The organism is Corynebacterium propinquum DSM 44285 (assembly GCF_000375525.1).
GTDB classification, from domain to species: Bacteria; Actinomycetota; Actinomycetes; order Mycobacteriales; family Mycobacteriaceae; genus Corynebacterium; species Corynebacterium propinquum.
Window position 1 is genome coordinate 115,344 of sequence record NZ_AQXC01000002.1, and the last position, 57,671, is coordinate 173,014.

Below are 57,671 nucleotides of genomic sequence, written 5' to 3' on the forward strand. Positions count from 1 at the left end.
CGTTCCGCAACAAAAGCGCGACCGGCTAGTGAGTGATTTCCAGGCAGACGATGGCCCAGCCGTGATGATTCTGTCGTTGAAAGCAGGCGGGACCGGGTTGAATCTCACTGCGGCTTCGATGGTTGTGCACATGGACCGGTGGTGGAACCCAGCGGTGGAAAACCAAGCGACTGACCGGGCTTTCCGCATTGGCCAGCAAAAGAATGTGGCGGTATATAAGATGATCAGCGCCGGGACGATGGAGGAATCCATTCAGGATATTCTCGACGGAAAGACGCACTTGGCAGGCGCCATCGTGGGTGAAGGTGAAGGCTGGATTACTGAACTGGAGCCCGAGCAATTGGCCGAATTGATGAGTTACCGTGAGCAGTAATCTGGCAGGAAAGCAGGCACGACACACTACAAGCTATGGACAATAATCGTATGCAAGGCGGTCGATCCAAAGGCGTGAAGAATTCCGAATCGGATAACGTCATTTACGCGAATTTCGGAGCGCGGAAGCGAGTCGACAATGCTGCAGACCTGGGCCCGGTTCAGGACTCACGAAAGTTATCCCGTTCCCGCCCGCTGCAAGGCTCGGCTGGCCTAGAACTGCGCAGCATGGTGCTCGATAACGCGGATGGCGGACGCTATAAGCGTGGTATTGACTATGCACGTGGTGGTCATGTCGTCGATATCGATATTCACAACGGTGCTGCGCACGGGAAAGTCGCGGGTTCGCAAAACCAGCCATTTTCGGTACTGATTCAGCTACCACCTCGTTCTGTTTCAGAGCTGAATTCGGTGGGAAGGCTGTTGGCGGAAACTTCCGGGGCGATGGAGCGGGTGCGTGCAGGAGAGCTTGCCGACGATGTCCTCAAAGTATTGCTAGCAGACAGCGATAGAGATATCCGCTGCTACTGCGATTGCCCCGATAGCGCGTGGATCTGTAAACATCTCGTGGCGTTCACTGAAGAATTGGGTGCAAAACTGGATGCCGACCCTGCTGCGGTCTTTCATCTCCGCGGAATCTCACTTCGGCAACTCGAAGAAATGATCGCAGCTTCGGCACAGGAAGTTGCGCGGAAGGCGACCGAAGATGGTGCAGAAACGTTCTGGACCGGCCGAGAATTACCGGCAGTGCCTAGCCCGAAGATTGCGCCTGCGCTGGATGATTCAGACCCAGATTTGCTGCGCAAGGCGTTACGCGCAGTTAGCCACACGAATATCGATTTATTGCGGGCCGTTTCTGATATCGAAGATATGTACCATTATTTAACTCACGAGAAATCCTAATGTGAGAGAGTTGTGTTAACAATGTAGTCGTGAAGCATTCGAGCACAGAACTCAACACAGACCAATCCGTGAAATTCCTGCATACTTCCGATTTTCAAATAGGCATGCATCGACGGTTTCTCGGCGGTGATGCCGGCGCACGTTTCGAAGAATCGCGATTGACAGCGATTGAAAGATTAGGCGAACTCGCCGAGAGCGAAGGCTGTGCGTTTATCGTTGTCGCGGGCGATGTTTTCAACGACAATTCCTTAGAACACCGCACGCTAGACCGTGCCCTAGAGACAATGCAATCGCTCCCAGTACCGTTGTATCTTTTACCCGGCAACCATGACCCGTTGGTGGCAGATTCCATCTTTTTCCGTGCTCGCGACCATTCCAATATTCATGTCATTGATAGCGCCGAGCCACAGGTAGTGGCAGAAGGTGTAGAGCTGGTTGGGGCACCGTTTTTGGTGAAAAACCCAGATCATGACTTGGTATCTGCTGCGTTAGAAGACCTGCAGCCGACGAACTCTATCCGCGTATTGGTCGGTCACGGGCAGGTAGAATCGCGTGGTGATGACATCAAACCCGATTTGATTGATCTGGACCGCGTGGAAGCTGCGCTTGCTTCCGGTGTGATTGATTATCTCGCTCTTGGTGATACTCATTCCACGGCTTCACTGGGTAATACCGGCAAAGTATGGTTTTCCGGAGCGCCGGAAACCACGGACTTTCATAAACTGGCGGATTGGGGATTTCCTGCCGACGGTGGGGAAGTCGATTCGGGAAATGTCTTGGTTGTGAGCATCAGCAAGCCCACAACGAACCCAGTGATGCAAGCAGTGGTAGACGTCGACAAGCACGCTATTGGGCAGTGGCAATTTCACGCGTTACGACCAGAGCTCGACGATGCCGCCAGCGTCGATGGCTTCGTGAACTACCTGCGTAGTTATGAAAATAAACGCCGCATGGTGGTGAAGTATTTTCTCCGCGGAGCGCTCAGCTTGACCGATACCATGCGCCTGGAACGCGAGCTGGCGGAACTTCGCCCGAGCTTTGGTGCACTGTATGAATCACAGTCTTCGCCGGGGTTGAACCTACAGCCAGAAGCAGGAGAACTAGAAAATCTTGAGGTTAGAGGGTATGCCCGTGCTGCGTTAGAAGAATTACTCAATGCAGCCGAAAACGATGGTACGGCGCGTGATGCTCTCCAATTACTGTTTAAAATTATGAAGGAGAATTGATGTTGCGTATTCATTCAATACAGTTGCAGAATGTTCGCGGAATCAGACGTCTGGATATCACAAATCTCCCGGACACTGGCGTCGTAGTGATTCACGGGAACAATGAAGCAGGAAAATCCACTATTATGGATGCTTTACATGCATGTTTGAACTACAAATATACAAGTATTGCACAGGAGATTAGGTCCCTGGTGCCTTATGATCGAGTAGGTTGGCCGGAAATCCGGTTAGGTCTCACAATTGGGTCAAACCACTTTGAATTATATAAGGAATTTAACGATAAGAAAAAGTCTGGTAAATGTGTGCTCCAGTATTTAGATGAGAAAAAATTAACTTTGTATAATGATGAGGCTGAGAACAAACTTCAAACACTCATCAACGAATATCTCGATACTAAATTATTAGATACACTTTTTGTGCGGCAAGGAAAACTGACTCATTCTCTTGCTGTAGCCGGAATTCCTAGTGTCGAAAAATCCTTGCATTCCGGTGTTGTGAACGACGCAGACGATTCGGCTGCGGATGCAAGGAACCTCGATTCTGTGTCGGGTACCAGTTCCGGTGTGGAAGACGCACAGGAAGAATCACGGCTACTTGCGGCCGTAAACGCGGAATACGCCCGGTATTACACCGACAAAACTGGCAAGCCAGCCAAGGAACTGAAAACCGCGGAAGAACGACTTGCGGACTCTCAGGAACAACAAGATGAGGCGAAAGCCCAGCTCGAAAAGGTCTCCGAATATGTTACCGAATACGAAGAGCTGAGTGAACGAGAAAAACAGGCTGCCGATGAGATTCCGGAAGCCGAAAAAGAATTAGCCGCCGCGGAAACCACGAAGAAGAACGCGCAGACGGTATATCAACGATTCGATGATGCCGCCGAGGCAGTCGGTAGAGCTGCGACGCAGAAAAACCTGGAAACTAAATTGCTCGAAGAGCGCAGTGGACTTGTCGACGAACTCAAACAAGAACTAGCGCGCCGGGATGAGCTGACAAGACAACTGGGGGAAGCAGAGGACGCAGCACAGCGGGAAGCAGAATTAATTGCAGAACTACGAGCAGCCCAGCGACGTGCTGATGCGGATTACCGGAAACAACGTGAGCGGCAGAAAATAGCCCGGGAGGCGGCGCGGGAGCTGCACAATGCGCAGCGTGCCCACGAATTACGTGAGCTGGTCAACAAAGTGACCGCAATCGATGCTGAAATCGGGGCAGTCCGTGAACAGATTGCGGCGTTGCCGTCCTATATTGACAAGGATGCCTGGCATCATCTGCGAGAACTCCACGATGACGTGGTCGTGGAACAAAAACTTGCCGTTGCGCACTCGGCTCGCTTGGAATTACGAGCGGAATCTCCGCAGACGGTGGTAGTCAATGATGGCACCGGAAGCCGTGAGATTTGTCTTGGTCAGGACTCGCACGCCGAGGAAGTAGACGAAGCCATCACGCTTGCCGACGGCACTGCACTGCGTTTCGGTGATATTATTGCGGTTTATCGCAGTGCACAGCAGGAGCGTACAGGTGATGATTCCCCAGTGTCTGCGTTAGAACAAGCACGGCAACGCCTGGAAGAAGAACTTGCTGTTTTGCACTGTTCGGATATAGCACACGCCGAGCAGGTATATATGAAATGCAACAACGTCGATGAGAAAATCACGGCGTTGCGCAATCGACGTGCCGGTGTTGTCGGTGACAAAGATATCGAAAGCGTGAAACAGGAGTTGTCTGATCTACCCCAGCACGAAGGCGGTAGCGACATTGGGGATGCTGATGAGATTGCAGCAGAACTGTCTGCTGCTGAGGCAGCTGAAGAACAAGCTCGGCAACGCCTGGAAGTATCTGCCGGTAAGCTCGCTGCTTATGACGGTCGGCCCGCTGAATCCGCAGCACTGCGTGTACGGGAACGGCGTAGCCTGGCGGAAGAACGTGTGCATGAGGCCGAGGTGAAAGTAGCGGACCGTGCAGATGCTGCGGCGATGGAGAAACTACGTGAAAACGTTGAGCTAGCGACTCGGAAGTGGGAACAAGCAATCGCTGAGCGGGACATTGCCCAAGCCGCTGTTGATGAAGTGGATCTGCCTATGGCAGTACGCAATTGGGAAGGTGCGCAGGCTCATCTTAACCAGTTGCAGAATACAGTGCGGGAAGCGGAAAACCGGAAACTCGCATTAAGCTCGCATATTGAAGCTGCTACTGGTGCTGCTGAGCGCTTGCAGAAAGCACAGGCGCACCTAGAAAACCATCGAGCTGATTACGCGGTTGTTGATCGCCGAGCCCAAGCGGCAGCGCGCCTGCGCGAGACGTTGCTGCAGCATCGAGAAGCAGCGCGCCTGCGGTACATGAAACCGTTTGCCCGCGAACTGGAACGTTTTGCGCAGGTAGTTTTTGGTCAGTCTGTCAGCTTTGAGCTCGACGAAAGCCTTGCAATTTCGAAACGCACGATCGGCGGCGCTGCGTTAGAAACTGAGCACTTATCCGGTGGAGCCCAGGAGCAATTGGCTCTGCTGATTCGGTTTGCTGTTGCCGCACTTACTGCCCGTGGACACCAGAGCAGTGCAGACACCAATAAACTCCTGGCTACAGATACGCTTTCGGACACTGACACGCTTCCGGCTATTCCTGTGCCCGTCATGGTTGATGATGCTCTGGGTTCTACTGATGCACACAGGTTGAAGCTCATGGCGACATTGTTTAGCGAAATTGGTCGGCAGACGCAGGTGTTTGTCTTGACATGTATGCCGGAGCGCTATTCCCGGGTGGTGGGCGCGCGGCGGTATTCGATGCGTGAATTGACTTCCAATTAGCTAGCTGAGTAGCCAGGTGCATAGGCATCTGGTTAACGGCTGGTTCGGTGAAATCTGACTTGTCAACAAAATTCGTTAGTATATGTGCATGGCGGAACCAGTACGTTGGCTTGATGATCATGAACAAGACCTGTGGCGTAGCATCTTGCAGGCAAACCGTAAGATCAATCGCGTTTTAGATGAGACACTGCTGAATGCTAGTGGATTGTCGACTGCGGAATACGGGGTGCTTGTCGTTCTTTCGGAAGCGCCCAATCACTGCCTGCGCTTGTGTGCGTTATGCGATGAATTGGTGTGGGACCGGTCCAGAACTTCGCACCAGATCACGCGTATGGAAAAGCGGGGGTTGCTACGTAAAGAACGCTTCAGCGGTGACGGCCGCGGCGTCAGCGTGGTGCTCACCGATGACGGTATGCAGCGGCTGCAAAAAGCAGTGCCTGATCACGTGGAGTCTGTGCGCAGGTTGATTTTCGATCACTTACATGAGGACGATAAACCAAGCATTCAACGGTTTATGAATGCCGTGCTCGCGGTGGACAATATCCCTGGATATGAAGCAGCCGATGGTTGTCCACCGTCTGCACCGTCTGCTCCCGGGCAGGATAATTAACAGGCTTATGTGCGATAGAAAATGAGCTAAACGACGAAAGTCTCGAGAACATCGTAGAAAACAACAACGATGTCTCGAGACAACACAGCGTGCCCCCGAAAGGGTTCGAACCTTCGACCTTCGGTACCGGAAACCGACGCTCTAATCCGCTGAGCTACGGGGGCAATCCGGCGGAATTTACCGCGACCTAAATACTAACACCTCATCGCACATTGGCAATAATTAGCAGGTCGCGGGTGGTTCTGTGAAAAATAGGGCTGGTTATTGCTCGAAGTAGCCCGGTGCATCGGACTGCTGTGGGGTCTTGCCGGTCCGAAGGTAGTCTACGACGATATCGTCGACGACTTTGTTGCCGTTGCCCACGTGACCGTGGCCTGGGCCATGAACGGTGAGAACGTGCGCGTTCATGACGTCGGCAAGAGCTTCATGGTCAGCATAGACAGTTTGTGGGTCTCCAGTGGCACTGACCTGAAGCGGTTGCACGTCAAGTTCGGCACCATCCAAGTGAGCCACTCCGGTAATCGGTGCCGCACCGTTGCAGGTGTGGCCAGCCGCCAAGCTGTAGGAATTGGCAGTAGGAATATCACTGACGACAAAGTTTGCCCACAGGTATTCCGGCAGCAACGCAGGGTTCGTTGGCGTCGTGTTTTCATTGCAGACTAATAACTGCTGTGTCGCAATCGTGGCAACTTGCGCTTGTTGGATCTTCTCAATTTCTGCATCACTGAGTTCGGTAGGCTGTTCCAGTTCAGCAAACATATCCTCGCTGCCATTGATATGTTTCGCGAGCTTGTCCCATTGCCGTGGTTGCGGAACCAACTGGTGGGTGACGATAGCGGTCAAGGATTGATCGAGGCTGGCGCCAGGAGCGAGTGCGGAACGCGTTAAATGTTCCAGCTGGGCAGAACCCTGACTCGTGGCATTGATAATTTCTGTGCCGATTGCGCCGGACCATTCCAATCCTGCTGGTAGATCACCAATTCGGGCAGCTGGGGGCAGATTGGTGGGGTTTACTCCGGATTCCTCCAAAACCTTGTGCGACCATGAATTATAGGCGGCTAGCGGAGTGGTGCCGAGGCCATAAGTGTCATTGCGGTCAGCCACATAGGTGAAAAAATCTGCGTAGGCGTTGTCGTATCCCCGTTTTTGTTGCGTGAGTACACCACCCCACGAAGCATAGGGGTTCATGGCGGAATCGAGGATTAACCGATCTGTATGTTGTGGGTACGCGCTTGCGTATGCAGACCCCAAGTAGGTGCCGTAGGACAGGCCTAGAATCGAGATTTCGTCGTATCCTAGAGCCTGGCGTACCCACTCCCAATCATGCGCGGTGTTCTGCGTGGTCAAGGAATCGGTGTATCCCGGTGTGGAATTCTCGCAGGTATCTTTCCAGAATCCGCCAGGGTGGGTGATGGGATTATTGGCAATGACATCTCGGGGTTCATCGCAGCGCACTGGCGTAGAACCCGGTAGGCCGCGTGGCTGGACGACGATACGGTCCCATTCTTGGGTGATGCCTTCCGGCCATTCGAACATGTCACCGGCGAAGTAAGAATAACCGTCTCCGCCAGGTCCGCCCGGGTTGCCGAATAATGCACCGCGCGAGCTTCCAGAAGCTTTCTGCCGGACAAAGCCGACGGAGATGGTGCCAGCTTCTGGGTTGTCGTGGTAGGTGGGAACGTCGATGCGGCCGCATTCTGCGTTGTCGTCGGTAACCTGCGCGGGGCAGTCTTCCCAGGTAATTTCCGCATTGCGTGCGGGGTGTTGTGCGATGCCGGCGTGTGCTGTTAACGGTTGGAACAACGCAACGGAAGCGCCCAGGCAAGCAACGCTGGCGATAGTGGTACGGCTCCGTTGAAAAAATGGTATCGAGCGCACTGGCAAGTCCTTCCAAGAAGTGACGAAAGTGAAAATAGTTACTTCATGCGATGCTAGCGGTTTAAGTTGTGCGGGGTGCCGGGAAACGCCGGGCACCTCACGATCGTTCTGTGTCTGTCGAAAAATGTTCAAATTGCCTGGTTTCTTTAGCCAGGTTGCTTGTCTATTACACTAAGGAGCTATGACTCCAGCTGATCTTTCCCAATTAATTAAAGACACCGCTACCGCCGTAATGACAGAGCGTGACTTGGACTCGTCTGTGTTGCCTGAGGTGGTAACAGTGGAGCGGCCACGCAACCCGGAGCATGGTGATTACGCCAGCAATGTCGCTTTGCAGGTGGCGAAAAAGGCTGGAGCTAACCCGCGGGAATTCGCTAGCTGGTTGGCGGAGGCATTAGCAGAAAATGCGGCGATTGACCACGCTGAGATCGCGGGGCCCGGATTTCTGAATATTCGCCTAGCTGCCGATGCGCAAGGTGAGATCGTCGCCAAGATTCTGCGCGAAAAAGACACTTTTGGAAATTCGGATCTGTGTGCTGGACAGCGTATCAACCTCGAATTTGTTTCGGCAAACCCTACAGGGCCTATCCATCTAGGTGGTACACGTTGGGCTGCCGTCGGCGATTCCTTAGGTCGTGTGTTGGAGGCCAGCGGGGCAGACGTTACCCGGGAGTATTATTTCAACGATCATGGTGGACAGATTGACCGTTTCTCGCGGTCGCTGGTAGCGAATGCCAAAGGCGAGCCGACCCCAGAAGACGGCTACGGTGGGGACTATATCCACGAAATCGCCAGCGCGGTGCTTGAGAAAAACCCAGCTGCGCTCGACGGTGAGCCAGCTGAAGTGCAAGAAAACTTCCGGGCACTCGGCGTGGACATGATGTTCGAGCAGATCAAAGCTTCGTTGCGAGAATTTGGCGTGGAGTACGACGTGTATTTTCACGAAAATTCTCTGTATGAATCCGGTGCGGTAGACAAGGCAATTGCCACCCTGAAGGAGAACGACAATCTGTACGAAGCCGACGGCGCGTGGTGGCTGCGGTCAGAGAAATTCGGTGATGACAAAGACCGTGTGGTGATCAAATCTGATGGCGATCACGCATACATCGCTGGTGATATCGCATATGTTGCCGATAAGTTCGACCGCGGCCATAACCTGGCAATTTATATGTTGGGCGCCGACCACCATGGCTATATTGGACGTTTGCGCGCAGCTGCTCAAGCCCTGGGATATGAGCCGGATAACGTGGAAGTGCTGATCGGTCAGATGGTGAACCTGCTTCGCGATGGCAAACCGGTACGGATGTCTAAACGCGCCGGAACCGTCATCACCTTGGAAGATTTGGTCGAAGCCATCGGCATCGATGGCGCGCGTTATGCGTTGGTTCGCTCTAATGTGGATACTTCGGTGGATATTGACCTGGAGCTGTGGACTGCGCAGTCAGCTGATAATCCCGTGTACTACGTGCAATATGGCCACGCCCGGCTGTGTTCGATTGAGCGGAAAGCCGCAGAGCTCGGAGTGGATGCGGAATCTCCAGATCTGGGCTTGTTGGTCCATGATAAAGAAGGCGACCTCATCCGCACCTTGGGTGAGTTCCCAGAGGTGGTGGCAACCGCCGCACAACTACGCGAACCACACCGCATTGCCCGCTACGTTGAGGACCTAGCGGCAACCTTCCATCGTTTTTATGATCAATGCCAGATTCTGCCGAAAGCAGGCGAGCAGGCGCAAGCTATCCACAGTGCGCGTTTAGCATTAGCGCGTGCGACGCGACAGGTATTACACAACGGCTTGACCATGGTAGGTGTCAACGCACCAGAACGGATGTAGTTGTATGAGCATGCACCTTTCTGATTTCAATGAATTGCCTAGCCATGTCTGGCCACGGAATGCGCGTCGCAACAACGACGGTACGGTGACTATTGCAGGCGTGGCCTTGCCAGACATCGTCGCGGAACATGGCACTCCCGTCATGGTTTTCGATGAAGACGATTTTCGCTCGCGGTGCCGCGATATGGCGCAGGCTTTTCACGGGGCTGAAAACGTGCATTATGCCTCCAAAGCGATGCTGTCGACACGCATCGTTCGGTGGGTCAAGGATGAGGGCTTGTCTCTCGATGTAGCTTCACTCAACGAGCTTCTCATTGCATTGCGCGCGGGATTTCCAGCCGAACGCATCACGGTGCACGGTAACACCAAAAACCGGGAGTTCTTGCACCACTGTGTTGCCGCACGAGTCGGTCACGTGGTCTTGGACGCTCCCGGCGAGCTTGTGGAGCTCAATGAGATTGCTGCAGAAATGAATCAGCACCAGTCTGTCTTCGTGCGCGTAACCCCGGGCGTGGATGCGCATACCCATGAATTCATCGCGACCAGCCATGAAGATCAAAAATTCGGCTTTTCCCTCGCTGCCGGTGATGCGTGGCAGGCCGTCGTCGATGCGCAGCAAGCGAGTAATTTGGACTTGGATGGCATCCATTGTCATGTAGGCTCCCAGGTTTTTGATGCCGATGGTTTCACACTCGCCGCCGACCGCCTATTGGAATTGTTCGCGCGGGTGCATCAAGAGTTGGGCGTGCAGCTGCCGATTTTGGATCTCGGTGGCGGCTATGGTGTGCCCTATCTTGCCGACGACTCCGAGTTGGATATCGCGGGCATTGCCGCAGACCTGATCGCGGCGGTGAATAATAAAGCGGCATTTCTCGGGATCGATCCGCCACAAGTCGTCGTAGAACCTGGTCGTGCGCTTGTTGGTCCTGCTGCTGTGACGATCTATGAGGTCGGTGCGGATAAAAACGTGCAAATCGATGACGACCGCTACCGCAGGTATCTCGCGGTCGACGGGGGAATGTCGGATAATATTCGCCCAGCGTTGTACGGTGCTGATTACGACGCGCGCGTGGTCTCGCGGTTTACGGATGGGCACCAGAAATCCACCCGTTTGGTGGGGGCACACTGCGAGTCCGGCGATATTTTGATCCCAGATTTTGCTTGCCCAGCGGATGTGCGCACCGGTGATTTGTTGGGGCTGGCAGTAACCGGGGCTTATTGTTACCCAATGTCTTCGCGGTATAACGCCTTTACCCGTCCTGCGGTGGTCTCAGTCCGGGACGGGCGTGCCGAGCTGATGCTGCGACGGGAAACCATCGAAGACTTGTTGAGCCTCGATGTGGAACCGGATGTACATTAAGCCATGCTCTCCGTGGATTGCGGGATTAGGCTGCCGATCCACCGTGGCTGAATAAATTTCGCCAAGCAAGCTAAATCTGCCGCTAAAGACGGTACGATTGTCGGCAGAAAACTGTGAAGACCAACGACGATCTACGAAGGAATGCGAAACAACATGGTCGCTAATTCACCTGCCAATACCGACAACAATGCTGGCAAGCCGGTCGGAATTGCGGTATTAGGAATGGGTACCGTCGGTACCGAGGTCATTCGCTTGCTGGCGGAAAATTCCGAGCACTTCCGGCAACGCGTCGGTGGCCCATTGGAATTGCGCGGCGTGGCAGTTGATGACACCTCGAAGCCACGCCGTGGTGTAGATCCAGAGATGATCACCGGTGATGCGCACGCGCTGATTGAGCGTGATGATGTCGATGTCGTCGTCGAGCTCATTGGCGGTATTGATTATCCGCGTGAGCTGGTGCTTGCTGCGTTGCGTGCTGGTAAATCGGTGGTGACCGCGAATAAAGCTCTCGTTGCCGCGCACGCTGATGAACTTGCGCAAGCTGCAGAAGATTCTGGAGTCGATCTGTACTTTGAGGCCGCCGTGGCTGCTGCGATCCCAGTTGTCGGCATGTTGCGTCGTTCATTGGCAGGTGATCAGATCCGTCGTATCTCTGGAATCGTCAACGGTACGACGAACTTCATCTTGGACAAAATGATCACTGAGGGCATGGGCTACGATGAGGCCCTGCAGATTGCTACTGACTTAGGGTATGCGGAAGCAGACCCTACTGCCGATGTCGATGGCCACGATGCGGCCTCCAAGGCTGCAATTATGGCATCGCTCGGGTTCTATACTCGCGTTAACTTTAACGATGTGCACTGCGAAGGCATCCGCGACATCACCGCAGCCGATATCGCTGCCGCAGACAAGGCGGGATACGTCATCAAGTTGTTGGGAATCTGCGAAAAGATCACCGACGATCAGGGCAATGATGCAGTCAATGCGCGCGTCCACCCAACTTTGGTGGCTAAGGATCACCCGTTGGCTTCTGTCAACGAGTCCTACAACGCTATCTTCGTGGAAGCCGAGGCCGCTGGTTCACTGATGTTCTACGGCAACGGTGCGGGCGGTGACCCAACCGCGTCGGCAGTGCTGGGGGACTTGGTGGGAGCTTCCCGCAACAAGGTGCATGGCGGCCGCGCACCAGGTGACAACACCTACGCCAACCTGCCCATCGCCGACTTCGGCGAAGTACGCACCCGTTATCACATTGACATGGAAGTAGTAGATCGCGCCGGTGTTTTGTCCGATCTTTCTGCGACATTCGCACAGCAGGGTATTTCTTTGCGTACTGTGCGTCAGGAAGAAAATGACAATGGCGTTGCTCGCCTCATCGTGGTTACCCACAGTGCGAAGGAATCCTTGCTGCATGACACCGTCGAAGCACTGAAGAAATCGTCGGACGTTAAGCAAGTGCATTCTGTGATCCGTTTGGACGTATAAGGAATTAGGGGAGCAACGTAGTTCATGAGCACCGAACTAGAAATTGGCACGAAGGCGACGGTCAGAGTGCCCGCATCGTCGGCTAACCTAGGGCCGGGTTATGACACACTGGGCCTGGCATTGGGCATTTACGATGTCATCGAGGTTGAGGTCACTTCCTCTGGCCTAGAGATCGAAATTTATGGTGAGGGTGAAGACGATCTGCCGCGGGATGGTTCACATTTGGTGGTCAAGGCTCTGCGCTCCGGGCTGAACGCGGCTGATGCGACTGCACCGGGGCTGCGAGTTACCTGCACTAATGCCATTCCACAGTCGCGCGGACTGGGCTCCTCGGCGTCGTCAGCGGTTGCCGGTGTGGCTGCCGCGAATGCGTTGGCTGGGTATCCATTGTCGGATAACCAGGTGGTGCAGTTGTCTTCCGCGTTTGAAGGCCACCCGGATAATGCTGCGGCCTCGGTTCTTGGCGGAGCGACGGTGTCCTGGATGACGGTTCCGGTTGATGGTCGCTCAGCCCCGGAATACAAGGCTGTGAGTATTGGGGTGCACGAGACCATCCGAGCGACGGCCATCGTACCCGATTTTCATGCCTCAACCCCTGCAGTTCGCCGGGTGCTCCCCAGCCACGTTACGCACGGTGACGCCGCATTCAACGTGTCCCGCGTGGCTGTGATGACGGTAGCTATCCAGCATCACCCAGATTTGCTGTGGGAAGGCACCCGAGATCGTTTGCACCAACCGTACCGCGCTGACGTGCTGCCAGTGACAGCGGAATGGGTCAACCGCTTGCGGAACCGTGGTTATGCTGCGTACCTCTCCGGCGCGGGCCCGACAATCATGGTGCTGCACACCGAAGATATTGCGGAAGGCCTGCTTGCCGACGCCCGCGAGCAGGGATTGAAGGTCGTCGAGTTGGGGGTTGCTGGTCCAGTAGAAACGAGCGTTACTCACGCCTAGCGGTTGTTTGAGACGCTGAAGGTGCTAGCCGCATTCGGCTAGCACCTTATTTGTGTCCTCCTAGTTGCTGTTTGGTTGGTTCTGCATCACTGTCCTGTCTTCGGCAGCCAATGCTGTTACAAAGATCTTCGCTGGGTCGATGCCCCAGGTAATTTGTTCGTCGAGTTCTAGCCCGAGTTCGTGGGCATCTTGTGGTGAGATGGTGATATCAACCTGCTCACCGTGTGTATCCACCGTGACGTCGCAGACCGTGGGGTGGGGAACGGAAAGATCAGTAATCCGTCCGGTCCAAGAATTGTCCTGGGTACCCGAGTTGCTGGCCGGTTCGTGTTGCGATAACCAAGCATCGGAAGGAAGCCATGTCGCTAGTACCTCAGTGCCGTGCGCCGTTCTTGCTGAAGCACCGTCGCCCCCCAAGGCAAGGCCCTCGGTGGCTACTTTGAGTGAGAACTCACCACAGTTAATCTGCGTTGATGTATTCCCAGCATTGTCTGTGTCCAGGCCAGGCATAATGTGTGCTGCCACCGCGTTGAGTCCCAAGGTCGTTGCCAAAAATTTTGTACTTGGGGCAGCGGTGAGTTCTGTCGTTTTGTCATAGGCAACGATTTTTCCGGAGGCAATGGACATGACGTAATCGGATAGTGAGGAAATATCATGCCCGTTATGCGTGACCAGCAGTGTGGTGCGTTGCTGGGAAGTGGTGCGGAAATATGCCTTCCATTGGGCGGCAATCGAGCTATCGAGGCCCGCGAATGGCTCATCGAGGATCAAGACCTCGGGGCTGGCGGCAATAGCCCGGACGATGGCAACCTGGCGTGATTGCCCTCCGGATAACGCTGGTACAGGCACAGCTTGCAGTTCACTAAGACCAGCAGCAGCTAATAATTCCTTTGCTCGGTCTGTATCCCGGGTCGCCATGGTGACCGCCTGCAACACGGTAGAAGCAGGAGGCAATGCGGGATTTTGGGTCAAAATAATGACTTTTGGCTGCTTGCGGTATTCGTTTCCGTTATCGTCCACGAATTCCACATCAGCTCCGCCGAGGCGGCCAGCGATTGCTTTCATGAGCGTGGTCTTACCAGCGCCATTGGAACCAACCACGGCAGTGGTCTGTCCTGCTTGAACGTCGCAACCGTTGACCTTGATTCCCACCGGCGTCGTGGTCGCGGCCGTGAGCACACTAAGGCGTTGCCGGTTGAGACCAATATTTCGGCTTACGCGGTGCTTGTGACGCTTTTTTAATACTGTTGGCAACCCGGAAAGACACAGCACAACGATGGCGATGAAGATCAACAACGCCGCTTGTACATAAGCGATATCTGCGTCGACTTCGCGGTTGAGGTAGATCGCCAATGGGAGAGTACGAGTTTCGCCTGGCAACGAACCCGCAAAGGTAAGCGTGGCGCCGAATTCTCCTAGTGAACGAGCTAGTCCTAAGCCTGCACCCGTAACGATAGCGGGCAGAATCGTCGGCAAGATTACTCGCCAGATCACCCGCGGGTAGCTCATACCGATGCTGAGTGCGGAATCAATGATTTCTTGGTTAATCTGGCGCAACGCAGAATCGGCCGAGACGATGATAAATGGCAAGGTAATAAACACGTGTGATGCCACTACGCCGCTAAAGGTAAAAGCGATATCGATACCGAGCGCATCCAAGATCCCGGAAGTATAGGAGCGCCGACCGATCGCAGCTGTGAGCGCTAGGCCTGCGACTACCGGTGGCATAGCTAGTGGTAAGACGACTAATAACCGAATAAACCAACCGCTTTTGCTGTTCTGCAACAACCACAACGACAGCGGGATTCCGAGCGCTAACGTAATGGTAGTGGATAAAACAGCAGCGTAGAGCGATAACTTTAATGCTTCCAGGGTAGAAGCTTCCGTGGTGATTTCAACGAATCGATCCCACGGTACGCGGAAAATCAGGGCCGATAGTGGGCCCAGCACCGTCACCACGGCAATTGCCGCAAGAAACACCAGGGCAATTGGGTTTTTCGGTCGAACTGGGTGCGGGGTCCAATCGGCAGAATGAGTGTGTGCCATGGTGCGGTGCTTTCAGCCGTTATTTAATTGGGGCCGTTATTTACTTGGAGGCTGCTGGCAAGAATCCAGCGTCTTCCCATACCGAGCGCATTGCTTCACTGCGCAGTAACTCGAGAACGGCCTGTGCAGCCTCAGCATTGGCAGCGTTCTTCAGCACGGCAGCTGGGTAATCATTCACAAAATCCTCAGCGTTCGGGATTTCAATGACTTCGATTTCGTCACCGGCAGCAACAGCGTCGGTCTTGTATACCCATGCCGCATCAGCCTGACCGGAGGTGACTTTACCCAGGGTGTCGGTCACGGAGTGCTCCAGTGAGGATGGGTGCAGGTCGAGGTTGTTTTCTTCGGCCAGCTGCTCAGTCAGGTTGCCACATGGGACCGAGGGATCACACAGAACCAGGGTGGTATCTTCAGTGAGATCTTCGACGCTGTTGATGTTTGCTGGGTTATCAGCTGGAACCACCATGACCAGAGTGTTCGCTGCGACCATGTCGGATTCTTCTACGTCGCCGTTTTCTTTGGCCTTGTCCATCGACTTGGTGTCGGCGGTCAGCAAAACATCTGCTGGTGCACCCTCCTTGATCTGGTTGACCAAGTCGGTGGAACCGGCATTGTTGATGGTCAAATTAACTGGTGGGTCCAGTTTCTTAGCTTCCTCTACTAGTTCATCACCAATCACACGGGTGGAAGCAGCGGCGAACAGGGTAACGTCCTGTGCGGCAGCAGATTCGCCAGTGGTTTCTGCTGCGGAGCTGTCGGTGGAGCCACCGTCGGACTGGCAACCAGCCAGTGTGAGGGCGCTGGCTGCGAGCGCACCGGTGGCGATGCGACGAATGGTGGTTGCGCGGTTCCGAGGAAGCATGGAATCTCTCCTTTTAAGTGTTCCTAGTCAATACCTTCCAAGCTTCCATTATACAAATTAAAACGATTTTCACGGGTGAATCCGCTAAGAAAAAATCCCGTTTGACGTGCAAGTTCGACCGCTAGTGATGTGGCAGCCGACACGGCAACCAAGCCAGAGAATCCAGCCAACACGGCTTTTTGCACAAGCTCGAAGCTAGCGCGTGACGTCATGACCAAATACATGTGTTCCGCGGGTAATTGGTCGTCCATCACCATCGCACCGATGACTTTGTCCGCAGCATTGTGTCGGCCAACATCCTCTCGTATAACGACCAGATTTCCGTCGTGGGTTACCGCGCCAGCTGCATGGATACCGCCGGTCCGGCGGAAAGCATTTTGATTGTTGTGTAATAACCCCGGCAGAGACAAGATGAATTCTGGCGTAGGACGCACCGGGGAAATGGGATACGAGCTGCGCTTGGCGACGTCGTCGATAGAAGTGGTTCCGCAGATGCCACAGGCTGAGGTAGTTGCCACCGAGCGCACCGGTAGCGACGAGGACGTGATCGTCGCACGGAGCTCGACGTCGATGGTGTTATACGTGTTATAACCATCGGATCCAACTGCGCCACCGCAGTACCGCATGGTTGCGACGTCAGATGCGCGGCTGATGATACCTTCTGCATGCAAGAGCCCGTGCACTAATTCAAAATCATTGCCCGGGGTGCGCATGGTGGTCACAAAATCTCTGCCATCGATGCGGATCTGTAGAGGTTCTTCCACCGCGAGGGTGTCTACGCGTTCGGATGTTGAGACCTCATCGGTGTGAGGTGCAACTGTGGACTCGGCACGTGCTGCGGTGGTATCCCGGTATACCCGAGTAATAGGAGTGCGGGATGTGAGCCGTTGGGCCATGGTGAAAAACCTACTTCGTCGTGCGTGCCAGGTCAGTAATATGCGTGAGCTGTAGCCAGCAATAACCGGAATTCAAGCAGGCAGTTTTTCTAACCACCCGCGAATGGTGGTAATACGTCAACGCGTTGGACGCCTGCCAAAGAAGCCGAGGGAGTAGCGGAGGCACCGTCGAGAAGAAAACTACAACGCGGGAAGATATCTGCCAGTCCCATGCCAGAATCTGTGGTTCCACTGTGTTGTTGTGCGCGGGATTCCAGGAGTTCGCCCAAAGTTGTGAACTCAGTTTCCGTAATATCTTCGCGGGCAGTTCCCGCTGCAGCGCGGGCTGCGGAAAAATAGTGAATGCTCAGCATGATGCATACCATTCTGCCTGGTCGGATAGCGGAAATGCAATTTCTCAGGATAGGTGTCTATCGCGGCAAATTTTTCGGACTACCGCGGCCACAGCGAGACGAAAGTGCTTAAATGGAGCCATGAATAACCGCGGGCAGACAGCATCAGCAACGCCAGGAAACACAAAACCGACACCGGAAGAGCACTTGGCTGCGATCACCGAATTAATCGCACAATGTGGAAACTGGCCGTCTATCGAAGAAATTGCCGTCGTCGATGCCTTAGGCCGTGCCCTCGCCACGTCCGTACCAGCACCGTATGATTCGCCGCGGTTTTCCAACTCGCAAGTCGACGGATACGCACTTAGTCACGCCGCGCTTGAGCGGTTGCCCGGTGTTTTCTCTGTTGGTAATGATATCCCCGCCGGTACCGATCCGGCCGCGGTGTACCCACAAGGCATAGATCCGGAGAATACCGGTGAGATGATCGTGCCCATCATGACCGGCGCGAAAGTGCCCGAGGGCACTGCTGCGATCGTGCGCGTCGAAGACGCTTTACCACCGGAGTTTCCAGGCACGGTGGTGAGAGAACCTGCCGAGGCAACTGGCAATAGGGCTGCCACAACAACCGACAGCGGCGAACCCGCGTCCGCGCGCCGGGAAATTGTTGCAGCGCAGGCCGGTCAGTTCGTTCGCCAGCAGGGCATTGATAGCAGCGCTGGGGACATTATCGTTGAGGCTGGCGAAGTGTTGACGCCCACGGCGATCGCCGCTCTAGCGTTTCAGGGAGTGCCGACTGTGCAAGTGCGCGCACGCGCGCGGGTTCTGATCGCGACCGGTGGGGCAGAAGTCGCAGAGATCGGCGAGCTGGATACTGAAGCTGGATCTGCAATCATTCCGGATGCAAATTTCCCCATGTTGGCAGCACAAGCGCGGCGCTACGGTCTGGAACCGGTTGGCCGGGTGCACATTGATGACGACGTCGACAAGCTTGCCACCAGCTTGCAGCGGGCAATCGAGGAATATCATCCTGACCTCGTTGTTACCTCCGGCGGGATTAGTAAAGGTAAATACGAGGTCGTGCGCCAGCTGCTTGCCGACGGCAGCGACGCTTGGTTTGGTGCGGTTTCGCAACAACCTGGTGGGCCGCAAGGCTATGGATCATTCGCTGGAGTGCCGTGCGTGTGTTTGCCGGGCAATCCGGTTTCTTCGCTCGTGAGTTTTCGGTTGTTTGTCGCTCCTGCCGTGGGGGTGGCTCCGGACCCAATCGAGGTCATTGCCACGGAACCGTTGACCGGGTTGGCTGATAAGGATCAGTTCTTGCGTGCCCGGCTTGAGTATTCCGGCGGGCACGTTCGGGCGCGTATTGTGTCCGGCCCTGGTTCGCATTTGTTGCAGCAGGCGGTGGCCGCCGATGCACTGGTGCGGGTTCCCGCGGGTGCCACGATTAATGCGCGCCAGCGGGTGTGGGCGTACCCGTTTTAGCTGATTTTAAAGGCCCCGGTTGTTGCAAGGGTGGCCTGTTTTCTGAGACCTGAATCGCCGTGATCTATTATTTTTAACACACTAGATATAGTGAGATAACACACAAAAATTATGGGGAGACGATCATGGCAACGGCCACCTCATTCTTTTCGCGGACTAGGATCATTGCGCCAAAAGAATTTAATCGCTGGTTAATCCCACCAGCTGCCCTGGCAATTCACCTATCTATCGGCCAGGTTTATGCCTTTTCGGTATTTAAAGCCCCGCTGATGGAATTTTTCGCAGTCCGCGAAGTGGCCGTGGGCTGGATCTTCTCCCTTGCGATCGGCATGCTGGGGCTTTCTTCTGCCGTTGCCGGAAATTGGGTAGAAAAGGTTGGCCCGAGAACGTCCATGGCTACCGCAGGGCTGTTCTGGGTCGTTGGCTTTTTCGTCGCCACGTTTGGCCTGGCCATTGGGCAATTATGGCTGGTTTACGTGGGCTATGGCGTCATTGGCGGTATTGGCCTGGGCATCGGGTATATCTCTCCAGTTTCCACGTTGATGAAGTGGTTTCCCGATAAGCCCGGCCTTGCTACCGGAATGGCGATCATGGGCTTCGGTGGTGGCGCTCTCATTGCGAGCCCAGCGTCGAATACCTTGATGGAATTCTTTGGCGGTGGCACAGAAACCGCCGATCTTGCCGATGGTCTTTACGGGACTTTCCTGACCTTGGCCATCTTGTATCTCGTGGTTATTGCACTAGGTTCCTACGCGATTCGCTTGCCGCACCCAGATTGGACACCAGCGGGATTCAAACCGGAAGACAACTCCGGGAAGAAGCTGAAAACCACGGGCAACGTCTCTGCGAATACCGCCATCCGTACCCCGCAGTTCTGGCTGCTGTGGGTAGTGCTGTTTGTCAACGTCACTGCGGGTATCGGAATTCTGGAAAATGCTGCACCGATGGCACAGGATTATTTCCCGGAAATCACCGCGGGCGCTGCCGCAGGATATGTGGGTTTGCTATCCCTGGCCAATATGGGTGGCCGTTTTGTGTGGTCCACGGTCTCGGACTGGATCGGTAGGAAGAACACTTATTTCCTGTACCTCGGACTAGGTTTGCTGTTGTACCTGGTGGTTGCTACTTTCTCCTCGGCCTCGCTGGCGATCTTCGTTCTCAGCACGTTGGTGATTATTTCGTTCTATGGTGGTGGGTTTTCCACGGTTCCGGCCTACCTCAAAGATCTCTTCGGGGTATATAACGTTGGTGCCATCCACGGTCGGTTGCTCACGGCCTGGGCAGCTGCTGGCATCGCTGGCCCGCTTATCGTAAACACTCTGGTGGAATCGCGTGCCGACGCCGGATTGGACGGTGCTAACCTGTACCGCGCCAGCCTGTTGTTGATGTGTGGTCTTCTGGCGGTTGGTGTGATTGCTAACTTCCTGATCCGGCCGGTCGATGAGAAGCATCACGTTGACGTGAACGTCGTCAAGGAAAAAGAAGCTGCCGATCGTAAAGCAGTCGATGATGCAGAGCGTGCCGCGAAACAAAGCGGGCAGGCAAAAGGCAATTCGAGCGTCGTGCACAATGCGGTCTCATTGATCTTGGGAGTTTTCATCGGTGTCAGTCTGGCTTTCGGACTTTGGGACACGATGGTGCGCGCGGCAGGGCTGTTTACCGGATAGCGCGATCACTAACACAAAGCGTCTAAGCGTGTGAGATTTGCACAAAATATCGCGGTATGCGGGTTGTCGAATAAGATTAGGGGAGAAAATCCATATAGATTCTGCGGTGGATGAGCGAAGACACCGCAGCAGAAAGGCCAGCATGGTGCATACCGATTCTGCAGGCACCCAGGATTCTGGGCATCCCCAACCCTCCCATGACCACCAACACACCCAGGGCAGTGATCAGCCGCAACGCACAGGGCTGGTGTTGGTGTCCTCGACTCGCGCAGCCGCCGGGGTCTATACCGACGAGTCTGGTCCTATCGCAGTACAATTTTTGCGTGACAAAGGCTTTCATACCCCAGATGCGCGTGTAATCGCGGATAAAGATATCTCCCGAGTGATCGAAGAGATTTTCGCTAGCCCTGATAGGCCCGATGTTGTTTTAACCTCTGGTGGAACGGGCATCAGCCCCGATGATCGGGTGATTGAGTCGATTCAGCCGCGCTTGGATAAAGAGATTCCTGGCATCGCGCATGCTTTCTGGTCAGAAGGGCTGGCTAAAACACCGACCGCTGTTATTTCCCGCGCGCTTGCTGGCACGGTGGGAGAGACGTTCGTGATGGCTATGCCCGGTTCACCTGGAGGAGTACGTGACGGGGTGAAGGTCCTGGACGGTATATTGCTCCATGCACTCAATTTGCTGAAAGGACGGCAAGTCTCCAATCATGGCAAACACCATTCCTAATTCGCCCGGTTCCCATATGGCTGATGAAAACCCGGTGGTCACAAGTGAGGCTAACGAGCGCATCGTTGGAACCGTACTTACCGGCGAGCCATTAGAGCCGCTACGCGAAGAAGCTAGTCGGCTCGTTCCGGATGCCACAGCTGGTGCTGTTGTCACTTTCGACGGCATCATCCGCAATCACGATAATGGGCACTCGGTTGCTGAACTGGTGTATTCCGCGCATCCTTCCGCGGCGGAAGAATTATCGCGCGTTGTGGCGGGTATTGCCGCCGAGTTTCCGGATGTACGTCTGTGGGCCGCGCACCGCACAGGCAAGCTCGGGATTGGGGAACTGGCTTTCGCCGTTGTGGTGGCAAGTGCACATCGCAAGGAAGCATTTGCCGCATGCGCTGAATTGGCTGATCGTGTCAAGGCCACCGTGCCGATTTGGAAAGAACAATTTCTTGCCGACGACTCCGCCCAATGGGTCGGCCTGGATTAAACACAACACACCAAGTTTATATCTAGCCGAGCTGAACTGGAGGGGATGAGGGCATATGGAGTTTGATCCACGATGGGTTGCGCGCTATCAACGGCAACTCAGCTTGCGCGGTTTTGGACGGCAAGCGCAGGAAAAACTAGCTGGTTCTCACGTCGTGGTGGTCGGCGCTGGTGGGCTTGGTTCTCCGGTACTGCTGTATTTAGCCGCTGCCGGGGTCGGTGCGCTGACCATCATCGATGGTGATGAAGTCTCGCTGTCTAATCTGCACCGGCAGATCATTCATACCACCGGTGCGATCGGCACCCCGAAGGCGGTCTCGGCGCGCGAGACCATCAAAGCACTTAACCCGGACATAGCGGTTGCCGTGATCAACGCTGATCTGGATCGGGAACATGCCCGGGATATTTTCGCGGGTGCTGATCTGGTCATTGACGGCACCGATAATTTGGGGGCGCGTTATCTCATTTCGTGGGCGGCGTTGCGCAGTGGAATTCCACATATTTGGGCCTCGATTCTGGGCTTTGATGCACAAATTTCGGTCTTCGGCTTGGGAGATGGCCCGATTTACGAAGACGTTTTTCCCACACCACCACCAGCTGGATCGGTTCCTTCGTGCGCACAAGCCGGGGTACTGGGGCCGGTGGTTGGAACGGTGGGCTCAGCCATGGCTCTCGAGGCGATTAAAGTGCTCACCGGTATTGGAACTCCGCTATCGGGGCGATTGGGCTATTTCGATGCGCTCTCTGGTGAATGGGAATATATCCCAGTACAAGCCAACGCTCGGACCCGAGAGACCGTGCTGTCTTCTGGTCCTATCAACGCGGATACCACGGAAGAACCAGGGGATCGTGTTACTACCACGGCCCACAACATTGACGAAAGCTGCAGCGTCGATGGAGTTTGGAGCGTCGATGATATTCCCGAAGATGCCGTGGTTATCGACGTCCGGGAACCAGAGGAATATGCAGAATTCGCGATTCCCGGGGCGCTGAATATTCCGCTGTCAACTTTTAACCGTGCTCAAGCGCAGGCTAGTACAGAGGAGAAGACTGTAGCGGGGGACACCGAGGTTGCCGGTGAGGAAGCCATCGCGCGCGTCATCACCACTGTGCGTGCGCATAACCCACAGCATCCGGTGGTCATTTATTGTGCGGCAGGCAAGCGTTCAACCCAGGCCATCGCTCACCTGCACAAGGCGGGCGTTACGGGCCTGGGAAATTTGCGCGGTGGCATCGACGCCTGGCTCGCACGTCAGACGGATGAAGGCTAAGGCAGCTCGACTGCACCGCGAGCCTGCAACTCCGCAAGGCTGTCGTAATCGACCTCGAGCCCAGCACCGTCGACGGCCACCCAATCCGAGTGGCGTACCAAAGCGCGTGCGGGCTTGTTGTGCGTGTCGCCGATCTCGGCGAGGCTGGCACGCAAGCTGTCTGACAGCCACACCGAGCACAGTGGATTCGCGATTCCAGCATCGTCTTTAATGATCGCTGCATCTCGCTCCGCATTGCGTTCTAGCGCCGAAGCGAGGTCGGGCAGCAACTGCCATGAGTCTGGCGCATCGACGCTAAAGATCGCCACGCGCTTCGCAGAATCCGGGATAACGGACAAGCTCGCGGCAATTCCGGCTAAAGGACCACCGTACGCCGGTTTTTCTGCGGTGTGGGTAATTCCAGCTGCCAGGTGCTTGGTGGAAACAATCACGATAGATTTTTTCCCAATACCCAGTGATTGCACACCGGCGAGTTGATGATCAATTAACCGCGTGCCATTGAGCCGAATCGTGGATTTATCAATCCCACCCATACGTTCCGACCGGCCACCGGCCAAAATGACGACTGTGAGGTCGTCGAAATTGGGGGAATCGTCGGCAAGAATTTTCTGCTCAGCTGCTTTGCTCATAGCTTTCCCGGGTAGTGTTTTGGGTGTTTTAGTGGGGCTCGGGGCGGGACCAGTCGCCAGAACGACCGCCGGATTTCTTGATGATCGCACAATTGGTGATATATGCGCTGCGGTCCACGCCCTTGACCATGTCAATGACGTTGAGCGCAGCAACGTTGACGGCGGTCAGTGCTTCCATTTCCACGCCGGTGCGATCCGCAGTGCGTACGGTGGCTTCGATCCGGAGGTGATCATCGTGCACATCGAGGGAAACTTCGCAGCCATGGACCCCGATCGTGTGCGCTAGTGGCAGCAATTCGGGTACTTTCTTCGCAGCAGAAATACCACCGATGCGGGCGACGGCGAAGACATCGCCTTTGGGCACGGTCCCGTCGCGCAGCGCCTGCAGGATTTCCGTAGAACACACGACAGAAGCCACTGCGGTTGCAGAGCGCACGGTGGGTTTTTTCTCTGTCACATCGACCATATATGCATTTCCGGAGCTATCCAGATGTGGGGGTTGTTTCATGTGCTTTCGCTTCCTCTCGAAGTATTACCGACACCAACCGAGCACGGTGACCATGCCGGTAGGACCATTCTGCTCTGCGTGTTCTGCCTGCGGGATAATTGCTAGCCCAGCTATTTCTGTCAGTGCACTGACGAAATGTGAGCCGGGCTTGCCGACGGTAGTGGGTACCGCAACCACCCCGGAATCAGCAGCTTCGATCCGTACTGGGACCAACTGGGTTTTTCCGGGACGCGGTCGGGGCAGTGCGCGGTGGGCTGCAAGTTGTGCTGCCCGGTGTGGCCACCATGTGTTTGCCTGTGTGTGTGCCTGTGCGTCGTTTTGAGTGCCGTTCTGAGCGTCGCCGTGTGCAGTAGTAGTGGCTGCCGACGATCCCGTGCGTCCTTGCAAAATATACAGGGCCGCGAGTGCGTACACGGTGGCTGACACATACGCAGCAACTGGATTGCCCGGTAGTGTTACGACGGCCACCCCATTCCAGAGCCCAGCGCCTTGTGGGGAACCTGGCCTCTGCGCTGCATTGCCAAACCAGAAATCCGCATTCGGAGATCGTGTGGCAGCGGCCTTGACCACATCAAATACGCCCTGCGAAATCCCGCCGGTGGTAACGATGAGATCCAGTGGCGGTGCCACCGATGAAGTGAGTTCGTCGAAAAGCGCAATAAGTTTTTCGACCCCATCGCCGACATGGAAGCGTTGAATATCCACCGGACCATGCTCAGCTAATAAATTCGCCACCATGGGGCCGTTGGAATCTACGATCCGGTAATGTACCTGCTCGTCTGAGCTGCCACGAGCCTTAGAACCCGCGGCGTCGATGGTTGCGGATGCAGCACGTGTGCTCGCAGGGTTGGCGGTGGAAATAAGCTCGTCGCCAGAAGAGATCACCGCAACCCGGGGGCGGCGATACACAGAGACTTCAGTGACTCCAGCCGTCAGCAAAAACGCGAGCGTACCGGCGTCGACAAGCGTGTGTGCAGCTGCGATTTCTGTGCCCGGGGTGATTACTTCACCGCGCAGCCGGATATGGCGCTTGCCCGGTAACTCGTGGATGGTTACCTGCTCAGGCAATTGTGACGGGCCCAGCTGGGCATTGGTTAATTCCGACGGAACCACCCGTAATGAATCGGTATCGCCACAAATCGGTGCCCCCGTCATGATGCGCAGGGCCTGGTGCGGGGCAAGCTCTTGTGGGCTTCCACCTGCGGCAACTTCACCGACTACCGGAACCGTCCATGGGGCGGGGCCGGAAAGATCTGCCTCGTGGAGCAAAAAACCATCCATTGCAGAATTATGAAGCGACGGGATGGGCTGCCGTGCCTGTACCGGATCTGCAAGATAACATCCGTGAGCTTCCTGTACCGGCACAAGCTGTGGGTGAGGTGGCTGCACAAGCTCGCAGACGCGAGCCAGATGCTGGTCCACCGATACGGGAGAGGTAGTCATTGTCGTAGTGCTGCCTTATCCACCGATAGCAGACATCGTGCGGGCAGGCTGTAAAAAGCCTTCGTCGTTAATATCGTGTCCAGGTAGTTTCTCCCACATGGCGCCAGCCCAGATTGTGGCTAGTTCTTCGTCGCTCGCGCCACCGCGGAGCAGATCCCGCAACTGCGTTTCACTGTTGCTAAACAGGCAGGTACGAATCGCCCCGTCGGCGGTGAGTCGAGTGCGGTCACAGTCGCCACAGAACGGATAAGAAACCGAGCTGATAATGCCTAAGGCCCCGCGGCGCATACTGCGATCTGCATCCTCCCAGACATCCCACAACGCCGCAGGTGCAGAACCGCGCGGTTGTTTCGCTGGTGTCATAATGAATGCGGATTGCAGCTTGGCCAGGATCTCGTCGGCGGTGATCATATCTTCCCGGGACCAGGCTTCGCGCGGGCCCAACGGCATCTGTTCAATAAAACGCAGTTGAGCGCCTTTATTCAGGGCAAAATCGGCAAGACCGACGACATCGTCTTCGTTCACGCCTTTCATCACCAGAGCGTTGATTTTGATGGGATTTAAGCCGACTTCGGAACATTTATCGATGGAGCGCAGCACGTGGTCCAGGCGGTCACGACGGGTCAGCGCCGTGTATTTCTCCCTATCAATCGTATCGAGCGAGATATTGATGCGATCCAGTCCTGCGTCGGCAAGGCTTGCTGCGCGCTTATCGAGCCCCAGTCCGTTGGTCGTCAATGCGATTTCTGGCGCCTCGCCAGTATCCGTCGTCAAGGCTTTGGCCCGTGAAATGATGCTGGGTAATGATTTGCGCAGTAACGGCTCGCCACCGGTGAAGCGAAGTTTGCGCACCCCAAGTTTCTCCACGGCGATACGCACCAGGCGAATAACCTCGTCGTCGGTCAGCACTTTGTCATTGTGCATCCATTGCAAACCTTCGGCGGGCATGCAATACGTGCAGCGTAAATTGCACTTATCGGTCAGGCTGACGCGAAGATCACGCGCGATGCGGCCGTAGCGGTCTGACAGCTGACGTGTGCCGTCGGCATTGGCGGCGGGCAGATCAGAGGCAACATCCTGCGCAGATGGAGTCGACGGGATAGTTGGTTTCGGCAGCGTAACAGGTGTGGACATATTAGTTCCTAGTTTAGTAACCGTGCGTGACAGAAACAATGAATGCAGAAACATTGAATTCGGTAGCGGGGCTGATCATGGTGCGTCCTCCGTGGAATCGGTGCTGGAGGCCGTTTCTGTGGAATCCGTGGAATCCGTGGAATCCGTGGGGGCGGCGGCATCCGCGTGCGCGGAATCCTCACCTGGGCCAGGTAGGGCAATGATGTCTAAACGGCCTGCCTCCAGGTGTTCGCGGAGGTCTTTTTTGTCAAACTTGCCGACGGAGGTTTTATCGATGGAATCGACGAAAGCCCAGTATTCGGGTGTCATCCAATTCGGCAATGATTCGCGGAGGAAATTACGCAACTCGTTGGCGGTTTCCTGGTCTCGTGGGATATCAGTATGCAAGACGGTGACCGCCAATGGGCGCTCGTTCCACTTTTCATCCGGATAGCCGATGACGGCGCATTCGACGACCTTGTCCGAGGCCATGACCATGTTTTCGAGACCGACGGAATAAATCCATTCGCCACCGGAGCGGATGACATCGCGGGCGCGGTCGGAGACTGTCAAAAATCCGTCTGCGGTAATCGAGCCGACGTCACCGGTGCGCAGCCAGCCGTCGTCAGTAAATTTATTCTGTACCGCGTCAGTGTCATCGGAGACGTCATGACCCCGAAATTCCGTCGCTGCCCCTTCATCGTTTTCTGCGACGGAGCGGAAATAAGAACCGGTCACCAAGTTGCCGCGAACCTGAATTTCGCCTTCGTTTCGGTCGGTGTTGGGGACGATCTCGCCGTCGTTGACGACTCGATATTGCAACATCGAAGGGAAGCGGCCCTGCGAAATGCGATATCCCCAGCGGGTTTCGCCCGAAGCACCTGATGGTGGACGGGAGACAGTTCCGATGGTGGTGGTTTCTGCCATACCCCACACGTGCACGACATCGACACCGTAGTGTTCTTCCCAAATCTTGATCAAAGAAGGTGGCGCAGGGGAGCCGCCGGCAAAAATCTCAACCAAAGACATGCGCTCTGGTGGGTATTTTAAGTAATGCACGATCAGTTGGATCCACAGCGTCGGCACGCCATTAGCACGACGGGGATGGGTCGCTTCGATGATTTTCGCGAGGGTGGGTGCCGAGGTATCGGCGTCGGGAAGCACTAACGGCGCACCCGAAAGAAACGCGGCAAATGGAACACTCCAACACAGCACGTGATAAATAGGTATGCCACATAGGAATGATTCACCGTGGGTAATTGCAATGGAATCCGTGGTACGCAGCTGCAACGCCGCCAGATAAATCGCGCGGTGCGAATACACGACACCTTTCGGCGCGCCTGTGGTTCCTGTGGAATAACACAGTGCTGTGGCTTCGTGCTCATCGACCTCCGGCCAGTCGTAAGTAGTAGGTTGGCCATCGAGCAAAGATTCATAGGAATGGATCTCGATATGCTGCGGCAGGATTTCCGCGTATTTGGCAAGCTCGTGGGGAGTGGGCAAGCCGATGAAGGCGACTACTCGCACGCACGGGGTTTGTGTCGTGATATCACGCACCAGGTCAATCATGCGCGGATCGACGACGAGGATTTCCGTGTGGCTGTGGTTGACAATATGGATAAGCTGATCAAGCATGAGCTGCTTGTTCAGTGGAGCAAAGACCGCGCCCTTCGACATGACTGCGAACATGACTTCAAGATGCTCTGCGCAATTAGTGAGCAACGAACCCACACGTTGATCACCGGTAATACCCAGGCGGTTGTGCAGAGCGTGCGCAAAAGCACTGGCGCGGGCAGCGATTGCACGAAAGCTAGTTTCCTGTGGTCCGTCGGGCGACCAGGTGGTGACCTTCGTCGTGGCGTGCGCGCTGCGGCCGTATTCCAGAATTCGGGACACGGACAGGGGCAGGTCCTGCATCGTCGAGAGCATAATTCTGATTTTAGCGTCGGCGATCGTACAGCCCTAGCCACGCAACCTCGGTTGCAATACGGGCCTTGCCACGATGGGGGAGAACTGGGGAATCTTTTAGAAGTGCGCTACACTATAAGGGAAATCGATAGGCAAGGACGTGAGCTTTCCGCGAATTGTCTAGGCGATTATTCTAAAGTCTCACGAAAATGATGGCGCGGTGTCACAGTAGGGTTTGTGAAACCAACTACTACTTGCATCAGTCGTTATTGGGGCGTGTGCCGGAGTAGGTACATGCTGAATATTTCGTAATGAGACTTTCACCCTTTATTTACAGTTGCAGTGCTGTGACTGTGCGCGCAGCTGCGAGTGGATTGCTTGACGACGGACGCGATCTGCAGCAATCGCAAGTTCGTACTCTTTGCCGTACGAGGTGCTTCGCGCAGCACAGGCAGGACTGTAGCCGGGCAACCCGAATCCACGGGGCAGCCTCAGTTACGCGAAAAACGACGCGAAAGGATATCCGTGAGCACAACGGACAACCCAGATCTTTACTCCATGAAGCTTCCTGAACTCCGGGAGCTTGCTATCGAGAAGGGGTTGAAAAGCATCACTGCTCTGCGTAAGGGCGAGCTGATCATGGCTATTGAAACAGGCAAGGTTCCGCGTAAATCCACGGAGAAGCCGCTGCCGCGGATGAAGAAGTCTGAGATGCTAGCTCAGCGCGCGGCACGCCTGGCGTCTGGTGAATCCGACACGAATGTGCGCGACCTGCAGGACGATGCGCAGCAAGGCGTGACCGAGAGCTACACAGAGCGCTCATCAGAGAGGTCGAATGAGTCACGTCCAACGGCAGAAAACCTTGGCGACGATACTCCATCGCCAGCAGCAGCTCGGCGTGCACGGCGCGCTCGTGTCAAAGCACGCGCGAACGAAGAACACCAAAACAACTCCGGAAATGGTGAGGTCCGGAACACGCACGAGCAGCGTAGCGAGCAGGATGCCGCAGCGGATCGCACTGAAACTGGTGCTGATGATGTGCAGTCGCTGCCTGAGAGCAATGATGAGCAGCGTCAGGCCGGAAATACCCGCCGCGGGCGTCGTGGTCGGCGGGTTCGTCGCTTGAGCGATAGCAAGCAGCACCAGCACCGCGAGCAAGAGCAGAACTTCGATAACGCGGGTGATCAGGATGCTTCAGATGATGCCGCAGATTCTGCTGCCCACGATGAGCACGCTGAGCGTTCCGATCGCACTGATCGGGAGCAGCGCAATCGGGGCCCACGTGGCGGTCGGGATGATCGTGACAACCGCGACAGCCGTGATAACCGAGATAATCGGAGCCCACGGGATAACCGGAACAACAACGACAGTCGGGGCGGCGACAACCGGGGTGGCGGCGACAACCGCAACAACAACGATGGCCGCAACAATGGACTGCAGGAAGTTGCCGGTATCTTGGAAGTTGTTGACGGTAACACTGCGTTCTTGCGTACCACCGGCTACCGCCCAAGTTCGCTGGACGTATTCGTCAACACCAACCTGGTGCGTCGTTTCCACTTGCGTACCGGTGATTACCTCACCGGTAAGGTGAAAATGACCGGTGGTGGGCAGTCGCACGGCAAAGGTCGCAACCGCAAAAAGTACAACCAGATGGTTTTCGTGGAAACCGTCAACGGTTTGCACCCAGAAGAAGCCAAGCAGCGTCCGCAATTCAGCAAGCTTACCCCGCTGTATCCAAATAAGCGGTTGCGTTTGGAAACTGAGCCGAAGATCTTGACCACCCGCGTGATCGACTTGATCATGCCGATCGGTAAAGGTCAGCGCGCGTTGATTGTATCCCCACCAAAGGCGGGTAAGACGACGATCCTGCAAAACATCGCGAATGCGATTTCAACGAACAATCCAGAGTGCTATCTGATGGTCGTGCTTGTCGACGAGCGCCCCGAGGAAGTCACGGATATGCAGCGAAATGTCAATGGTGAAGTCATTGCCTCGACGTTCGACCGTCCACCGTCAGAGCACACCGCGGTCGCTGAGCTCGCTATTGAGCGTGCTAAGCGCCTGGTCGAACAAGGCCAGGATGTCGTCGTCCTGTTGGATTCGATCACTCGTCTGGGACGCGCATATAACAACTCCTCACCAGCCTCGGGCCGCATCTTGTCCGGTGGTGTTGATTCCAATGCGTTGTACCCGCCGAAGCGTTTCTTGGGTGCTGCCCGCAATATCGAAGATGGCGGTTCGTTGACGATCATTGCCACTGCGATGGTGGAAACCGGTTCTACCGGCGATACCGTGATTTTCGAGGAATTCAAGGGTACTGGTAACGCTGAGCTTAAGCTGGACCGCGGGATCTCCGAGCGCCGCGTATTCCCAGCCGTCGACGTCAACCCGTCAGGTACGCGTAAGGACGAGCTGCTGCTGGTTCCCGAAGAAGCTCGCATCATGACGAAGTTGCGCCGTATTTTGTCGGCGTTGGATTCGCACCAGGCTATCGATCTGTTGATCAAGCAGCTGCGGAAGACGAATTCGAATGGCGAATTCTTGATGCAGGTTGCGTCGTCTGCTCCGATGGCCGCGGCGCTTGAAGAAGAGGATTAATTCATGGCTAATGAGGTATCGCTTGTCGACGATGTCGTCTCCGAATACCGCGGCATCGAAGCTCAGATGTCGGATCCGTCGATCGCTGGTGACCAGGCGCAATTCGGCAAGTTGTCGAAGCGATATGCTGAGCTGCGCCCAATTATGCTCACCTATGAAGAGCTAACGGCCGCCCAAGAAGACTTGGAAGCTGCGCGTGAGATGGCCTATGAGGACCATGATTTCCAATCGGAAGCTGATGAGCTAGCGGACCAGGTCGAGCAGCTGCAAGAGAAGCTGGCTGATTTGCTGGCGCCACGTGATCCGCAGGATGCCGAAGACATCATCATGGAGATCAAAGCCGGTGCAGGTGGAGAAGAAGCTGCGCTGTTCGCTGCGGACCTCGCCCGTATGTATGAGCGTTTTGCTGATAAGGCGGGCTTTGCCTGGAACGTGCTGGCGCTGAATGAGTCTGATCTAGGTGGTGTGAAAGATATGACGATTTCTTTCCGCGCGAAAAACCCTGGTCGCGACGGTGCATGGGCGTTTTTCAAGTATGAAGGTGGCGTGCACCGCGTGCAACGTGTCCCGGTCACCGAATCTCAGGGACGTATCCAAACTTCCGCCGCGGGAGTGTTGGTGTACCCGGAGCCTGACGAGGTCGAATCCGTCGATATCAACGAAAAAGATCTGCGTATCGATGTCTACCGTTCCTCCGGTAAGGGCGGCCAGGGCGTGAACACCACCGACTCGGCTGTGCGTATTACGCACTTGCCGACGGGACTGGTAGTGACGTGCCAGCAGGAACGTTCCCAGATCCAGAATAAGGCTCGTGCCATGCAGGTATTGCAGGCGCGCTTGGATCAGATTGAGCGCGAAAAGGCCGATGAAGAAGCTGGTGAACAGCGTGCTTCGCAGGTGCGTTCAATGGACCGCTCTGAGCGTATCCGTACCTATAACTGGCCGGAAAACCGCATTGCGGACCACCGTATCGGTTATAAGGCCAGCAATTTGGATAGCGTGTTGAACGGTGACATGCACGACTTGATTAAGGCCTTGCAGGAACAAGAACGCGCAGAGCGCCTCGAGGCTAAATAGGCTGCGGTGTGTATTCGGTGCAGGTACAGGAAAATCAGTCGGTGCTCCACGAAGCGCTTCGCGACGCCACGCGTCGCTTCCAGGAAGCTGGCATTACTAATGCTGCAGGTGAGGCACGATTGCTTGCGGCGCACTACCTTGGGGTGCCTGCGACTGAGATATTCCTGCACCTGCGTGAACCCGCCCCGGTAGGGCTGCTGACTGCAATCGAACGCCGTGAAGGCCGTGAGCCGTTGCAGCATATCGTCGGCACGGCCCCGTTTGGCCCCCTCGAGATTCTGGTCGGGCCCGGGGTATTCATTCCGCGGCCGGAGACCGAGGTGCTTGCGCATTGGGCTGTGGAAAAGCTTAACTCTGGTATCGTTCGCCCAACTGTGTTGGATCTCTGCACCGGCAGCGGAGCTTTAGCAGCATATATTGCGTATGAAGTTCGGCATGCACAGGTCATTGGGGTGGAGTATGCGCAGCGCGCGTTCGAATGGGCTGAGAAGAACCGATTAAATCTCCACGCTCAACACGGTATCCGCTACAACATAGTCCGCGGGGACGTGCTTGACCCTATGTTGCTTACGGAACTGACAGGCAAGGTTGATCTCATCGTGTGTAATCCACCTTATGTTCCGCGTGATGATTCGTTGGATCCAGAAGTCTATGCAGATCCAGACGATGCAGTTTTTGCGGGGGCGACAGGGATGGACGTCATCAACAAACTTGGACCGCAGGTCTCGCGGCTATTGCGTCCTGGTGGCGCGGTAGGGATTGAGCACGATGACGCGACTTCCGTTCAGGTGCAGGAAGTAATGAAGACAGAACCAGAGCTGTACGATGTGCAACCATTGATGGATCTGACTGGCCGAAATCGGTTCGTTACGGCCTTGAAACGATGACGTCGATGTACACACTGGCTACTCGGCATGAATACGAGCGTAAAATAATCGCATGATCTCGTTGGTGCCAAGCACCGGCGACATGAAAACCACAGGGATAATGGGTTCGAAAATGAGGAAGGGCTGCGAGGACCGGAAATGAGCACCACGTACTCCTGCGATGATAATTCTCAGCGTACGGCTGGCGTCACAGCAGCAGCCGCCGCTGCGCGGGCTGGGGAACTGGTTGTCATGCCCACGGATACGCTTTATGGCTTGGGCTGTAACGCTTTTGATAATGATGCGGTTGCCCGGTTGCTTGCCGCGAAACAACGTGGCCGCGACATGCCAATTGCCGTGCTCGTGGGATCGTGGGCGACGGTACAAGGGTTGGTCCGTGAATTTCCTGAGCGCATGAAAACATTGATCGAAGCATTTTGGCCTGGTGGTCTTTCTCTGATCGTGCCTCAAGCCCCATCGTTACCATGGGATTTAGGGGATACCCGGGGTACTGTGATGCTTCGCATGCCATTGCACCCGGTGGCGATTGACCTTTTGCAAGAGGTCGGCCCTATGGCGGTATCGTCTGCGAATATCTCTGGGCAAAAATCACCCACATCCGTTAACGAGGCTGAAAGACAATTAGGCCGCGCCGTCTCGGTGTATCTGGACGACGGTGAATCTCCGGTAGGCGAGGCGTCCACCATTGTTGATCTTTCTGGACCACACCCGGTGGTTTTGCGAGAAGGCGCGATTAGTACGGAACGTATTGCGGAAGTACTTGAATTGCCGGCGGAGGCGCTACGCAGAGAGAATAACTAATGGGTGCAGCAGGAATTCCCTTACGCGAACTTGGGCTGGTGCTCTTGGTGGCAGCCGTGGTCACGTTTTTGGTGACTGGCGCAATCCGCAGCGTCATGGTGCGCTCTGGCCGTATCGCAGAAGTTCGAGCGCGGGATGTGCACACTCAACCGACGCCCCGGTTGGGTGGAGTAGCGATGTTCAGTGGTTTTTTGCTTGCTGTCGCGCTGGCAATGCAATTGCCTGCCCTGAATCGCGGATTTATGCCGGTGACTCCAGAAATGACAGCAGTGCTCTGGTCAGCGTTCGCGATTGTGCTGGTTGGCGTACTCGACGATTTGTTTGACCTTAGTGCAATCGTCAAACTAGTCGGGCAAATAGTTGCTGCCAGCCTCATGAGCATGTTGGGATTGACGTGGACCCTGCTGTTTCTGCCGATTGGCGACGGCACGACTGTAGTGCTTGATCAAGTTCAGTCGCTGGTCTTGACTGTATTTTTTACAGTTATGCTCATTAACGCAATGAATTTCGTTGACGGACTTGACGGATTAGCAGCTGGACTTGGAATGATCGCGGGCGGTGCGATTCTGGTTTTCTCGCTTACCGTTCTCTATGACCAGGGTGGGGCAGTTTCAGCCTATCCTCCTGCGATCATCGCCGCCGGTCTAGTTGGGATCTGTGCGGGCTTTTTGCCGCATAACTTTGAACCGTCTCGGATTTTTATGGGGGATTCAGGTTCAATGCTGATCGGTACGCTATTGGCTGCTGCAGCGACCTCGGCAAGCGGAAAAATTAATATGGCACTATACGGGACAGCGGATATTCTGGCGCTAATATCTCCGTTCATCGTGGTTTTGGCTGCCGTATTTGTTCCAGTTCTAGACTTGATTCTTGCCGTGGTCCGCAGGTTAGCGCGCGGACAATCGCCCATGGCAGCGGATAAACAACATATTCATCATCGATTGTTGTCATTAGGCCATACACATCGTCGTACCGTGTTGGTACTTTATTTGTGGGTGGCCGTGGTGGCATTTGGAGCAGTGAGTTTTTCGGTCGTACCGGCATGGCTGGCGCTTGGCGGAACAGTCCTCGCGCTACTCGCCGCTGGGGTTGTCACAATGATTCCGCTGCGCGCGGGAAAGATTGGACGAAGCGAACCACCATTGAAGTTCGTGACTAACCAGCCGCCTTTTTAGCGTCAACTATATTTCTCCGTTTTTACGTTGCTAATTATCAATAATGAACAGGAAATCCATGACTAGCCCAAATGAATCTGCACACGAATCTTCCACACGCGACGACGTCGGTGAGTCGGTGTCACCATATGAGGATCATTCGTTGCCGCTTAGGCGGGGACTGAAATTAGGCTCCCGTGCCTTAATCATCGCGACTCTAATCTCACTCGTCGTCTGGGGAGCGGCAGCTGGACTACCTGGTTTGTCAGGTGTGGTTTTGGGTGCAGCAATTGGCGGAAGCTTCGTTCTGTTGACTGCCGTGAGTGTTTTGCTGACTTCGCGCAGCACGCCTGCAACGACGATGGCTGTGGTTTTGGGCAGTTGGCTGCTCAAAATCGTCGTCCTGGTTATCGTGCTGTTTGCTATTCGGGATTTGGATTTCTACCACACGGTATCTCTATTCGTCACGGTCGTGGTGGTCTTAGTACTGACATTGGGGACAGAGGTCTGGGCAATTGTGACCTCGAAAGTAACCTTTGTGGGATAAGGACTCACACAATTGGCGCTGGAAATTCCACCTTCAGGATTAACCAGGGGTGGTATGACTCAGGTGAAAATGTTCTGCCTATAGAAAGCCTTCGGCGCAAGAAAACAACTGATTGTTTTTGTCTAAAAATAAGTTGTCATTTAAGCAGCTAGAACTATATAAAGAAAAATTCACCCCCACGAGGCGACAGAATCGAAATACGCTGATAGTATACTGCACGGGTAACCGCAATAGTGGTGCGCCTTTCACAGGAAACTGTAAGGGTGTGACTGAAATGCTGCGCTGTTTCCCCTGCTGTTACCGCGCTGATGTGCGACGGAGTCCGTGGTAATGGCAGCGAGTTTGAAGACGTCCATCGCACCGTATGAGTAATTCATGCGGCCCGAACACGGGAGAGAACGCTGAGCGTTACAACTATGGCCTTTCGAGGTGAGTTCCACTCGCCTGAACTGGACCCAGAATTTTTCCCGGGGCAATACTATGGCCACATCATCCTTGATGATTTCTTGGGTGGTTGGTTCGCGCTAGACCGCTTGATGCTGGTCCGCCTTCTCATGTTGGCGATCATGCTGGTGGTCTTCCTCGTCGCCTTTAGGAGCCCCAAGCTGGTTCCTTCAGGTTTGCAGAACGTCATGGAATACGCGCTGGATTTCGTTCGGATCCATATCGCGGAAGATATTCTGGGCAAAAAAGAGGGTAGGCGGTTCCTGCCAATTCTGGCAGCAATCTTCTTCTCGGTTTTGTTCATGAACGTCTCGACGATCATTCCGGGTCTGAACATCTCCGCAAACGCACGTATCGGAATGCCGATCGCCCTTGCATTACTGGCTTATGTCACCATGATTTATGCCGGTGCAAAACGCTACGGTTTCGGTAAATTCGTGAAGTCTTCGGTGGTTATCCCGAACCTGCCACCAGCGCTGCACCTTCTGGTCGTGCCGATCGAATTCTTCTCGACGTTCATCCTGCGTCCGATCACGCTGGCACTGCGTTTGATGGCGAACTTCCTTGCAGGCCACATCATTTTGGTACTGCTGTTCAGCGCCACTAACTTCTTCTTCTGGCAGCTTAATGGTTGGACGGCAATGTCCGGTGTGACGGTATTGGCAGCGATCCTGTTTACCCTGTACGAAGTCATTATTATCTTCTTGCAGGCATACATCTTCGCATTGCTGACTGCGGTGTATATCGAATTGTCCCTGCACGCAGACGCACACTGACAAACTCGCGAACCACGCGGCTAATTACATAACCCCACAGCAACTACACTCTCGGTAACTATTTCCGAGAACCACGAAAGGGATTGACTTTCACATGAACGAGATCATCTTGGCACAGGCAACTGAGTCCTCCATCGAGCTGGGCGCCATCGGCTACGGTCTGGCAACCATCGGACCTGGTTTGGGTATCGGTATCCTGGTTGGTAAGACCGTGGAAGGTATGGCTCGGCAGCCAGAAATGGCCGGCCAGCTGCGCACCACGATGTTCCTTGGTATCGCCTTCGTCGAGGCTCTTGCCCTTATCGGCCTCGTTGCAGGCTTCCTGTTCTAAAAAGAGCGCGGAAACCACACCACACTTTTTAAGACTGGAGAGCCTATGAACGTCACTTATTTGCTAGCGGAGCATGGAGAGGAATTGCCACTCGAAGGTGGCAATTCGCTCCTCACGCCTGCGAACTACGACATCGTCTGGTCGATCATTCCGCTTGCAGTTGTCGTCTTCCTCTTCGCAAAATTTGTGATCCCGAAGTTCCAAGAAGTCCTCGACGAGCGCGAGGACCGGATCAAGGGCGGAATGGACCGCGCTGAAGCTGCACAGGCGGAAGCAAAAGCTGCGTTAGAAAAGTACAACGCACAATTGGCCGATGCACGTGCTGAAGCGGCGTCTATCCGTGAGGACGCACGTAAGCGTGGCGAGCAGATAGAAGCAGAGCACAAAGCGAAAGCTGAAGAAGAAGCTGCTCGTATCATTGAAGCCGGAAATAAACAGCTTTCTGCAAACCGCGAACAGGTTGTTGCGGATCTGCGTTCCGATCTGGGACAGAATTCGATTAACTTGGCCGAGCGTTTGCTCGGTACTGAGCTGTCGGATGCTACGAAGCAGTCCGGCACCGTAGATTCGTTCTTGTCCGAACTCGACAACGTGGCACCAGCCGCAAGGAAGTAGGCAAGCATGAAAGCAGCGAGCCGCGAAGCACTGCAGCAATTGTTTGCAGTTGTTGACGAGACATCGTCTCAGTCGACTAATGCCGTCGAAGTTGACTCGCAGACCGGTTTAGAAATCTTCGAGGTCGTCGAAGCGATCGAAGGCGATCGGCCCTTGCGGGTTGCGCTTGCCAACAATGCAGCCCCTTCTGAACAACGAGTCGCGTTAGCGGACGAAGTGTTTTCCAAGCACCTAGCCGCGAGCGCGTTGACTGTTGTGAAAAGAGCGGTTGAGCTGAGTTGGTCAAACCCACGCGATCTGCGGGTCGGTTTGGTTGCTGCAGCACGTCGCATCATTTTGCGCGGCGCGGAGAACAACAATCAACTTGAGCGCGTAGAACAAGAATTGTTCGCGTTGTCTCGCGTACTCCATCGAGAAGGCGAGCTTTCGATGCTGCTTTCCGATCGCCGAGTAGAAGTTTCGAAACGACGCTCACTGCTTGCTCGACTCCTCGAAGGTAAGAACGTCACGATGTTTAGTGAAGCACTTGCGCTACAGGCCGTGGGCAGGATCGAAAAAGATCCCGCTAGCGATCTTGTGGCTCTCGCTGAACAAGCAGCCGAATTACGCGGGTATAGAATCGCTCGTGTGGTCAGTGCTGGAGACTTGACCAGTGAGCAGTCCGCGGTGCTCGCAGAGAAGCTTCACTCTATTTATGATCACCGGATGTCCATCCACAATGAGGTTGATGCCAACATCCTCGGTGGCGTGCGCATTCACGTTGGCAACGAAGTAATTGATGGTTCGACTAAAGCAAAGCTGGAGCGCATGCGCACAGCATTAGCAGCCGGTTAACCATCGTGTGCACGTTGTCACGTACCGACGATCTTTGTTAAGTAATTGCTGAAAAACACAACCGAGAGCAGGAAGAACATGGCGGAGCTAACGATCTCCTCCGACGAGATCCGTAGCGCGATTGCGAACTACACCTCGAGCTATTCCGCGACGGCCTCCCGTGAGGAGGTCGGCGTGGTCATTTCGGCAGCCGACGGTATTGCCAACGTTTCTGGCTTACCGTCCGTGATGGCGAATGAGCTCCTGGAGTTTCCTGGCGGCGTTATTGGCGTCGCGCAGAACCTCGACACAGATTCCATTGGTGTCGTTGTTTTGGGTAACTTCGAATCACTGGCTGAAGGTGATGAGGTTAAGCGGACCGGAGAAGTACTGTCCATCCCAGTCGGCGAAGATTTTCTTGGCCGCGTAATTAACCCCCTGGGCCAGCCAATCGATGGCCTGGGTGACATCAAATCTGATAAAGAGCGCGCGCTCGAGCTGCAGGCTGCCGGCGTCTTGGACCGTCAGCCGGTCGAAGAACCAATGCAGACTGGCATTAAAGCTATCGACGCGATGACTCCAATTGGCCGTGGTCAGCGTCAGCTGATCATTGGTGACCGTAAAACCGGTAAGACTGCTCTGTGTATCGACACCATCCTGAACCAAAAGGAAAACTGGGAATCCGGCGACCCGGATAAGCAGGTTCGGTGCATCTACGTCGCAGTTGGTCAAAAGGGCACCACCATCGCCGGCGTTCGTCGCACACTGGAAGAGCACGGCGCTCTGGAGTACACCACCATTGTTGCCGCACCAGCATCCGATGCTGCAGGCTTCAAATGGTTGGCACCATTTTCTGGCGCTGCTTTGGGCCAGCAGTGGATGTACGAAGGTAAGCACGTTCTGGTCATTTACGATGACTTGACCAAACAGGCCGAAGCTTACCGTGCGATTTCCCTGTTGCTGCGCCGTCCACCAGGACGTGAAGCCTACCCAGGCGACGTTTTCTACTTGCACTCTCGCCTGCTGGAGCGTGCTGCGAAGCTCAATGATGAACTTGGTGCTGGATCGATGACGGCTCTGCCGATTATCGAGACCAAGGCGAATGACGTTGGCGCCTTCATCCCGACCAACGTTATTTCGATTACCGACGGTCAGGTTTTCTTGCAGTCGGATCTGTTTAACCAGGGCGTGCGCCCAGCTATCGACGTGGGTATTTCTGTTTCTCGTGTCGGTGGTGCAGCACAAACCAAGGGTATGAAGAAGGTTGCTGGTAACCTGCGTCTGGACTTGGCCGCATACCGCGACCTCGAGGCTTTCGCTACCTTCGCATCTGACCTCGATGCAGCGTCCAAGCAACAGCTTGACCGCGGTCAACGACTGGTTGAGCTTCTGAAGCAGCCTGAGTCCAGTCCTCAGAACGTGGAGTACCAGATCGTTTCGATCTGGCTGGCTTCCGAAGGCGCCTTCGATAACGTTCCAGTGGAAGACACTCGTCGTTATGAAACAGATTTGCACGAATACCTGCAGGGTGAGGTTCCTCAGGTTTATGAGCAGATTCAAGGCGGTAAGCCACTGGACGATGACTCCAAGGAAGCTTTGCGTAACGCGAATGAAGAATTCGCTAAGGGTTTCCAGACCACCTCGGGTGAGCCTGTGATCGACAACCACGAGGAAGCTTTGGAAGAGTCCGAAGTGGAGAAGAACCAGCTCAACGTCTCCCGTAAGAGCGTCAAGAAGTAACTTGCTTAGTTACTCTGATTGCTTCGAGATAAGGAAAGAAGGGAGGGAAGGAAACCATGGCTACTCTTCGCGAATTACGCGACCGTATTCGGTCAGTGAACTCTACGAAGAAGATCACTAAAGCGCAGGAAATGATCGCCACCTCGCGCATTAACAAGGCCTTGGCACGTGTCGAAGAAGCGCAGCCTTATGCCGACGAGATGCAAGAGGTTATGGAGCGTTTGGCATCAGCAACAACGTTGGAGCACCCAATGTTGCAGCCACGCGAGAACGTCAAGACTGCTGCAGTATTGGTCATTACTTCGGATCGCGGCATGTGTGGTGGTTATAACTACAACGTGCTGAAACGTGCCAACGAGCTTGAGAAGCTTCTAGAGGAAAAAGGCTATGAGGTCAAGCGATATGTCGCCGGTGGTAAGGGAGTTGATTTCTACCAATTCCGTGGCGTCGACATCGCTGGACAGTGGACCGGTTTTTCCCAGGACCCAAGCATGGAAGCCACCCATGATATGCGTCAGCATCTCATCGAGGGTTTCCAAGCCAGCTCAGAGGGCACTGCGCCGCACCGCGACGGAGTTAACGTCGCTGAAGACGAGGACTTGTTCGGATTCGATTCAGTTCACGTTGTACACACTGAATTCGAGTCGATGCTCGTCCAAGAAGTCAACGTTCATCAACTGCTTCCCATTGAGCCTGTTTACCAGGACGAAGAAGTCATCGATGAGGACTTCAGCACCACGCATGGTGACACCGAAGCACAGATGGAATTTGAGCCGGATCCAGAAGCATTGCTGGAATCCCTGCTCCCGAAGTACGTCTCGCGTATTCTGTACGCAATGCTTCTGGAAGCATCGGCTGCTGAGTCTGCCGCACGTCGTACGGCAATGAAAGCCGCGACGGACAACGCTACGGATTTGGTCAATGACCTGTCACGTGTTGCTAACCAGGCTCGTCAGGCACAGATTACCCAGGAAATCAACGAGATCGTCGGTGGCGCTGGTGCGCTTGCCGGCAGCGGAGAAAGTGACTAAATCATGACTACAGCTCTTGATGAGCAGAACACGCAGCAAGGTAGCGCGAACGCTACCGGCCGCGTCGTGCGCGTCACCGGTGCGGTCGTCGACGTGGAATTTCCGCGTGGAGCGATGCCTGCTCTGTATAACGCGCTGACTGTCGAGGTCACCCTCGAGGCAGTCGCCAAGACCATCACGCTTGAGGTTGCACAGCACCTCGGCGATAACCTGATCCGTACCATTGCCTTGGCTCCGACCGACGGACTCGTCCGTGGTGCCGAGGTGACCGATACTGGCAGCCCAATCAGCGTTCCGGTTGGAGACGGTGTGAAGGGCCACGTGTTCAATGCACTCGGTGAGTGCTTGGACGAACCAGGCTTGGGCCGCGACGGCGAACACTGGGGAATCCATCGCGATCCGCCACCATTCGACGAATTGGAAGGCAAAACCGAGATTCTGGAAACCGGAATCAAGGTCATTGACTTGCTCACGCCTTACGTGAAAGGCGGCAAGATCGGCCTGTTCGGCGGCGCTGGTGTCGGCAAGACCGTGCTGATTCAGGAAATGATTACCCGTATTGCCCGAAACTTCTCCGGTACCTCCGTGTTCGCTGGAGTCGGCGAGCGCACCCGTGAGGGTACTGACCTCTTCCTGGAAATGGAGGAGATGGGTGTGTTGCAAGACACCGCGCTTGTCTTCGGTCAGATGGACGAACCGCCAGGGGTTCGTATGCGCGTAGCCCTGTCCGGCCTGACCATGGCGGAATACTTCCGTGACGTCCAAAACCAGGACGTTCTGTTGTTCATTGACAACATCTTCCGCTTCACCCAGGCTGGTTCCGAGGTTTCGACCCTGCTGGGCCGTATGCCATCTGCTGTGGGTTATCAACCAACCTTGGCCGACGAGATGGGTGTTCTGCAGGAGCGTATTACCTCGACTCGTGGTAAGTCGATCACCTCTTTGCAGGCTGTGTACGTTCCTGCCGACGACTACACTGACCCAGCCCCAGCGACGACATTCGCGCACTTGGATGCAACTACCGAGTTGGATCGTTCGATTGCTTCCAAGGGTATTTACCCAGCCGTGAACCCATTGTCGTCGACCTCTCGTATCCTGGAGCCAGGCATCGTTGGTGAGCGCCATTATGCAATTGCTCAGCGCGTGATCAACATTTTGCAGAAGAACAAGGAACTGCAAGACATCATCGCCATCTTGGGTATGGATGAGCTGTCCGAGGAAGATAAGGTCACCGTTCAACGTGCCCGTCGTATTCAGCGTTTCTTGGGCCAAAACTTCTACGTTGCTGAGAAGTTCACAGGCTTGCCGGGTTCGACTGTTCCTCTGGAAGACACCATCGACGCTTTCGAGCGCATTTGCGATGGCGAGTTCGACCATTACCCAGAAATGGCCTTTGACGGCTTGGGTGGTCTCGACGATGTCGAGGAAAAGTACAAGAAGATGAACGAGAAGTAGGAAGTAGGCGACACACATGGCTGAATTCACCGTGGAACTCGTCGCGGTCGACCGTAAACTTTGGTCAGGCCAGGCCACCATGGTCACTGCTGAGACCACCGATGGTGAGCTCGGCGTGTTGCCTGGGCACCAACCCCTACTCGGTGAGTTGTTGGACAACGGTGTGGTTACCATCACCGGGTCCAACGGCGAACGCGTCGTCTTCGGCGTACAGGGCGGTTTCTTGTCCGTATCCAAGGAAAAGGTAACTGTACTGGCAGACTGGGCGATTACCTCCGATGAGCTGGATCCTTCGGTAATCGAAGAATATGAAGCTTCTGACGACGAGTATGTGCGTGCGCACGGTACAACCGCTCGGCGCGCACAGCGCCGCATGGAGATGATTTAATCTTCTCAGATTACTACGGTTTGCGCCCGGGCCTAACTATCATTGCTAGTTAGGTGGCTATAAAACCAGAAGAAAGGCTCTTCCCGAATGTTTCGGGAAGGGCCTTTCTGCGTATAGTCTTCACCTCGGTCTATTCGGTGAATCCCGGACGCTCTTCCGCAGCCTTTCTATCGTGCTCGGAGCACTCGATATTGGCACGCCGGTTTTCTGACAGGCGGTCGCAGCGGGTTCCTTGTGAATTGGTAGAGATATTTCACAAATACCTTGGTAGGTACTAAGATAATCCGAAATCTCTTCTGTTGGTTAAGGTGGCAGCTTAATGCAGGATTTTATGGGTAGCTTTTTACCATTATGCGGACTAGTAGCGCTGGTAATTGTCGCAGGATTGGCCGCATGGAAATTTTTCACGCTGCGATCTAAAGGAAACGCCGTTATCGCTCGTCGGCTCCCAGCGAAAGGGACGCATGGCTGGCGGCATGGCCGAGTAGTGTGCAATGGCCAGCAGCTCAACATGTATAAACTTCGCTCCTTATCACCCTCTGCAGATGTGGTACTTGAACGCAAAGAATTGACACTTCACCGTCAGCGTTCGGTCACAGATGCCGAGGGTTCTTTTATGTCTCCAGACTTGCAGGTGCTGGAAGTCTCGACGGCGGACGATCATTTTGAATTGGCTGTCGATACTTCTGCGGCTATGGCGATTACATCCTGGTTGGAATCTGCACCAGATAGCCGTCAAGAACGCACGGCGCCAAAGCCACAGCAATCGCGTAAATAATACGCTGACTGTGCTGGCGTACTGTACGCTGCGCTAGGGTAGTGGGCATGCGTTTAGTGATTGCCCACTGTTCTGTCGATTATGTCGGCAGATTGGATGCCCACTTGCCTGCTGCAGACCGTCTTATCATGGTAAAGGCTGACGGTTCCGTGTCGGTGCATGCGGATAATCGCGCTTATAAGCCGTTGAACTGGATGACCTCGCCATGCACGCTGACTGAATCCGCGATCACCGATATCGACGGTGACGACACAGAAGAAAAACTATGGGTGGTAGAAAATCCGCAGGGTGAGCAACTGCGTATCACTCTTCATGCAATCCACCATGACACGAACCACGAGCTTGGGGAGGACCCAGGGCTGGTCAAAGATGGCGTCGAGGCGCACTTACAAGAGCTGCTTGCTGAGCACATCACGACGCTTGGCGATGGTTACTCTCTTGTGAGGCGGGAATACCCCACGGGAATCGGGCCGGTTGATATTCTGGCTCGTAACGCCGATGGTGAGACCGTTGCCGTGGAGATTAAACGCCGCGGTGGTATCGACGGCGTAGAACAGCTCACGCGATATTTGGAACTGTTGAATCGAGACAGTTTGCTAGCGCCGGTGCACGGAATTTTTGCTGCTCAGCAAATAAAAGAGCAAGCCAAAACCTTAGCTCGTGATCGCGGAATTAGATGTGTGACGTTGGATTATCAACAACTGCGTGGTCTCGAGCCTAATGAATTGCGGTTGTTTTAAATGGCCGCGAAAAAACGACGCGGTGCGTACGGACATAGTCGGGGTGCGAAAGGAAAAAAGGCTGGGAAAGCACGACGGGCACAGTATTCGCCTTCGAGCATTCCTTCCGATGGCGGATCGCTATTTGGCACCCAAGTGGCAGAAGGCCCGAGTTGGGATTTCGGCAGACCTTACGAATACCGGCAGATCGCGGCAGTTCGTGCGGTGAAATACTATGTGTGCCCTGGTTGTAACGTTGATATTCCACCGGGTGTGGCGCACATTGTTGCATGGCCACGCGATTCTGGTGGTCAAGGTGACGACCGCCGCCATTGGCATTCCCGTTGTTGGCAACAGCGTTAACAACAGCGTTAACACTGTTGCCTGCAACGTCGAGGATCACAGCGTTGTAGAAAGCTCGTTCTGGTGACACCTTCAGACGAAGCATCATTGGTAAAACAGGTAGCCTAGATTCTATGATTGTGGCTTTTTCTGTTGCACCCACGACCACGAATGAAACCGGCGAAATGTCGGAAGCAGTTGCCGAGGCGGTTCGGGTAGTACGCGAATCAGGTCTGCCGAATGAGACTAATTCGATGTTTACCCTCGTGGAAGGCGACTGGGACGAAGTTTTTGCCGTCGTGAAGAAAGCGACGGCTGCGGTGGAAGCAGTCTCGCCGCGGGTTTCGCTTGTGATCAAGGCGGATATTAGAAAAGGCGTAACTAACGGCCTTACCGCCAAAGTTGAGGCTGTAAACCGTCACCTTTCATAAGAGCAATTTGCATAAAAACATCGCATTAATCGGCACCATAGAAAATCAATGCGCCGATGCTTTTCTAGGAGGACACAACTTCGATGACTCATCCACAGCAACCGGGGCAGCCTGGCCACGAACCAGCTCGATTTGCTGCCTCAGCAGTAGATTTGGAGCAGCTAAAAAATCGCGCCCAGTCGGGGCCACAAGCGTCTGGTGGCCAACAGCCCGGGCATTCCGGTGCCGCAGAACCGGCTGGCGGGACTATCTCGGCGTATTTTGAGATTACTGATCAGAACTTCGAGGCCGATGTGGTTCGGCGTTCGACTGAGGTGCCGGTTGTTGTGCTGTTGGGCACGTCCCGCGCGGCGGAATCTGATGAGATGAAGCGGAATTTCGAACAACTCGTCGTCGGCGATGCCACACTCGGCAAAGTAGTTTTCGGTTATGTCGATGCTGATAAGAATCCCGCCATCGCACAGGCATTCCGTGCGGATGCGGTGCCTACGGTGGTCGCCTTGGGGCAAGGGCAGCCGTTGACACAGTTTCAAGGGGCTCAGCCAGCCGAGGTTTTACAGCAGTGGGTTGAGACACTCGTCCAACAGATTGGTCCGAAGTTGTCTGGTCCTTCGCAGCCTATCGTTGATCCTGCCCGGGGTGCAGGCAGTGACGATATGGCCGATGCGGGTGTTGATCCGCGCCATGACGCTGCCGAACAAGCGCTTTCGGCGGGCGATTATGCGCAGGCTCGCGTGCACTACGACGCGATTCTGGCCGATGATCCAGCTGATCAACAAGCCAGTGTGGCGCGCAAGACAGTCGAAGTTATCGAACGCTTCGACCCCGCGAATCGCAGTGGTGATGCCGTCGCAGAGGCAGATGAGGCCCCGGATGACATCGACAAGCAACTCGACGCGGCCGATGCGGAAGTCTTGGCTGGAGCGCCGGAAAAGGCGTTTGCCCGGCTGATTTCTACGATGAAAACCACTGCTGGTGATGATAAAAACCGTCTGCGTACCCGCGTGATTTCTTTGTTTGAGTTGTTTGATCCAGCAGACCCGCGGGTGAAACAGGCGCGTACTGATCTAGCGAGTGCGTTGTTCTAAAGCTCGGTAAGTGAGTGCTTTAAGCTAGTAGGTGGAACCTCACCGAGACCAGCGCCGACGGACAGAGCCGATGAGCCTAGGGCCCTGTTGTGGGCTTGAAAGTAACCGGTTTTGTCTGCATAGCGTGAGAAACGTCAAGAAAGAGACGATTGAGATTATGACTTCTACGTCCGGAGCCACAGAGCCTACTACCAGCGAGGATTTGCTCATTGATTTCCGCGATGTCGCCTTGCGCCGTGGCGGGAATACGTTGGTGGGGCCGGTTAATTGGCAGGTCGAGTTAGACGAGCGCTGGGTAATCATCGGGCCGAATGGCGCTGGAAAGACTTCGTTGGTGCGTATGGCGTCAGCGGAGGAATTCCCGTCAGCGGGAACAGCGTTTGTGATGGGGGAGAAATTTGGTGCCGCCAATATGCGCGATGTCCGCGCGATGGTCGGTATTTCTTCTGCAGCGTTAGCGAATCGGATCCCGGCTGGTGAGCGTGTCGACGACCTGGTGGTTTCGGCTGGATATGCGGTCTTGGGGCGCTGGCGCGAAGACTATGAATCGCTCGATTTCGAGCGGGCCTACGATATTTTGGACCAGGTGGGTGCGTTTCACCTGATGAAACGCACTTGGGGCACGCTGTCGGAAGGTGAGCGCAAGCGTGTGCTGCTGGCCCGTGCGTTGATGACTGACCCGGAGTTGTTGATTCTCGATGAGCCATCAGCCGGAATGGACTTGGGCGGACGCGAGGATCTGGTTGGGTATTTGGGGGATCTGGCGATGGACCCGGATGCACCAGCGATTGTGATGATTACCCACCACGTGGAAGAGATTCCGGAAGGCTTTACCCACGCATTGTTGTTGGATGAGGGAGAGGTGGTCGCCCAAGGTTTGCTTGACGACGTTCTGACCTCCGAAAATCTGACGAAAGCCTTCCACCAGCCGATTCAGGTGGACCGGTTGGGCTCACGCTTTTTTGCCCGGCGTGCTCGCCGGGGCCGTGGTTCGCACCGCGCAGGCTAGTAGCAGCGAGGTGACACAATAATGCCGGAATTTCCTGCGCATTCGCAGTTTCATTGTCAGCACCAATCCGATCAGGTGGATGCCATTAACCCGGAAGATATGACGGGTTATCAGGGGGCACGGCTGGCAGCCACCGTGTTATTGGTCCGGGATGGCGTGCAGGGCCTCGAGGTATTTGCGCAAGAGCGCGTGTCCACGATGCGGAATTTCCCGGGGATCACAGTTTTTCCGGGCGGAGGGGTGGATTACCGCGATTTCCCCGCCCGATCGTGGAATTCCGGTGAGCATTGGTGTGGCCCGTCGGCGGTGTCGTTGGCGCGGCGGATGGAGACCAATAAATATAAGGCACATGCGCTGGTTTTTGCTGCAGTCCGTGAGCTATTCGAAGAATCTGGCGCGTTGTTGGCGGTGCATGGCGACGGTGCCCCGATTGCGAATGTGGCTCCGTATGATTATGCGCGGCGCCGCTTGGAATCGCACGAGATTGCGTTGTCGGATCTGATGCAGGAACATGATCTCAAAGTGCGCTCGGATTTGCTGCTTCCGTGGGCTCGTTGGGTTGGAAAATCGGATCGTACGCAGTTGTGGTTCGATACGTTTTCTTTTGTCGCGCGTGTGCCGGATGGGCAGTGCCCGGCACCAGACCCGGGCGGGGAAGCTGAGGACGCGAATTGGTTTTCGCCGCAGTTGCTTCTCGACGGCTGGCGGGCAGGTTTGGTGCGTTTTGTCTTGCCGACGTGGGCGCAGCTGCGCAAACTCGCTGATTGCGCGACGGTGGCCGATGTGATGCAGATGGCGCGTGATACCGTCATTCATCCTATTGTCGGGAAAGGTTGGCAGGACCCGGCGTATCGTGAATTCTTGGAGTACCAACCGGAAGATCGTATTGGCAGGATGGTGTGAGACCGCATGAATCTAAACTATCCTGATCTGTCTAGGAAAACTAGACTGAGTGGTACAGTTGCGCTTGGTGGTCTGAGACACCTTAATAAACGGAACAAACGACATACACGAAATACATAACGTGCGCCTTCGATTCGTTGACGCACGAAACGGCAAAGAAAGGTAGGTGGCAGAAAATGCCCACCATCGTGGTTTTGGTGAAGACTGTGCCGGATACCTGGTCCACGAAAACGCTACGTGATGATGCCCGCTTGGATCGGGAATCCGTCGATGTGATCGTCGATGAAATTAACGAATTTTCGGTGGAACAAGCGCTGCGCATTCGGGAGGATGCAGGCAAGCAAGGTACCGAATACCAGGTGGTTGCGCTGAGCATGGGCCCAGCACACCACGAAGAAGCCCTGCGGAAAGCCATCGCGATGGGTGCCGACGATGCCGTGCACGTGAGCGATGAGGCTTTGGGGGGCAGCGATGCGTTAGGAACCGCATTTGCTCTGCACAGCGCATTGGAATCGATTGATGACGTGCAGCTGATCATTGGCGGTAATTATTCCTCTGATGGTTCCACCGGTACGGTGCCAGGGTTGGTGGCAGAATTCCAGGAGATTCCAGCGTTGACCGCGGTGCATGAGCTTACTGTCGACGGTGGCACCGTGTCTGCAACCCGCGAAGATAACCGTGGCACCTGGCAGCTCTCGGCGAACCTTCCTGCTTTGGTTACTGTGACAGATAAATCCGCAAGCCCACGTTTCCCGAAGTTTAAAGGCTTGCGCCAAGCAAAAAAGCACGAGATTACCACCGTCGACATTGCTGGTATTGGCTTGGATGCGGATATGGTTGGCGGCGAGAATGCGACCACGCGGGTACTCGAGCATAAAAAGCGCCCACCGCGAACCGCCGGTGCTGTGATTGATTCCGGTAGCCCGGAAGAGCAGGCCCGCCAGATTGCCGACTACTTGGCCGAAAACAACCTTATTTAACGACGCGACTGAGGGAGTATCACTGCTATGTCACACGTGTATGTGCTGGTAGAACACGAAAATGGGCAGATTAGCCCGGTAACGCAAGAACTGTTTACCGCAGCTCGTGCGCTGGGATCGGTTCGCGCGGTTGCCGTGGGTACACCGGGCAGTTGCGACGGACTTGTCGACGGACTGGCCAGCGCCGGTGCGGAAAAGATTTATTGTGCGGAAGTCGCAGATTATGACCAGCGATTGGTTATGCCAGAGGTGGAAGCGCTGAGCGCGCTTGCTGCTGCGGACCCGGCGCCGATCGTGGTCTCCGCGAATTCTGCGGGCAATGAAATCGTCGGCCGGTTGGGTGCGCGCTTGGCTTCCGGGATTCTTGCCGACGTCGTCGGAATCAATGCCGATGGTTCAGCCGTGCACTCGATTTTCGGCGGTTCGGTTGAGGTGCTCGCCCAAGCCGAAGGCGATTGTCCGCTTTATAGCCTGCGCCCGGGTGCTGTCGACGCCGAGGCTAGCCCGGCGAAGGGCGCGGGCATCGTCGAGAAATTCTCGGTGGATGGTGCTGCCGACAACGAGGTTCGCGTGGAATCGTTTACTCCGGCTGTCAAGGGGGATCGCCCAGATCTGCTGCAGGCGAAAAACATTGTTGCCGGTGGCCGGGGTGTCGGTTCCGCGGAGAATTTCGCCGAAGTCATAGAGCCGCTTGCCGATAGCCTGGGTGCTGCAGTTGGCGCTACCCGTGATGCCGTCGATGATGGTATGTATGCGCCTGCCCACCAGATTGGCCAGACGGGTGTGACTGTGAGCCCGAAGCTGTATATCGGTGTCGGTATTTCCGGAGCGATTCAACACTTGGTGGGTATGCAGACCGCGGAGCACATCATCGTCGTCAACCAGGATGCCGATGAGCCGTTCTTTAGCGTCGCCGATTTAGGCGTGGTAGGCGATTTGCACGAGATCGCGCCGGCTTTGACTGCGGAATTGCAAGCCCGCGCACGCAGCTAATCCTACATGGCGCTGGCACGCGTTGAGCTAGCAGCTAGGCTGGGGTCTATGACTTATCTCGATCATGCTGCCACAACACCCATGCGTCAATCAGCGATTGATGCGTGGGTGGAAGCCTCCGGTGCATTGAACCCGAATGGCCAGTATGCGGCGGGACGGCAGGCCCGCAGCGTGCTGGATTCTGCCCGCGAGACCGTCGCGGAGCTTTTGGGTTGCGAGCCCATCGAGGTGATTTTTACTGCTTCTGGCACGGAGTCAGACAATATCGCACTGCAGGGGTTGTATGCGGCGAGTGAATCCAATCGGATCATCGTTCCGGCCGCGGAACACTCGGCGGTTCGCGATGTCGCTGGCATGCTCGCGGGCCGTGGAGCGCAGGTTGTTGATCTACCGGTCGACGGTGCTGCCCGCGTGTGTGATCTTTCGCCGCTAGATACCCCGGCTGCACTTGCGACGTGTATGTACGCCAATAATGAGGTCGGCAGCATTCAGCCGATTGCAGAAATTACCCAGCGCGCGGCAGCGGTGGGCACTCCGGTCCATGTTGATGCAGTCCAAGCCGTCGGCAAGCTGCCGATTAATTTCCATGAGTTGCAGGCAACGACTCTCGCGGCTAGCGCGCACAAATTTGGTGGCCCGCGCGGTACTGGTCTGTTGCTGGCTCAGCGCACTCCGGCGCCGAAACCGGTGTATTTTGGCGGCGGCCAAGAACGCGGGATTCGTCCGGGAACAGTCAACGTTGCAGGCGCAGCAGGTTTGGCGGCAGCGTTGCAGGAATCATTGCGGGAACACGAACGCGAAGCTGCCCGTCTGGCGCGCCTGCGCGACAAATTACGCACGTTTATTACTGCGCACATCGACGATGTGGTGGTTAACACGACGGAGCCTGCTTTGCCGACGCATCTGCATGTGTCTTTCTTGGGCACCGATGGCGATAGTCTGATCATGCTCTTGGATCGCGCGGGGGTTGCGGTCTCGACTGGTTCGGCGTGTGCAGCTGGTGTGAACCGCGTAAGCCATGTTCTTGAAGCGATGGGCGCGGATGATGCCCGCGCTCGCGGCGCGCTGCGCTTTAGCCTGGGGTATACCACGACCGAAGACGACATCGATGCTGTTTGTCAGCAACTACCGGAGATCATCGAGACAGCGCGCAAGGTTTCTGAGCTCTAACCTGCTATTCCCGCGACCAGTTCTGAGTCTGGTCAGCATCGAGGTACTGCGCAGGGACTGCTCCACGCAGTAGCACGCTGCGTAATTGGTCAGCAGCCGGACTGCCTGCCTGTGGCAGCTGTGCATCCGTAGCTACCAGCACCATATTGCCCCCACTGCGCCCCTGTAGGGTTCCAGCATCACTGATCACAGCCACCTCCGCGAAGAACTCCTGCAATCGCGCAATCTCGGCGCGTGCGTCGTGAACCCCACTGCGCGCACCACAGTTTGCCAGATATAGTCCGCCGGGGGTCAGTGCCTGATAAACCTGCTGTGCAAACTCCGTGGTGGTGAGCGCCGACGGCGTGCTATCACCGGAAAATACATCGCGGATGACGATATCGCGGCTTTCAGCGGTAAAACTTGCTGTAACTTCTGCAGCATCGCCGGGCCGGATTTTTACCGTTGGTGAGCGCGGAATATCGAACCAGTCGCGTACGTATTCGCCCAACCGGGTATCGAGTTCTACCACGGTATGCCGGGATTGCGGCCAGCGCCATGCTAAATAGCGTGCCATGGAACAGCCAGCCCCGCCCAGGTGGGTGACTCGGAGGCGGTTGGTATCCCACCCGTGCCTGCCAAGAAAATCCTCGATGGCTGCAGCAAACCAACGCATGTACGCAAAGTCCAAATATTCAGGTTCTCCGATAACGACGTGCGAGCTGGGAACTCCATTGACGTAGAGGTAAAAACCATTGTCGCGGAAGGCATCGGGTTTGATTTCTGCATGCCCTGTGTCGATTACGTACCGCCCGACGATGGAGTCAGTATCCCGCACCTGATTTTTTGCCCGCTTGCGTCCCATAGCGCGCTATTCTACGGGGCTTGTCGACGTTCGAGCTAAGCCCGGCTTTGACACTGGGCTTACACTATGAAACATGCGAGTTTTGGTAGCAATGTCCGGCGGCGTCGATTCTTCAGTGGCAGCCGCACGCGCGGTTGAGGCAGGCCACGATGTAGTTGGCGTTCATTTGGCTCTGCATCAAGACGCCCAGCAAACCCGCGAAAAAGCCCGCGGTTGCTGCTCGTTGGAAGATGCTGCTGATGCCCGTCGCATTTGTGACAAGCTGGGCATTCCGTACTACGTGTGGGATTTTTCCGAGCGCTTTAAGGAAGAAGTTATTGATGACTTCGTGGAATCCTACGCGATCGGTGAAACCCCGAACCCATGTTTGCGCTGTAATGAGAAAATCAAGTTCCGCGCGCTGTTGGAAAAGGGCATGGCCTTAGGCTTTGATGCTGTTGCCACCGGGCATTATGCCACCATCGACGACGACGGCTATATGCGCCGTTCACCGGACCAGAACAAAGACCAGTCCTATGTGCTGGGCGTCATCAGTGCCGATGAATTGGCGCACTGCATGTTCCCGGTTGGTGATACCCCGAAGCCGCAGATCAGAGAAGAAGCAGCCCGCCACGGGTTTTCTACGGCATCCAAGCCGGATTCCTACGATATTTGCTTCATCCCGGACGGGAAGACGCAGGCTTTTTTGGGCCGTTCGATTGGCATGCGCCCTGGCATGATCGTCGACAAGAATTCTGGCGAACAGCTGAAAGAGCATGATGGTGCTTGGAATTATACGATTGGCCAGCGCAAGGGCCTGGATATTAAAACTCCGGCCGCGGATGGTCGCCCGCGCTATGTCACCGATATTGATGCTGAAACCGGCACGGTTCTGGTGGGCTCGCGCGAAGACTTACGCATTCACACCATCGGTGCAGACCGGCTGAAATTCCTGCATCCAGCGATGGATGGTGAGCTGGAATGCTTGGTACAGGTGCGCGCGCATGGTTCGGTGGTGCCGTGTCGCGCGGTCATTGACCGTGAGGCCGATTTCATGCGCCTGGAGCTGCACGAGTCTTTGTCAGGTGTAGCGCGTGGCCAGGCTGCCGTGCTGTATTTACCGACTGATGATGGTTTGGGCGATATTGTGTTGGGCTCGGGCACGATCTGCGACACGGCCGCCTAAGGTCGTTTCACATTGTGGCAGCGACGAGTAAGTATTCCATGAAGCAGATGAATCGAACGGGGTATTGGGGGCTTGGTCCGCTGGCTGGCACTTCGATGGCGGCAGCGGGGGATATGGTCATCAGCGAATTCGGTGATCGGCTGCATCTACCCCAGTTGCCGCAGCGTGGCTTGGGTTCTGATGCGGTGGGCTATACTGCCGCGTTGCTGGAATCGCTGAGCGTGGATCGGGGAGCGCGCCGTTGGCAGTTGAAAGCTCGTCCGCAGCGGTGGTCGTGGTTTCTTCGCGATCTGCGGGCCCGTGATGCGGATGTGCTCGAAGAGGCCTGGCAACACCCGGGCGGGGTGATCAAGGTACAGGTTATGGGGCCGGTGAGTTTGGCTAGCCAAATTGAGCTGGCTGGCGGCCACCGGGTGCTGAGCGATCGTTCCGCGTTATTCGATCTTGCCGACGCCTTGGCCGTTGGCGTTGCCAATTTTCGCGCAGATATCGCCCGGAGATTTTCTGCTTCCACTGTGCTCCAGCTCGATGAGCCGTATTTAGCTCGCTGTGTGCGTGGTGCTATTCCTGGTGCTACCGATTATCACCAGATAGCCCCACTTGCTTCCGATGATGCTGCGGCGTTGCTGGCACGGTGTGCAGGCGGAGCAGTGGATTATCTTAATGTCTCGGATGCGGATCATGGTCCGCTACGCCACGTGATTGCTCAGGTAGTTCGCGAACATCGTGATCAAGTTACCGAAGGCGCGGCAGCTGGTGGAGTTCGTGAAATCATCGTGGACCAACGCTGTGTGACTGGTACCGCGAAGCTGGATCAGCTTGCGGAGTTGGTGGAATCTGGCATGCGGGTGGGGTTGGCATGCGTACCGGCAGACATGGTCTGGGATGACCGGGGAGAAAATCCCCGGAGGCAAGCGATTTCTGTTGCGCGCTTGCTCGATACCCTTGGTATTGATCGGGTTTTTGGTGCAGGCGTACTTGATATCTGCCCACAGCCGGGGTTACCGGGAGATAACACCCTGGATTGCGCACGCACTTACCGGCTGACCGCGGAAATCGCGCGTATGCTTGCCGACGATAGTGGCGACCTGTAGCTGCGCGCTGCTGAATTTAATTGCGCGACGTTGCCGATTTTTTCTCAGCACGAGCCCCTGCGTTGGCGCCCACCGATTGGCGTTCCAGCATGTGGTAGACGATAAGCGTGACCGACGCTGCCATCAGCGCAGCCAACCCCCACCAGACCCAGATGGGTACCACGGAATTCCAGGCGACGACGTAGGCAATGAACATCGTCAATCCGATATTGATCAGCAGGTTGATGATTTGGATGGAGATGGCGCCCGTTTTCTCCCGTGCCTTCCATGCGGCGAAGCCCCAGTTGAAGATCAGCAAAAATACCAGGATGAGGTTGATAATTGCGGACATTAGTGCACTTCCTCTCCTGCTAGCTGTAATCCGATTTGTTCCACACCACGCGGGGTATTACCTGCGACAAAGGCAGCGCGGCCCGTTTCTGGGGCAATGACCAGCATGCAGGAATAGCCACCGGTTTGCCCGTTGTGCCATCCTGCGTTGTTGTTGCTGTTGTTGCTGCTGGCGTTGTTGTCGTTGTCGCTATCCTGTGCCGAAGCGGTGCGGGCCCAGCCGTAATCTGGTAGCCCTTTGTCCAGGAGGTATTCGGCGAATCGCGCCATATCGGTGGCGGTGGAGCGCACCATGCCCGCGGGTGCGTAACCTTCCGTTACCCATGGCTGGGCGTGCCGCCCATTGTTGAGTAGCCCGGCTGGTTCATCGTCGGGAAGTGGTTCATTGGCTACGAAAGTATTGTGCATACCTAATGGCTGGAGTAGCACATCGTGCAGCATCTCCTCGTAGGTGGTGTCGGCATTTTCTGCTAGTGCCCAGCCGAGTAGCGCGAAACCGAGGTTGGAGTATTGTTCTTCTCCGCGGTTTTCTAACTCTTCTATGCCATTGGCGGCAGCAACAACGTCGTCACGCCCAATGCCGTCGTAGGGGTTGGTACCCAATACAGAAAAGCCCAGGTTTGCGGTAAATCCGACGCCCGCGAGCCGGGGCAGCCCGCCAGTGTGGTTGACGGCTTCTTCTAGCGTCACCGACGCCACTGGATCAGCGAGCTCGTCGATTAGCTCACCCAGCGTGGTTTCTAATTTCACCGCGCCGTTGTCGATTTCGTGACGCAGTAGTTCAGCCGTCAACATCTTCGTGACCGAACCAATTTCCACCTCGGTCTCGTTATCAGCGCCCCAGCCGGCATAGTTGGTGACACCGTCCTCGATGGTCATAGCCGCAAGCTGGTTGTGCCCGGGAACGGAGAGCTCAGCTAATTCGGTAGCTAGTTGTTCATCGCCGGTTGCTTGGTTCGCCAGTGCAATACGTTGCGGGCCCAGCATAATGGCACCCGCCAGCACTGCCGCCCCGGCAATGAGCGCGGTCACGAGTGATTTTTTCATGCTTACCAGCCTAACCTTGCATCGGCCATGACGTCGCTACCGACGAGGCATCCCGGTCGCGCGAGGCCAAATAGCGTTTGAACTCAGTTTGCATCTCGTAATAGCCCACGGCTTGATATTCCATCAGCTCGCCATCATCTAGCTTCGCCAATTCCGGAAAGCGTTGGTTCACTTGCTTCCAGGCAATCCGGGCCGCAGCCATCGCATCGGCGGTGGCCTCGTGCGCATTATCCAATGGCACGCCGTATTCTTCGCAGACTTTGCCCAACGTGCGCGGGCCTTTGCGGTATTTATCCTTCAGCTTGTCGACGACGAACGGATCAAACACCGGCCCAGTCACCGTGAAATCCTGATCCAAACTCCGCAGCACCGTCAAGTCATAATTCGCGTTATAGACAACCAATGTTTTGCCTTCTTCCCACCCTTTTTTGATCGCCGCGATGGTATCTGCGAGCACTTCGTCATGGTTGCGGCCATGCTCCCGGGCATACTCGGTGGTAATACCATGCACGTCGACGGCTGGTTGTGGAATCTCGATTTCCGGATCCGCCAGCATTTCCTGCGAATCCACGGTTGAGCCTTCGATCGAGACCAGGGCAGAGGTGACAATCCGGGCCTCCTGCGGAATATTGGAGGTTGTTTCCAAATCGAAGGCTAGCATGCGGGAAGCGTTGAAACTCATGACTTACAGCCTAGACACACAGGCGCACACACCGGCGCACTGGTTCGAACACCCAGCGAAACCACAGCATCTATTAGACGCCCATGAGACACCTATTAAACTAGGCGCACGTGAGTGATTTTGATGAAGCAGGATTGCGTCGCCGCTGGAACGAGCTTGCCGACGAAGTGCGCTACCACCGCGAACGCTATTACAACGAGCAACCAGAAATCCCAGATGCGGAATTCGATGCGTTGCTTCGTAAGCTTGCAGAATTAGAAAAGCAGCACCCGCAACTCGCGGTGCCCGATTCACCAACCATGGAAGTCGGCGCACCCGTCCCGGAAGAATCCAGCTTTGCCAATGTTGATCACCTCGAGCCGATGCTCAGCCTGGATAATGCTTTTACCGACGACGAGCTCCGTGATTGGCTCGCGCGTACGCCAGCTCCTGCGTATCTGACCGAACTGAAAATCGACGGTCTGTCGGTGGATCTGGTCTACCGCAACGGGCAGTTGGAACGCGCAGCCACCCGTGGCGATGGCACCACAGGGGAGGACATTACCGTCAACGCCCGCGTTATCGACGATATCCCACACGAGCTCACCGGAACCGACGAATACCCGGTCCCGGAACTTATCGAAATTCGCGGTGAGGTTTATAT

At 55.4% G+C, this 57,671-nt stretch carries 55 protein-coding genes and 1 tRNA gene (2 of these 56 cut by a window edge); 41 read left to right on the plus strand and 15 right to left on the minus strand.

Annotated features, from left to right (window positions below; translation table 11 throughout):
- From B142_RS0102565 to B142_RS11650, 5 genes are all read left to right on the plus strand, one after another.
- Nucleotides 1-373, plus strand: partial view of a DEAD/DEAH box helicase gene (locus B142_RS0102565; RefSeq protein WP_018119983.1) — the end only. The gene continues 2,732 nt to the left of window position 1, outside the view; only the last 373 of its 3,105 coding nucleotides appear in the window; its start codon lies off the left edge, out of view; it ends in the stop codon at nucleotides 371-373.
- A gap of 35 nt (nucleotides 374-408) precedes the next feature.
- Nucleotides 409-1,275, plus strand: a complete 867-nt coding sequence (locus B142_RS0102570) for an SWIM zinc finger family protein (protein WP_018119984.1) — start codon at nucleotides 409-411, stop codon at nucleotides 1,273-1,275.
- Nucleotides 1,276-1,304: 29 nt separating this feature from the next.
- Nucleotides 1,305-2,501, plus strand: a complete 1,197-nt coding sequence (locus B142_RS0102575) for a metallophosphoesterase family protein (RefSeq protein ID WP_018119985.1) — start codon at nucleotides 1,305-1,307, stop codon at nucleotides 2,499-2,501.
- On the plus strand, nucleotides 2,501-5,305 hold the full coding sequence (locus B142_RS0102580; protein WP_155860916.1) for an AAA family ATPase: 2,805 nt from the start codon (nucleotides 2,501-2,503) through the stop codon (nucleotides 5,303-5,305). Before B142_RS0102575 ends, B142_RS0102580 begins: the two co-directional genes overlap by 1 nt.
- Before the next feature lie 88 nt (nucleotides 5,306-5,393).
- Nucleotides 5,394-5,915 (plus strand): MarR family winged helix-turn-helix transcriptional regulator, encoded by a 522-nt coding sequence (locus B142_RS11650; protein WP_018119987.1) that lies wholly within the window; start codon nucleotides 5,394-5,396, stop codon nucleotides 5,913-5,915.
- Nucleotides 5,916-6,005: 90 nt separating this feature from the next.
- Here the strand turns inward: B142_RS11650 and B142_RS0102590 are convergent.
- A tRNA-Arg gene (locus tag B142_RS0102590) sits at nucleotides 6,006-6,079 on the minus strand.
- A 97-nt stretch (nucleotides 6,080-6,176) separates the two neighbouring features.
- Nucleotides 6,177-7,793, minus strand: a complete 1,617-nt coding sequence (locus B142_RS0102595; RefSeq protein WP_018119988.1) for an alpha/beta fold hydrolase — start codon at nucleotides 7,791-7,793, stop codon at nucleotides 6,177-6,179.
- A 181-nt stretch (nucleotides 7,794-7,974) separates the two neighbouring features.
- Between B142_RS0102595 and argS the strand changes: the two genes are divergently transcribed.
- From argS to thrB, 4 genes are all read left to right on the plus strand, one after another.
- The gene (argS, locus tag B142_RS0102600) at nucleotides 7,975-9,627 is read left to right on the plus strand and encodes an arginine--tRNA ligase (protein WP_018119989.1); all 1,653 of its coding nucleotides are present in this window, start codon (nucleotides 7,975-7,977) and stop codon (nucleotides 9,625-9,627) included.
- 4 nt (nucleotides 9,628-9,631) lie between these two features.
- The gene (gene lysA, locus B142_RS0102605; RefSeq protein WP_018119990.1) at nucleotides 9,632-10,987 is read left to right on the plus strand and encodes a diaminopimelate decarboxylase; all 1,356 of its coding nucleotides are present in this window, start codon (nucleotides 9,632-9,634) and stop codon (nucleotides 10,985-10,987) included.
- A gap of 153 nt (nucleotides 10,988-11,140) precedes the next feature.
- Nucleotides 11,141-12,472, plus strand: a complete 1,332-nt coding sequence (locus B142_RS0102610) for a homoserine dehydrogenase (RefSeq protein WP_018119991.1) — start codon at nucleotides 11,141-11,143, stop codon at nucleotides 12,470-12,472.
- A 24-nt stretch (nucleotides 12,473-12,496) separates the two neighbouring features.
- Nucleotides 12,497-13,426, plus strand: a complete 930-nt coding sequence (thrB, locus tag B142_RS0102615) for a homoserine kinase (RefSeq protein WP_018119992.1) — start codon at nucleotides 12,497-12,499, stop codon at nucleotides 13,424-13,426.
- 60 nt (nucleotides 13,427-13,486) lie between these two features.
- On the opposite strand, the gene B142_RS11655 is transcribed toward thrB, so the two are convergent.
- The 4 genes from B142_RS11655 to B142_RS0102635 form a co-directional block, all read right to left on the minus strand.
- Nucleotides 13,487-15,472 carry an ATP-binding cassette domain-containing protein gene (locus B142_RS11655; protein ID WP_018119993.1) on the minus strand — a complete coding sequence of 662 codons (1,986 nt, stop codon included), beginning with the start codon at nucleotides 15,470-15,472 and terminating at the stop codon, nucleotides 13,487-13,489.
- A 40-nt stretch (nucleotides 15,473-15,512) separates the two neighbouring features.
- Nucleotides 15,513-16,334 (minus strand): molybdate ABC transporter substrate-binding protein, encoded by an 822-nt coding sequence (gene modA / locus B142_RS0102625; RefSeq protein ID WP_018119994.1) that lies wholly within the window; start codon nucleotides 16,332-16,334, stop codon nucleotides 15,513-15,515.
- 23 nt (nucleotides 16,335-16,357) lie between these two features.
- Nucleotides 16,358-17,230: a formate dehydrogenase accessory sulfurtransferase FdhD gene (fdhD, locus tag B142_RS0102630; RefSeq protein ID WP_018119995.1), complete on the minus strand. Its 873-nt coding sequence runs from the start codon at nucleotides 17,228-17,230 to the stop codon at nucleotides 16,358-16,360.
- 89 nt (nucleotides 17,231-17,319) lie between these two features.
- Nucleotides 17,320-17,580 carry a MoaD/ThiS family protein gene (locus B142_RS0102635; RefSeq protein WP_026167774.1) on the minus strand — a complete coding sequence of 87 codons (261 nt, stop codon included), beginning with the start codon at nucleotides 17,578-17,580 and terminating at the stop codon, nucleotides 17,320-17,322.
- A 123-nt stretch (nucleotides 17,581-17,703) separates the two neighbouring features.
- On the opposite strand from B142_RS0102635, the gene B142_RS11660 reads away from it, so the two are divergent.
- The 5 genes from B142_RS11660 (at nucleotide 17,704) to B142_RS0102660 (ending at nucleotide 23,195) form a co-directional block, all read left to right on the plus strand.
- Nucleotides 17,704-19,047 carry a molybdopterin molybdotransferase MoeA gene (locus tag B142_RS11660; protein ID WP_018119997.1) on the plus strand — a complete coding sequence of 448 codons (1,344 nt, stop codon included), beginning with the start codon at nucleotides 17,704-17,706 and terminating at the stop codon, nucleotides 19,045-19,047.
- A 125-nt stretch (nucleotides 19,048-19,172) separates the two neighbouring features.
- Nucleotides 19,173-20,714: an L-lactate MFS transporter gene (locus B142_RS0102645; RefSeq protein WP_018119998.1), complete on the plus strand. Its 1,542-nt coding sequence runs from the start codon at nucleotides 19,173-19,175 to the stop codon at nucleotides 20,712-20,714.
- 142 nt (nucleotides 20,715-20,856) lie between these two features.
- Nucleotides 20,857-21,444 carry a MogA/MoaB family molybdenum cofactor biosynthesis protein gene (locus B142_RS0102650; protein WP_018119999.1) on the plus strand — a complete coding sequence of 196 codons (588 nt, stop codon included), beginning with the start codon at nucleotides 20,857-20,859 and terminating at the stop codon, nucleotides 21,442-21,444.
- Nucleotides 21,425-21,925: a molybdenum cofactor biosynthesis protein MoaE gene (locus tag B142_RS0102655; protein WP_018120000.1), complete on the plus strand. Its 501-nt coding sequence runs from the start codon at nucleotides 21,425-21,427 to the stop codon at nucleotides 21,923-21,925. The genes B142_RS0102650 and B142_RS0102655 overlap by 20 nt, the downstream gene beginning before the upstream one ends.
- Nucleotides 21,926-21,980: 55 nt before the next feature.
- Nucleotides 21,981-23,195 carry a ThiF family adenylyltransferase gene (locus tag B142_RS0102660; RefSeq protein WP_018120001.1) on the plus strand — a complete coding sequence of 405 codons (1,215 nt, stop codon included), beginning with the start codon at nucleotides 21,981-21,983 and terminating at the stop codon, nucleotides 23,193-23,195.
- On the opposite strand, the gene mobA is transcribed toward B142_RS0102660, so the two are convergent.
- The 5 genes from mobA to B142_RS0102685 all read right to left on the minus strand — a co-directional run bounded on the left by mobA (nucleotide 23,192) and on the right by B142_RS0102685 (nucleotide 28,817).
- Nucleotides 23,192-23,824 (minus strand): molybdenum cofactor guanylyltransferase, encoded by a 633-nt coding sequence (mobA, locus tag B142_RS0102665; RefSeq protein ID WP_018120002.1) that lies wholly within the window; start codon nucleotides 23,822-23,824, stop codon nucleotides 23,192-23,194. The two genes, B142_RS0102660 and mobA, sit on opposite strands and share 4 nt — an antisense overlap.
- Before the next feature lie 28 nt (nucleotides 23,825-23,852).
- A complete protein-coding gene (moaC, locus tag B142_RS0102670; RefSeq protein ID WP_018120003.1) occupies nucleotides 23,853-24,332 on the minus strand; it encodes a cyclic pyranopterin monophosphate synthase MoaC in 480 nt (159 codons plus the stop codon).
- 24 nt (nucleotides 24,333-24,356) lie between these two features.
- Entirely contained in the window at nucleotides 24,357-25,775 is a 1,419-nt protein-coding gene (locus B142_RS11665) for a molybdopterin molybdotransferase MoeA (protein ID WP_018120004.1), read from the minus strand.
- Between the two features lie 15 nt (nucleotides 25,776-25,790).
- Entirely contained in the window at nucleotides 25,791-26,909 is a 1,119-nt protein-coding gene (gene moaA / locus B142_RS0102680) for a GTP 3',8-cyclase MoaA (protein WP_018120005.1), read from the minus strand.
- Between the two features lie 75 nt (nucleotides 26,910-26,984).
- Nucleotides 26,985-28,817, minus strand: a complete 1,833-nt coding sequence (locus B142_RS0102685) for a long-chain fatty-acid--CoA ligase (RefSeq protein ID WP_049148178.1) — start codon at nucleotides 28,815-28,817, stop codon at nucleotides 26,985-26,987.
- Between the two features lie 504 nt (nucleotides 28,818-29,321).
- Between B142_RS0102685 and rho the strand changes: the two genes are divergently transcribed.
- From rho to B142_RS0102805, 24 genes are all read left to right on the plus strand, one after another.
- Nucleotides 29,322-31,394 carry a transcription termination factor Rho gene (gene rho / locus B142_RS0102690; RefSeq protein ID WP_018120007.1) on the plus strand — a complete coding sequence of 691 codons (2,073 nt, stop codon included), beginning with the start codon at nucleotides 29,322-29,324 and terminating at the stop codon, nucleotides 31,392-31,394.
- A gap of 3 nt (nucleotides 31,395-31,397) precedes the next feature.
- Complete coding sequence (prfA, locus tag B142_RS0102695; RefSeq protein ID WP_018120008.1) at nucleotides 31,398-32,471, plus strand: peptide chain release factor 1; 1,074 nt, start codon at nucleotides 31,398-31,400, stop codon at nucleotides 32,469-32,471.
- 41 nt (nucleotides 32,472-32,512) lie between these two features.
- A complete protein-coding gene (gene prmC, locus B142_RS0102700) occupies nucleotides 32,513-33,358 on the plus strand; it encodes a peptide chain release factor N(5)-glutamine methyltransferase (RefSeq protein WP_026167778.1) in 846 nt (281 codons plus the stop codon).
- A 138-nt stretch (nucleotides 33,359-33,496) separates the two neighbouring features.
- A complete protein-coding gene (locus B142_RS0102705; RefSeq protein ID WP_018120010.1) occupies nucleotides 33,497-34,159 on the plus strand; it encodes an L-threonylcarbamoyladenylate synthase in 663 nt (220 codons plus the stop codon).
- Nucleotides 34,159-35,334: an MraY family glycosyltransferase gene (locus B142_RS0102710; RefSeq protein WP_018120011.1), complete on the plus strand. Its 1,176-nt coding sequence runs from the start codon at nucleotides 34,159-34,161 to the stop codon at nucleotides 35,332-35,334. Before B142_RS0102705 ends, B142_RS0102710 begins: the two co-directional genes overlap by 1 nt.
- Nucleotides 35,335-35,392: 58 nt before the next feature.
- Complete coding sequence (locus tag B142_RS0102715) at nucleotides 35,393-35,860, plus strand: Cg1360 family ATP-synthase-associated protein (protein WP_018120012.1); 468 nt, start codon at nucleotides 35,393-35,395, stop codon at nucleotides 35,858-35,860.
- 416 nt (nucleotides 35,861-36,276) lie between these two features.
- Complete coding sequence (atpB, locus tag B142_RS0102720) at nucleotides 36,277-37,080, plus strand: F0F1 ATP synthase subunit A (protein ID WP_018120013.1); 804 nt, start codon at nucleotides 36,277-36,279, stop codon at nucleotides 37,078-37,080.
- Between the two features lie 94 nt (nucleotides 37,081-37,174).
- Nucleotides 37,175-37,411, plus strand: a complete 237-nt coding sequence (locus B142_RS0102725) for an ATP synthase F0 subunit C (protein ID WP_018120014.1) — start codon at nucleotides 37,175-37,177, stop codon at nucleotides 37,409-37,411.
- A 45-nt stretch (nucleotides 37,412-37,456) separates the two neighbouring features.
- Nucleotides 37,457-38,026 (plus strand): F0F1 ATP synthase subunit B, encoded by a 570-nt coding sequence (locus tag B142_RS0102730; protein ID WP_018120015.1) that lies wholly within the window; start codon nucleotides 37,457-37,459, stop codon nucleotides 38,024-38,026.
- A gap of 6 nt (nucleotides 38,027-38,032) precedes the next feature.
- Nucleotides 38,033-38,860, plus strand: coding sequence for a F0F1 ATP synthase subunit delta (locus B142_RS0102735; protein WP_018120016.1), 828 nt, complete (start codon nucleotides 38,033-38,035; stop codon nucleotides 38,858-38,860).
- 45 nt (nucleotides 38,861-38,905) lie between these two features.
- Nucleotides 38,906-40,579, plus strand: coding sequence for a F0F1 ATP synthase subunit alpha (gene atpA / locus B142_RS0102740; RefSeq protein ID WP_081604909.1), 1,674 nt, complete (start codon nucleotides 38,906-38,908; stop codon nucleotides 40,577-40,579).
- 56 nt (nucleotides 40,580-40,635) lie between these two features.
- Complete coding sequence (locus B142_RS0102745) at nucleotides 40,636-41,610, plus strand: F0F1 ATP synthase subunit gamma (protein WP_018120018.1); 975 nt, start codon at nucleotides 40,636-40,638, stop codon at nucleotides 41,608-41,610.
- Between the two features lie 3 nt (nucleotides 41,611-41,613).
- On the plus strand, nucleotides 41,614-43,065 hold the full coding sequence (atpD, locus tag B142_RS0102750; RefSeq protein ID WP_018120019.1) for a F0F1 ATP synthase subunit beta: 1,452 nt from the start codon (nucleotides 41,614-41,616) through the stop codon (nucleotides 43,063-43,065).
- Nucleotides 43,066-43,081: 16 nt separating this feature from the next.
- The gene (locus B142_RS0102755; RefSeq protein ID WP_018120020.1) at nucleotides 43,082-43,453 is read left to right on the plus strand and encodes a F0F1 ATP synthase subunit epsilon; all 372 of its coding nucleotides are present in this window, start codon (nucleotides 43,082-43,084) and stop codon (nucleotides 43,451-43,453) included.
- Nucleotides 43,454-43,772: 319 nt separating this feature from the next.
- Nucleotides 43,773-44,231: a DUF2550 domain-containing protein gene (locus B142_RS0102760; RefSeq protein ID WP_236588364.1), complete on the plus strand. Its 459-nt coding sequence runs from the start codon at nucleotides 43,773-43,775 to the stop codon at nucleotides 44,229-44,231.
- Between the two features lie 47 nt (nucleotides 44,232-44,278).
- A complete protein-coding gene (nucS, locus tag B142_RS0102765) occupies nucleotides 44,279-44,971 on the plus strand; it encodes an endonuclease NucS (protein WP_018120022.1) in 693 nt (230 codons plus the stop codon).
- A gap of 99 nt (nucleotides 44,972-45,070) precedes the next feature.
- A complete protein-coding gene (locus B142_RS13140) occupies nucleotides 45,071-45,313 on the plus strand; it encodes a hypothetical protein (RefSeq protein ID WP_081604914.1) in 243 nt (80 codons plus the stop codon).
- A gap of 113 nt (nucleotides 45,314-45,426) precedes the next feature.
- Entirely contained in the window at nucleotides 45,427-45,723 is a 297-nt protein-coding gene (locus B142_RS0102775; RefSeq protein ID WP_018120024.1) for an MTH1187 family thiamine-binding protein, read from the plus strand.
- A gap of 83 nt (nucleotides 45,724-45,806) precedes the next feature.
- The gene (locus tag B142_RS0102780) at nucleotides 45,807-46,811 is read left to right on the plus strand and encodes a tetratricopeptide repeat protein (protein ID WP_018120025.1); all 1,005 of its coding nucleotides are present in this window, start codon (nucleotides 45,807-45,809) and stop codon (nucleotides 46,809-46,811) included.
- Nucleotides 46,812-46,968: 157 nt separating this feature from the next.
- On the plus strand, nucleotides 46,969-47,820 hold the full coding sequence (locus tag B142_RS0102785) for an ABC transporter ATP-binding protein (protein WP_018120026.1): 852 nt from the start codon (nucleotides 46,969-46,971) through the stop codon (nucleotides 47,818-47,820).
- Between the two features lie 21 nt (nucleotides 47,821-47,841).
- A complete protein-coding gene (locus tag B142_RS0102790) occupies nucleotides 47,842-48,723 on the plus strand; it encodes an NUDIX hydrolase (protein WP_018120027.1) in 882 nt (293 codons plus the stop codon).
- Between the two features lie 176 nt (nucleotides 48,724-48,899).
- Complete coding sequence (locus tag B142_RS0102795) at nucleotides 48,900-49,703, plus strand: electron transfer flavoprotein subunit beta/FixA family protein (protein ID WP_018120028.1); 804 nt, start codon at nucleotides 48,900-48,902, stop codon at nucleotides 49,701-49,703.
- A 27-nt stretch (nucleotides 49,704-49,730) separates the two neighbouring features.
- Nucleotides 49,731-50,696: an electron transfer flavoprotein subunit alpha/FixB family protein gene (locus tag B142_RS0102800; protein ID WP_018120029.1), complete on the plus strand. Its 966-nt coding sequence runs from the start codon at nucleotides 49,731-49,733 to the stop codon at nucleotides 50,694-50,696.
- A 48-nt stretch (nucleotides 50,697-50,744) separates the two neighbouring features.
- A complete protein-coding gene (locus B142_RS0102805) occupies nucleotides 50,745-51,866 on the plus strand; it encodes a cysteine desulfurase family protein (protein WP_018120030.1) in 1,122 nt (373 codons plus the stop codon).
- Nucleotides 51,867-51,870: 4 nt separating this feature from the next.
- On the opposite strand, the gene B142_RS0102810 is transcribed toward B142_RS0102805, so the two are convergent.
- On the minus strand, nucleotides 51,871-52,710 hold the full coding sequence (locus tag B142_RS0102810) for a spermidine synthase (RefSeq protein ID WP_018120031.1): 840 nt from the start codon (nucleotides 52,708-52,710) through the stop codon (nucleotides 51,871-51,873).
- A 73-nt stretch (nucleotides 52,711-52,783) separates the two neighbouring features.
- Between B142_RS0102810 and mnmA the strand changes: the two genes are divergently transcribed.
- Both mnmA and B142_RS0102820 read left to right on the plus strand, forming a co-directional pair.
- Nucleotides 52,784-53,875 (plus strand): tRNA 2-thiouridine(34) synthase MnmA, encoded by a 1,092-nt coding sequence (gene mnmA, locus B142_RS0102815; RefSeq protein WP_026167782.1) that lies wholly within the window; start codon nucleotides 52,784-52,786, stop codon nucleotides 53,873-53,875.
- Between the two features lie 38 nt (nucleotides 53,876-53,913).
- The gene (locus tag B142_RS0102820; protein ID WP_018120033.1) at nucleotides 53,914-54,969 is read left to right on the plus strand and encodes a uroporphyrinogen decarboxylase/cobalamine-independent methonine synthase family protein; all 1,056 of its coding nucleotides are present in this window, start codon (nucleotides 53,914-53,916) and stop codon (nucleotides 54,967-54,969) included.
- Between the two features lie 16 nt (nucleotides 54,970-54,985).
- Here the strand turns inward: B142_RS0102820 and B142_RS0102825 are convergent, their stop codons facing one another.
- From B142_RS0102825 to B142_RS0102835, 3 genes are read right to left on the minus strand one after another with little or no spacing between them, the layout of a single operon-like run.
- Nucleotides 54,986-55,300, minus strand: a complete 315-nt coding sequence (locus tag B142_RS0102825) for a hypothetical protein (protein ID WP_018120034.1) — start codon at nucleotides 55,298-55,300, stop codon at nucleotides 54,986-54,988.
- Nucleotides 55,300-56,346 carry a serine hydrolase domain-containing protein gene (locus B142_RS0102830; RefSeq protein WP_018120035.1) on the minus strand — a complete coding sequence of 349 codons (1,047 nt, stop codon included), beginning with the start codon at nucleotides 56,344-56,346 and terminating at the stop codon, nucleotides 55,300-55,302. Before B142_RS0102830 ends, B142_RS0102825 begins: the two co-directional genes overlap by 1 nt.
- Nucleotides 56,347-56,356: 10 nt before the next feature.
- A complete protein-coding gene (locus B142_RS0102835) occupies nucleotides 56,357-57,028 on the minus strand; it encodes a 3'-5' exonuclease (RefSeq protein ID WP_018120036.1) in 672 nt (223 codons plus the stop codon).
- A 110-nt stretch (nucleotides 57,029-57,138) separates the two neighbouring features.
- Here B142_RS0102835 and ligA point away from each other — a divergent pair, with 110 nt between their 5' ends.
- On the plus strand, nucleotides 57,139-57,671 hold the beginning of the coding sequence (gene ligA, locus B142_RS0102840; protein WP_018120037.1) for an NAD-dependent DNA ligase LigA. 1,546 nt of this gene lie beyond the right edge of the window; the window shows 533 of its 2,079 coding nt (coding positions 1-533); it begins with the start codon at nucleotides 57,139-57,141; its stop codon lies off the right edge, out of view.

Coding starts and splice junctions, on each gene's coding strand:
- B142_RS0102570 (WP_018119984.1), top strand. CDS start 409: ATGGACAATAATCGTATGCAAGGCGGTCGATCCAAAGGCGTGAAGAAT.
- B142_RS0102580 (WP_155860916.1), top strand. CDS start 2,501: ATGTTGCGTATTCATTCAATACAGTTGCAGAATGTTCGCGGAATCAGA.
- B142_RS11650 (WP_018119987.1), top strand. CDS start 5,394: ATGGCGGAACCAGTACGTTGGCTTGATGATCATGAACAAGACCTGTGG.
- argS (WP_018119989.1), top strand. CDS start 7,975: ATGACTCCAGCTGATCTTTCCCAATTAATTAAAGACACCGCTACCGCC.
- lysA (WP_018119990.1), top strand. CDS start 9,632: ATGAGCATGCACCTTTCTGATTTCAATGAATTGCCTAGCCATGTCTGG.
- B142_RS0102610 (WP_018119991.1), top strand. CDS start 11,141: ATGGTCGCTAATTCACCTGCCAATACCGACAACAATGCTGGCAAGCCG.
- thrB (WP_018119992.1), top strand. CDS start 12,497: ATGAGCACCGAACTAGAAATTGGCACGAAGGCGACGGTCAGAGTGCCC.
- B142_RS11655 (WP_018119993.1), bottom strand. CDS start 15,472: ATGGCACACACTCATTCTGCCGATTGGACCCCGCACCCAGTTCGACCG.
- modA (WP_018119994.1), bottom strand. CDS start 16,334: ATGCTTCCTCGGAACCGCGCAACCACCATTCGTCGCATCGCCACCGGT.
- fdhD (WP_018119995.1), bottom strand. CDS start 17,230: ATGGCCCAACGGCTCACATCCCGCACTCCTATTACTCGGGTATACCGG.
- B142_RS11660 (WP_018119997.1), top strand. CDS start 17,704: ATGAATAACCGCGGGCAGACAGCATCAGCAACGCCAGGAAACACAAAA.
- B142_RS0102645 (WP_018119998.1), top strand. CDS start 19,173: ATGGCAACGGCCACCTCATTCTTTTCGCGGACTAGGATCATTGCGCCA.
- B142_RS0102650 (WP_018119999.1), top strand. CDS start 20,857: ATGGTGCATACCGATTCTGCAGGCACCCAGGATTCTGGGCATCCCCAA.
- B142_RS0102655 (WP_018120000.1), top strand. CDS start 21,425: ATGGCAAACACCATTCCTAATTCGCCCGGTTCCCATATGGCTGATGAA.
- B142_RS0102660 (WP_018120001.1), top strand. CDS start 21,981: ATGGAGTTTGATCCACGATGGGTTGCGCGCTATCAACGGCAACTCAGC.
- mobA (WP_018120002.1), bottom strand. CDS start 23,824: ATGAGCAAAGCAGCTGAGCAGAAAATTCTTGCCGACGATTCCCCCAAT.
- moaC (WP_018120003.1), bottom strand. CDS start 24,332: ATGAAACAACCCCCACATCTGGATAGCTCCGGAAATGCATATATGGTC.
- B142_RS11665 (WP_018120004.1), bottom strand. CDS start 25,775: ATGACTACCTCTCCCGTATCGGTGGACCAGCATCTGGCTCGCGTCTGC.
- moaA (WP_018120005.1), bottom strand. CDS start 26,909: ATGTCCACACCTGTTACGCTGCCGAAACCAACTATCCCGTCGACTCCA.
- B142_RS0102685 (WP_049148178.1), bottom strand. CDS start 28,817: ATGCTCTCGACGATGCAGGACCTGCCCCTGTCCGTGTCCCGAATTCTG.
- prfA (WP_018120008.1), top strand. CDS start 31,398: ATGGCTAATGAGGTATCGCTTGTCGACGATGTCGTCTCCGAATACCGC.
- B142_RS0102705 (WP_018120010.1), top strand. CDS start 33,497: ATGAGCACCACGTACTCCTGCGATGATAATTCTCAGCGTACGGCTGGC.
- B142_RS0102710 (WP_018120011.1), top strand. CDS start 34,159: ATGGGTGCAGCAGGAATTCCCTTACGCGAACTTGGGCTGGTGCTCTTG.
- B142_RS0102715 (WP_018120012.1), top strand. CDS start 35,393: ATGACTAGCCCAAATGAATCTGCACACGAATCTTCCACACGCGACGAC.
- atpB (WP_018120013.1), top strand. CDS start 36,277: ATGGCCTTTCGAGGTGAGTTCCACTCGCCTGAACTGGACCCAGAATTT.
- B142_RS0102725 (WP_018120014.1), top strand. CDS start 37,175: ATGAACGAGATCATCTTGGCACAGGCAACTGAGTCCTCCATCGAGCTG.
- B142_RS0102730 (WP_018120015.1), top strand. CDS start 37,457: ATGAACGTCACTTATTTGCTAGCGGAGCATGGAGAGGAATTGCCACTC.
- B142_RS0102735 (WP_018120016.1), top strand. CDS start 38,033: ATGAAAGCAGCGAGCCGCGAAGCACTGCAGCAATTGTTTGCAGTTGTT.
- B142_RS0102745 (WP_018120018.1), top strand. CDS start 40,636: ATGGCTACTCTTCGCGAATTACGCGACCGTATTCGGTCAGTGAACTCT.
- atpD (WP_018120019.1), top strand. CDS start 41,614: ATGACTACAGCTCTTGATGAGCAGAACACGCAGCAAGGTAGCGCGAAC.
- B142_RS0102755 (WP_018120020.1), top strand. CDS start 43,082: ATGGCTGAATTCACCGTGGAACTCGTCGCGGTCGACCGTAAACTTTGG.
- B142_RS0102760 (WP_236588364.1), top strand. CDS start 43,773: ATGCAGGATTTTATGGGTAGCTTTTTACCATTATGCGGACTAGTAGCG.
- nucS (WP_018120022.1), top strand. CDS start 44,279: ATGCGTTTAGTGATTGCCCACTGTTCTGTCGATTATGTCGGCAGATTG.
- B142_RS0102775 (WP_018120024.1), top strand. CDS start 45,427: ATGATTGTGGCTTTTTCTGTTGCACCCACGACCACGAATGAAACCGGC.
- B142_RS0102780 (WP_018120025.1), top strand. CDS start 45,807: ATGACTCATCCACAGCAACCGGGGCAGCCTGGCCACGAACCAGCTCGA.
- B142_RS0102785 (WP_018120026.1), top strand. CDS start 46,969: ATGACTTCTACGTCCGGAGCCACAGAGCCTACTACCAGCGAGGATTTG.
- B142_RS0102790 (WP_018120027.1), top strand. CDS start 47,842: ATGCCGGAATTTCCTGCGCATTCGCAGTTTCATTGTCAGCACCAATCC.
- B142_RS0102795 (WP_018120028.1), top strand. CDS start 48,900: ATGCCCACCATCGTGGTTTTGGTGAAGACTGTGCCGGATACCTGGTCC.
- B142_RS0102800 (WP_018120029.1), top strand. CDS start 49,731: ATGTCACACGTGTATGTGCTGGTAGAACACGAAAATGGGCAGATTAGC.
- B142_RS0102805 (WP_018120030.1), top strand. CDS start 50,745: ATGACTTATCTCGATCATGCTGCCACAACACCCATGCGTCAATCAGCG.
- B142_RS0102810 (WP_018120031.1), bottom strand. CDS start 52,710: ATGGGACGCAAGCGGGCAAAAAATCAGGTGCGGGATACTGACTCCATC.
- mnmA (WP_026167782.1), top strand. CDS start 52,784: ATGCGAGTTTTGGTAGCAATGTCCGGCGGCGTCGATTCTTCAGTGGCA.
- B142_RS0102820 (WP_018120033.1), top strand. CDS start 53,914: ATGAAGCAGATGAATCGAACGGGGTATTGGGGGCTTGGTCCGCTGGCT.
- B142_RS0102825 (WP_018120034.1), bottom strand. CDS start 55,300: ATGTCCGCAATTATCAACCTCATCCTGGTATTTTTGCTGATCTTCAAC.
- B142_RS0102830 (WP_018120035.1), bottom strand. CDS start 56,346: ATGAAAAAATCACTCGTGACCGCGCTCATTGCCGGGGCGGCAGTGCTG.
- B142_RS0102835 (WP_018120036.1), bottom strand. CDS start 57,028: ATGAGTTTCAACGCTTCCCGCATGCTAGCCTTCGATTTGGAAACAACC.